Source organism: Shewanella sp. SM68 (assembly GCF_025653925.1).
Classification (GTDB): domain Bacteria; phylum Pseudomonadota; class Gammaproteobacteria; order Enterobacterales; family Shewanellaceae; genus Shewanella; species Shewanella oncorhynchi.
Genome location: NZ_JAKKRU010000003.1, coordinates 1 through 57,671, shown reverse-complemented (window position 1 = coordinate 57,671; position 57,671 = coordinate 1). Strand labels below are relative to the sequence as shown.

The window sequence follows — 57,671 nt, the reverse complement described above, 5'->3', positions numbered from 1 at the left end:
ACACTCTGGAAAATGGCGTAGGCTTTCACGCTGACTTTCGCGCTGAGCAACTCAAACCTTGCTTTGAACGCTATGATGCCAACGCACCACTGGCATTGGTCTTAATGGCGGCATCGATTGACGATCTGAAACTTGAAGCCAACGCCATGCTTGCGGCGCTTGAAAATGATGCGGTTCGTCATCAGGGTCAAGCCTTTAAGACCCCAGCAGGCAGCTGTTTTACCGCTAAGCCGCTAAGGGATGCAGGACTGACCTTTGTTTATCCCGGCGTTGGCACGGTTTACGCCAATATGTTCAATAACTTGCATGAATATTTCCCCGCGCTGTATCACCAGCTAGAACGTGAAGGCGATTTAAGCGCCATGCTGCAATCATCGCAGATTTATGCCGCAGATGTAAAAACCGCAGCAAGCATGAGCTTAAGCCAGCAAGCGATTAGTGGCGTGGGCGCCAGCTACCTATTCACTAAGCTTTTAACCCAAGTCTTTAATATTAAGCCAAAAATGGCGCTGGGTTACTCAATGGGCGAAGCCGCCATGTGGGCCAGCCTAGATGTGTGGCAAACGCCCCATGCTATGATCAAGGCCACCGAAAATAGCGATATTTTCAACCATGCCATTTCTGGCGAGCTAACCGCAGTGCGCCGAGCATGGCAGCTTAAGGATAATGAATCCATAGTGTGGAACAGCTTTGTGGTGCGCACTGATAGCAATGAAATCAAAGCATTACTGCCAGAGTTCCCTCGCGCCTACTTAGCCATCATTCAAGGTGATACCTGCGTTATTGCCGGCTGCGAAACAAGCTGTAAAGCCCTGCTTGCAAAGTTAGGTAAGCGTGGGATTGCCGCCAATCGCGTCACGGCAATGCATACCGCGCCCGCCATGTTAGTCCACGGGCAAGTACAAGATTTCTATACGCAAGCGCTGAAACCTGAGGCGCAAGATTCCCCTATTCGCTTTATTAGCGCAGCGCAAACTGCGCCAGTAACCGTTGATAGTCACAGCATTGGCCGCGCGATTGCCGATACTTTTTGTTCGCCACTCGACTTTAGTGCACTCATTCAAAATGCCACTGAGCAAGGCGCAAGGCTATTTGTCGAAGTGGGCGCCGATAGGCAAACCAGCACACTCATAGATAAAATCAGCCATGCCCATGCAGGCCAAAGCACGGTAAACGAGGCAACAGCCGCCATTGCCTGCAATGCCAAAGGTGCCGACGCGATCACCAGCTTACTCAAGTGTTTAGCTCAACTGATAAGCCACAGAGTACCGCTGTCGCTCGCGTCGCTCATGCAGCCATTAAGTGCTAACGCAGCCCCTTTATCATCAGCAGTATCACCAAAAGGAGAACCCCTGTGAGTTCTCAGCATTCCCCTACTATTGATAAAACTACCGTGCCTATGATTTTGTCAAAAAGTGCGTCAAAAAGCGCATCAAAAATTGCGATTGTCGGCCTCGCGACTCAGTATCCTGACGCCGATAATCCTCAAACTTTCTGGCAAAATCTGCTGGATAAAAAAGACTCTCGCACCAAAATCAGCCGCGAGAAGCTCAATGCCAATCCCGCCGATTACCAAGGTGTGCAAGGTCAGTCTGACCGTTTTTACTGTGATAAGGGCGGCTACATCCAACACTTTGAGTTTGATGCCAAGGGTTATCAACTGCCTGAGTCCGCCTTTGACGGGTTAGATGAAAGCTTTTTATGGGCACTCGATTGCAGTCGTAAAGCCCTGCAAGACGCAGGGATTGCCCCAAGCGATGCAGTACTGGCGCGCACTGGTATCGTAATGGGAACCTTGTCGTTCCCCACGGCCCGATCCAATGAATTATTTTTGCCTCTGTATCATCAAACCGTTGAAAAGGCGCTGCAAAACAAACTTAATCAAAGCGCATTTCAGCTGGCTGATTTTGGCAACTCAGTTAACGATCTCAATGCCAATAGCCAAGCCTTAAACGTCGCCAATGGCGCCGTTGCTCACACAGCCTCAAAGCTAGTCAGCGATGCTCTCGGTTTGGGTGGCACCCAGTTGAGTCTGGACGCCGCCTGCGCCAGCTCGGTTTATGCACTCAAACTCGCCTGTGATTACCTAACAACTGGCAAGGCCGATATGATGCTTGCGGGCGCAGTATCGGGCGCCGATCCCTTCTTTATCAACATGGGATTCTCGATTTTCCACGCCTACCCAGATCACGGTATTTCGGCGCCCTTTGATAGCAACAGCAAGGGCTTATTCGCCGGAGAAGGCGCTGGGGTGTTAGTCTTAAAACGCTTAGAAGATGCCGAGCGCGATGGCGACAACATCTATGCCGTCGTCAGCGGCATTGGTTTGTCGAACGACGGTAAAGGCCAGTTTGTATTAAGCCCCAACAGCAAGGGCCAAGTGCAAGCCTTCGAGCGCGCCTATAGTGCGGCAAACACACTGCCCGCCAATATCGAAGTGATTGAATGCCATGCCACAGGCACGCCGCTTGGGGATAAGGTCGAACTCGCTTCGATGGAACGCTTTTTTGAGGACAAACTCGCGGGCTCTGCGGTACCGCTGATCGGTTCGGCAAAATCCAACTTAGGCCATTTACTCACAGCCGCGGGTATGCCGGGGATCATGAAGATGATTTTTGCCATGCGCTCGGGTCGACTGCCGCCAAGTATTAACTTATCATCGCCGATATCTTCGCCTAAGGGCTTGTTTAGCGCTAAAAATCTGCCAACAGAATTGCATGCTTGGCCAGATAAAGCCGGCAATGACCGCCGCCACGCGGGTGTTTCTGTGTTTGGTTTTGGCGGCTGTAACGCGCATTTATTGCTGGAATCCTATGTTGCCAATACAAACAAAAAGAATGAACAAGCCGCAGCCGCTGTAAGTTACCAGCATACACCATTAAATATCATTGGCTTAGCATCACACTTCGGGCCTTTATCCTCCATTAATGCACTGGATAACACCATTCATGCTCGGCAAGATGCCTTTATCCCGCTGCCCGCTAAACGCTGGAAAGGCTTAGATAAACACCCTGAGATCTTAGCTAACTTTGGCTTGCCTTCTGTACCGCAAGGCGCCTATATCGACCAGTTCGATTTTGACTTCCTGCGTTTTAAAGTGCCGCCCAATGAAGACGACCGCCTGATCTCCCAGCAACTGCTGCTGATCAAAGTGGCCGATGAAGCGATCCGTGATGCCAACTTAAAACCCGGCGGCAAGGTTGCTGTATTAGTGGCAATGGAAACCGAACTCGAATTACACCAGTTCCGTGGCCGCGTAAATCTACACACCCAACTGGCAGACAGCCTTAAAAAACAAGGAATAACACTCACGCAAGCTGAGTATCTCGCCCTTGAAAAAATCGCCATGGACAGTGTGCTCGATGCCGCCAAACTGAACCAATACACCAGTTTTATTGGCAACATCATGGCGTCACGTATCGCATCCCTTTGGGACTTTAACGGCCCTGCCTTTACCATTTCGGCGGCGGAGCAATCGGTCGCCCGCTGTATCGATGTGGCCGAAAATCTGTTGTCCCAAGAATCCTTAGATGCCGTAGTGATCGCCGCCGTCGATTTAAGTGGCAGTTTAGAGCAAGTGATCCTCAAAAACGCCGTATCGCCAGTGGCATTTACTGCCACTGACGCAGGCTGGAAAGTCGGTGAAGGTGCTGGCGCGTTAGTGCTCACAACAGCGCAATCAAGTGCAGCCCAGCCAAGTAATGCCGCTGACAATGCTAATACCAATAGCAGCTATGGCGACAGTTATGGTCACATCAGCGGCCAAGTATTTGGCGCGATTTGTGACATACAAGGTAATAGCAACACAGCGCGCATTTGCGATGACTTGCTAACCCAAGCCAAGGTGAATAGCAGCCAGATTAGCTTGATTGAAACCAGTATTGCGGTTGAGCAACTTGCCGATTCAGAGCAGGTACTCAATACCCTGCTGCCGAGTGTGAGTGAGCGCAGCCAAGCCGCTGATACCCTAGGCCACAATTTTGCCGCTGCGGGAATGGCGAGTATTTTGAGCGCCCTGCTTCAGCTTAAAAACCAAGCGCAACTTAACAAGCATTCTTCTCAAGCTCAGCAGCACGCGCTCGTAGCGACGTTTAGCCAAGGTAAATGCTCGCAGTTACTGCTCAGCCAAAGTGCCACGCAAGCACACAATTTGCAGCAAAGGCTAGAGCAAGATTTAACGCTTTCTGAGCAAAAACACTTAATAAAACAAGTGACGCTCGGTGGCCGCGATATCTATCAGCATATCCTGGATACGCCGCTCGCCGGCCTTGATGCTATACAACAAAAAGCCCGAGCCATGACGGCATTGCCAGCACGCAGCCAGCGCAAACATTTGGCCCAAATAGCGAGCAAAGACACGAATAGCTTTGCAACAAGCAGCCCAACCACGGCTCAACAAAAAGAGACATTAAGCAGCATGCCAATGAATGCCCTAAGCACCAATAAAAACGCCACTCAAGCAGAGCTAAAAGACGCGGCATTTTTAAGCAATCAGCAACTCGCCCGTGAAGCCCATTTAGCCTTTTTACAAAGCCGTGCTGAAGGCTTGAAACTAGCCGATGCCTTGATGAAAGCCCAGCTTGCCAGCGAGTTAGCCGTCAATGGCCAAGCTGCGCCAGTACAACAGCAAGCCATTGTTCAGGCATCTGCGACAGCGGTTCTTCCACATCCAGTGCTTTATCCCAATCATGCAAAAGTGCCTGAGTACACGCCGCCAACACCGATAAGCAAGCCTTGCATTTGGGATTATGCGGATTTAGTCGAGTACGCCGAAGGTGATATTGCTAAAGTATTTGGCCCAGATTACGCCATTATCGACAGCTATTCGCGCCGTGTACGCCTGCCAACCACTGACTATTTGCTGGTATCTCGGGTAACGAAATTAAACGCCCAGATGAACCAATATCAGCCTTGCACTATGACTACAGAATACGACATTCCTGTGGACGCCCCCTATTTGGTCGATGGCCAAATCCCTTGGGCCGTGGCGGTTGAATCGGGTCAATGCGACTTGATGCTGATCAGCTACTTAGGTATCGATTTTGAAAACAAGGGCGAGCGCGTTTATCGCCTGCTCGATTGCACCCTGACCTTCCTTGGCGACTTACCGCGCGGTGGCGACACCCTGCGCTACGACATTTCCATCAATCACTTTGCCCGCAATGGTGATACCTTGTTGTTCTTCTTCTCCTACGAATGTTTCGTGGGCGACAAGCTGATCCTGAAAATGGATGGCGGCTGTGCTGGCTTCTTCACCGATAAAGAACTGGCCGACGGCAAAGGCGTTATTCACACCGAAGCCGAAATCAAAGCGCGCAACCTCGCCTTGAATAATCCGAATAAACCGTGCTTTAATCCGCTGCTTGATTGCGCGCAAAACCAATTTGATTACAGCCAAATCCATAAACTGCTCGGCGCCGATATCGGTGGCTGTTTTGGCGGCGCACACGCGGCGCATCAAGCCCAATATGGTTTGCAGCCCTCTTTATGTTTTGCATCCGAAAAATTCCTGATGATTGAACAAGTCAGCAATCTTGAGGTGCATGGCGGCGCGTGGGGCTTAGGCTCAGTTCAAGGCCATAAGCAGCTCGAAGCTGATCATTGGTATTTCCCGTGTCATTTCAAGGGCGACCAAGTGATGGCGGGATCATTAATGGCCGAAGGCTGTGGTCAATTACTACAATTCTTTATGCTGCATATTGGGATGCACCTCGGTGTAAAAGACGGTCGTTTCCAACCGCTAGAAAATGCGTCACAAAAAGTGCGCTGTCGCGGTCAAGTTTTGCCGCAATCTGGCCTGCTCAGCTATCGCATGGAAATCACCGAAATCGGTATGAGCCCGCGCCCCTATGCTAAGGCGAATATCGATATTTTGCTCAATGGCAAAGTGGTCGTGGATTTCCAAAACCTTGGGGTGATGATCAAAGAAGAAGCCGAATGCACACGCTACCTCGCGGATAGTGAGGCCAGCACAGCTAACAATACGACTAGAAATGTCGCTAAAAATGCTGTTTCGGCTGCGCCGCTGGTTTCAACAACACCCGTATCGTTAGCGGCGCCGCTGATGGCACAGTTGCCTGATTTAACCGCGCCAACCAATAAAGGCGTAGTGCCGCTTAAGCATATGTCTGCGCCGATTGCGCCAGCGGATTCAAAGTATGCTAACCGCGTGCCCGATACCCTACCGTTCACGCCGTACCACATGTTCGAATTTGCCACGGGCGATATCGAAAACTGCTTCGGCCCCGATTTCAGCATCTATCGCGGCCTAATTCCACCGCGCACGCCTTGCGGTGATTTGCAGCTCACGACTCGCGTCATTGCGATTGACGGCAAACGCGGCGAGCTGAAAAAGCCCTCTTCATGTATCGCCGAATATGAAGTGCCTGCAAATGCTTGGTATTACGATAAAAACAGCCATCACGCCGTAATGCCCTATTCTGTGCTGATGGAAATATCACTGCAGCCAAACGGCTTTATCTCGGGCTATATGGGCACCACCTTGGGCTTCCCCGGCCAAGAGCTGTTTTTCCGTAACTTGGACGGTAGCGGTAAACTGCTGCGCCACGTGGATTTACGCGGCAAAACCATAGTGAACGACTCACGTCTATTATCGACTGTTATTGCCGGCAGCAACATCATCCAGAATTTCAGTTTTGAATTAAGCTGCGATGGCGAGCCTTTCTATCAAGGTAAAGCGGTATTTGGTTACTTCAAGGGCGATGCGCTGAAAAACCAACTTGGCATAGATAATGGCAAGATCACTCAGCCTTGGCATGTGCAAAATGGCATAGCCGCCGATAGCCAAATCAATCTGTTAGATAAACAGCATCGCAGCTTTAACGCGCCACAAGGTCAGCCGCATTACCGTTTAGCGGGCGGTCAACTTAACTTTATCGACAAGGCTGAAATCGTAAAAGCCGGCGGTAAAGCGGGCCTTGGCTATTTATACGCCGAGCGCACGATTGACCCGAGTGATTGGTTCTTCCAATTCCATTTCCATCAAGATCCTGTAATGCCAGGCTCCTTAGGGGTTGAAGCCATTATCGAGCTGATGCAAACCTATGCGATTAACCAAGACCTTGGTGCGGGTTTTAAGAATCCTAAATTTGGGCAGATTTTATCGGATATCAAATGGAAATATCGCGGCCAAATTAACCCATTAAACAAGCAGATGTCGCTAGATGTACACATTACCAGCGTGACAGACGACAATGGCAAACGCATCATTATGGGCGATGCCAACTTGAGTAAAGATGGTCTGCGGATTTATGAAGTTAAAGATATCGCCATCTGTATTGAAGAAGCCTAGCGAGTTTACGCAGTTAGAAAGACGCTAATCTCGAATAACGAATAACGAATAGTTGCGCCGCCTTGGCTATCCACATCACCAAGGCGGCACAAATAACATGAGAACACCTATGACTAGCCATACTCTAGATCAATTCAATAGCAATAACGAAAAACTCAGCCCTTGGCCGTGGCAAGTCAACGATGCCGCGCTGAGCTTTGATATCGACTCATTAGGCAAAAAACTCAAAGATTTAAGCCAAGCCTGCTACTTAGTGAATCACAGCGAAAAAGGCTTAGGCATAGCGCAAACGGCCGAAGTGACCACAAGTGACAGCCAAGCGCCACTAGGCTCACACCCTGTCAGCGCCTTTGCCCCTGCCCTTGGCACCCAAAGTTTAGGCGACAGTAATTTTCGCCGCGTCCACGGCGTTAAATACGCTTACTACGCTGGCGCTATGGCCAACGGTATTGCCTCGGAAGAACTGGTTATCGCGCTAGGTCAAGCGGGCATTTTGTGTTCGTTTGGCGCGGCGGGGTTAATTCCATCCCGCGTTGAAGCGGCCATTACTCGCATTCAGGCGGCGCTGCCTAATGGTCCTTATGCTTTTAACTTAATTCACAGCCCAAGCGAGCCCGCATTAGAGCGCGGCAGTGTTGAGCTGTTCTTAAAACATAAAGTGCGCACGGTCGAAGCCTCGGCATTTTTAGGTTTAACGCCGCAAATCGTCTATTACCGCGCGGCGGGTTTGAGCCGCGACGAACATGGCGAGATAGTCATTGGCAACAAAGTCATCGCCAAAATCAGCCGTACCGAAGTCGCGACTAAGTTTATGGAGCCGGCGCCTGCCAAAATCCTCCAGCAATTAGTGAGTGACGGCCTTATCAGCCAAGACCAAATGGCGATGGCATTGCTTGTGCCTATGGCGGACGACATCACAGCCGAAGCCGACTCAGGCGGCCATACCGACAATCGCCCGCTAGTGACGCTATTGCCGACGATTTTGGCGCTTAAAGATGAAATCCAAGCTAAGTATCAATACAAAACGCCTATCCGCGTGGGTGCTGGCGGCGGCGTCGGTACACCCGATGCAGCATTAGCCACCTTCAACATGGGCGCGGCCTTTATCGTCACAGGTTCAATCAACCAAGCTTGCGTCGAAGCGGGCGCGAGTGAACACACCCGTAAGTTACTCGCTACCACAGAAATGGCCGATGTGACTATGGCGCCTGCCGCCGATATGTTCGAAATGGGCGTGAAATTACAAGTGGTTAAGCGCGGCACCCTGTTCCCAATGCGCGCCAATAAGCTTTATGAAATCTACACCCGTTACGATTCGATTGATGCCATCCCTGCGGACGAGCGTAAAAAACTCGAAGAGCAAGTGTTCCGCTCATCACTCGATGACATTTGGACTGGCACAGTAGCCCACTTTAACGAGCGCGATCCTAAGCAAATCGAGCGCGCACTGGATAACCCCAAACGTAAGATGGCGCTGATTTTCCGCTGGTATTTGGGTCTATCGAGCCGCTGGTCAAACACAGGCGAAGTCGGCCGCGAAATGGATTACCAAATTTGGGCAGGCCCAGCGCTCGGCGCATTTAATGCGTGGGCCAAAGGCAGTTATTTAGATGACTATAAGGCCCGTAATGCGGTGGATTTAGCCAAACATTTAATGGTGGGCGCAGCATATCAATCCCGCATTAACCTGCTGTTATCCCAAGGCGCGAGCATTCCAGTTAGCCTGCAACGCTGGAAACCATTAAATCGTTTTTAAACGTATTTAGCTCATATCATCTTGTATTATAAGATCATAATATCTTCAAGCCGACACAAACTCACAGTGTCGGCCTTTATTTGTCTTTACTTATGAACGACATCAGCTCACAGTCTTTGATTCAACGTATTAGGCTGAAACTCTTACCGAAGCTTAGGTAAAAATTGCCTACCCCTCTTTTAATTCACTCACACCATTTTAAATAAAATGATTTAAATTATATTTAAAATCAATTAACTACTTAAAATTTTTAAAGTTGGCATTAAGATCGCAATCAAGTAAGAGCCATTAGCCGTTACCTTACAAGTGACACAAACGGTCATGAGAAGGATTAATACAAGGGCAGGAGGTTATTATGCTAGGTTGGACATTAGTATTTCTAGTTGTTGCCGTGATTGCTGGGTTGTTAGGATTTGCTGGGATTGCTGGCGCAGCGGCGGGAATAGCGAAAATCATTTTCTTCATATTTATTGTGTTATTAGTGATTTCTCTGCTGATCAATGCCCTTAAGGGTAAATCACCGCGACTATAATTTTTTTAGAAAAGGAGATAGATATGAAACCATTTACCCTGATGACAAGTGCAGCATTCGCATTATTACTCGCCCTAGGTTTAACGGCCTGTAGTGATAACAAAGCCGAAGACGCGGGCGAAAAAATCGATGAAGTAATGACTGATACAGGTAACGCCATCGAAGATGCCTGTGAAGAAGTCAAAGAAGGTGTTAAAGCTAAAGATACTAAGTGCTAAACAAACCTGACTTTAGGGTGGCAATAGACTCGTCTACTGCCACCCTTTTGGTTTAGACTCGCTCATTTCTGCATCTCTCATCTCGACATCTATCCATTCAAGTGCAACGATTTTAACCAAGAACAATGGCATTGGAGGACTTGCATGCTAACGAAGATCCACATCAAATATTTGTACACTGCAGGTGCAGTATTGTTAGCCTATTTTGCAGTAACAGACACTTCTCCCCTGCTCACTTTTATTTGTGCATGGACAAGTCTGTCACTGTTTTTAGTCGGTTCAGCCTATTGGTTTAATCTCGCCAGTATTTTTAGAAAACGCCAAGATGGCACTATTCCTTGGTATATTCGTTGGGGTTTTATTCCCTTTTTATTAGGCAGTCGACTCTATAACCACTGGGCCAGAAAATACGATTCAGTACCACCCATGCAAAGGATTGATGAACATCTGTATCTCGGCTGTAGACTCTTTTCCGCAGATCTGGAAACGATTAAAGCCAATAAGATCACTGCCATCCTGGATGTCACCGCTGAATTTGATGGCTTAGATTGGTCGCAATTTGAAGATCATATCGAGTATTTAAATATTCCCATCCTCGACCATAGCGTACCGACCAGCGCCCAACTCAATCAAGCCGTTAACTGGCTGCACCGCCAAGTGCGCGCCAATAAACAGGTACTCATTCACTGTGCCATGGGTCGTGGCCGCTCAGTGCTGGTACTCGCCGCTTATTTGGTTTGTAAAGATAAACAACAGCACTTCGCCGAAGTACTGCAGCAGATAAAGCAAATACGCAAAACCGCTGGCTTAAACAAATGGCAATTACGCGCGCTTGATCGCATGCTCAGTCAAGGGAAAATTAACATCCACAAAGTGGCGTGGATTATCGCCAACCCAGTCTCTGGTGGCGGGAAATGGCAAGAATACAGCGAGCAAATCCAAGATGAACTCAAAGCCTATTTTGACCTAACTTTAAAACTCACAACAGCAGACGAAACTGCAAATATCTTCGCCGAGCAAGCCCGTAATGCAGGCGCTGATATCATTATCGCCTGTGGTGGCGATGGTACTGTGACTGAAGTGGCCTCTCAAATCGTCGATACGGATATCGTCTTAGGCATCATTCCTCTTGGCACAACTAATGCCCTCAGCCATGCCCTCTTTGGTTTAGGCAGTAAGCTTATTCCTATCTCTCAGGCGCTGGATAATATTATTCAAGGGCATTGCCAAGCCATTGATACCGCGCGTTGTAATGAGGAGTTAGTGTTGTTGCTCGTAGGCATAGGGTTTGAGCAACAAATGATTGAATCCGCGAACCGTGAGCGTAAAAATGCCCTCGGCCAGTTTGCCTACCTCGATGGCTTATGGCGCGCAGTGAATGCCGATATCACTTTAACCATCCAGCTCAGCTTAGATGATGCAAAACCCACAACATTGACGACCCATAGCCTAATCGTTGCCAATGCCGCACCGTTTACCAGCGTGTTGGCGCAGGGCGATGGCGAACCAAACATGACCGACGGTTTGCTCGACATTACTTGGTTGGATGCTGGCGATGAACCCAAAGAGCAGTTGCTTAGCCTCGCTGAATTAGCGATTGCAGGATGGGTGAAAGAAGGTAATAAAAATGTGCGAGATCAACAAGCGAGTGCAAGTAAAGTCCATCATGCCCATGCTAAAAAGGTCACTATCAGCAGCCAGCCTAAGTGTAAATATGTGATTGATGGTGAAGTATTTGAGCCTGCGGATCTCACTATAGAAGTCCAGCCAGCATCTCTTAAAGTGTTTGTTCCTTATCAGGAAACCACTGAGCAAGATGAGTGATCGTTGTGGAGGACATCCAGCCTAACTTTTTAGGCTGGATGACTGAGCATTTATAGAACAAACAAAAAATATAAAATATTCAACAAAATAAATATAACCAGCAGAACCAGTACCCGCATGAAATTAAATTCACTACCTTTGGGAAGTGATTTTTGAGTGGTGTTACTAAAATCCTGAAATTTACAATCTATCGCCTGCGCACATTGCTGTAGAACTTGTTGTAATTCCTTTCTATCAGTACTGTCACCTAATATCAATTGAGCACCGTTGGGCTGGTGCAATTCTAAATAAGCCAGATAATGTTGGACAGTATCTTCCGCTTGGCGATTGCGGCTGATCTGATGCCAGCGGGTGATTTGCAGCTGATAAAGTTGCACTGCTTTGATGTCCGAAAAGGCATAGGAACGCCACCGCCACAATCCCATATACCTCCCATTGAAGAAACCTTTACCGAGCCACAATTGCTGTTGCTCAGCATCTAACCAACACTGTTGCTGAACAAACGCAGTCGGTAACACGGGTAACAATAGAAACAGTGTTACCCAGCCGAGAGCGAGCTGTAGTATCGGATCGGGTTGTAAATAGGTTGCTCTGGCGCAGAGTAAACCAAGCAGTAATAACCCAGCAGCAAACAGCCATAATAGAGGTCGGTACTGAGTACTCAGAGTTTGAATATAAAATGCATTTTTAGAAGGTTGATTGAGTTTCACTGAACTTGTTCCTTGTTCCTTGTTCCTTGTTCCAAAAATTATCTCACCATTCAATATTGACCTGTGCCAGTAACAATAAGAGGCATTGATAGTTTGCACAATCAACACCTAACTCATTTCTAGACGCTTTCGAGTTAAACCAAAGACTCACATCAACGTAAATACCAGTTGCGATATAACTCATACTGCAAATATAAGCTGCAACTTTGCAGTTGCAGCTAAGGTGTTATTGACCCGCAGCAGTATCCTCACCGGTCCAGAGTCGCATGATGCGGTAAGGCGGTTTGGCGGTTTCGGCTTTTCCATTAAAGGCTTTTGCTTTATGTAATTGATTCACTGAAATATATAACCAGCCTGTTTCACCAAATTGCACACTATCTGGAAAATCCAGTAGTGGAGAACTGACCGCTGTTGTTAGTGTGCCTTTGTTATCTAGCATGGAAATGGCATTGTGGTTCAAATTGGTAAAGTAATGATTACCTTGTTTGGACGTTGCTGCGCCATCTGATACAGGCTTGGCTCCGACTAATTTTACCGTGGCGATAATTTTATCATTATTGCCTGTTTGTAAAGCCGCAGTCGATAACTGATACCAGTGAGTGCCATTCATTGCACCATAATAGAGTGTACTTCCATCGGCAGATAAACTGATTGGATTGACCGCTACACTGGCAACTTTGCCATTAAACAATGTTGTTTTGTTATCTATGTTCATTACTGCATCCGTTTCGGCCTGCAGCGAGCTATGACCAGAAAAACGTATTGTATGACCATCGTCGATACGCACCGCTAAGAGGCCAGGGTTGGCGATATCGGCTAAATAAATCCAGCCTTTTTGAGAGTCGACAACCAGATCCTGCATAAAGCTGCCTTTAGGCGCGAGAGCTTGTGGTAGGACGATTTGTTTATATAGACTGCCGTCCTTAATGTTGAATCCCCAAATCCTTGTCTGGCCTAATTCTAACCCCATATCTGCGGTCCAGAGGTGTCCAGCCTTGTCCTGAGCAATCCCTAATAAGGTATCAAATTGAGCAGTATTGGCTGTCGATGTTTTTTGCAAATCCGTTGAAGGCCAAGCTTTATAAGCGTTGGTCTCACGATTAACTTCAATCAATTGCAAACCTGATGGTGTATCAAATGGATGTACTGTGGCAAAAATCCGACCTTGTGCAGTGACGCTGACATTGCCAGGTCGTATTGGCAATTCAGCGACTGTTTCAAGACTTCCTACTGCTGGGGTGGCGTTTACAAAACTACTGGCTGTCAAAGAAAGCCATAATGCTGTTGTTAATAAGTGTTTCATATTCTATCTCCGCTTTTTCTGTTTAAGGGCTGTAGAATAGGAGTTATTATTTACAAAAAAAAGAGTATAAAGTTTAGCTCTGTTTCAATATTAATTTGATAATTAATATTTATTCAGCAGTCGTTTCACCGGTCTCGACTTGCTGCTCGTACTTGCTGAGCTTGTTGTAGAGGGTTTTAACGCTGATCCCCAGTTGTTCGGCGGTATCCGTTTTATTACCTTGAGTGGTTTCTAGTGCTTGATAAATAGCGATTCTCTCTAAATCATCTAAGCGCATGCCTTGGGGGATAACAACTTGTTCACCACCACATAAACCCACTTCATTCGTCTGAGGTAGCTGTAAATGGCTGGGTAAAATATCCTGATCGGCCAGAATATAGGCTCGCTCAATTGCATGTTTTAATTCGCGCACATTACCAGACCAAGGGTACTTAGCAATCATCTGAATACAGTCTTCAGCTAAGCTCTTATTCTGCTTTTCGGCCACGTTACGATAGGCAAGAAAATGCTGCGCAAGCCCAATAATATCCTCGCCACGTTCCCGTAAGGGCGGAACGCGAATGGGAAACTGAGCCAAACGAAAGTACAAATCTTCTCGAAATAGCCCTGCCTCTATCGCCACTATGGGATCACGGTTAGTCGCTGCCACAATACGTACGTTTGCACGTTGCACTTTGTCACCACCCACAGGACGATACTCGCTATTTTCCAACACTCTGAGTAACTTCACTTGATGATCAATCGGCATTTCGGTGACTTCATCGAGAAACAAGGTCCCGCCTTCAGCCTGTTCAAATACGCCTTTGTGATCGCGATTCGCCCCCGTAAATGCGCCTTTGACATGACCAAACAGCTCACTGTCGACCAATTCTGGGCTTAATGCACCACAGTTAATCGCAATAAAAGGCTCGTTCACCCTAGGGCTGGCAAGATGTATGGTATTAGCAACCAGTTCTTTCCCTACCCCACTTTCCCCAATAATCAGCACATTACTGCCTGTCGCAGAGACGCGACGAATTGTGCGATATAGCTTGTGCATAGGAGCTGATGAACCAACAAGCAAACCGTATTGGTCTAGCTCGCTAGCAAAAGGATGCAGTCGATTAGGCGATGATGCTAAATACTGTGCAAAATCAGCAAAAATTTCGCTGATTAGCGGCATATCGTAAGGTTTGCGAAAGTGGTAACCCGCAAAATGAGACATTAACTGATCAAGATTAGGATTTGGCTGACCATCGGAGAGAAAAATAAACTCAATATTTGACATGGCCGCATTATCCAGCAGCACAAGGTAATCTTCACGACTAAGACTGGATAACTCAATAATGGCAACATCGACGTGATTTGCCCCTAGCTGCTCTATCCAAGGCAAGTCATCGACACTGCGTAGCTTATTAAAGTCAGCAGCGCCAGCAAGTTCGATGATTGCTTGCTCGGCGCCAACATCCTGCAAGTGATAAAAAAGTGTCAGTCGAGCCATGCGTATCTACTCCCTGTATGAAAAACTACTGTATGTCAGCCATGAAATTTTAACAACAGCAACGGTAATAGTTGCCGATGTTCTAAGATGATATCTCGATGAACTGAGAATATCAGTCTAAAAATCAGCCTGTTAAAATATCATTAAAAACGAGAACAGAATATGCATGGTAGCTGAACGAAACAAAATCAGTTTACCCAATCAGTTAAACAATCTATGTCGAACACTGGCATTAGGAGGCCCATAATGAAGTCTAATGTTGTGCAACATCAGACTGATATCCGCGCCGATATCATGTTGATCGATGAAATCATCAAGCTGAATCAAGAAGGACTCACATTTTACAACCAAGCGAGGAGGTATGTCGAAGACTATAATCTTAAGCGTGTTTTTTCCGCCAAAGCTAACATCCACCAACGAATGTTAACTCGGTTTGAACAGCTGAGACGTTTGGCTGACGAGCCAATTAATGGCCTAAGTCACACCGTGCCCGTCACTTATACTCAAGCAACAGAATTGCTGCAACAGTGCCAAATTTCGCAGGCTATGACCGCCCTTGTCAATATAGAGCAGCAAGTGCTAATCCAAATAAAACAAGCAGTAAGGCAAGCGCATCAGCCACAACTTGCAAACCAACTTGCAGAGGGTGCCGCTTGGCTGCAAATGAGTTACGACGGTACGGGATCGCTCAATCACCATTAATTCTCTGTCGCTAAGTGAGCCAGATTTAACTGACTCCCTTCCACTTTTACTACAAACATAATACCGCACTGATGAGTGCGGTTTTTTATGCTCGAATGATGGCTCAGCATGCCAGAAAAAATTACATTTTGTCGGTAAAAAAGACCGACCTAAAGGAAAGTGCCAAGGTATAAAAACGCCAGATAAAACAATTAAAACATTAAAAATCATTACCTTAAAAACATTGGCACGATTGGCGCATTATCTAGCTTCGAGAAAACAACGGAGGATATGATTATGAAAACTACAACAGCATCAGTACTAGTGGCTTTACTTGTCGGTTCAATCAGTTTAAATGTGGCTGCCGCCCAAGATTGGAAAGGCGGAACCAAGGATGCGTGGATCGATGGTAAAGCAGAAACCACTTTACTGCTCAACACGAATCTCAATTCCTTCGACATCATTACAGATGTCAAAGATGGTAAAGTGACGTTAACAGGTAAAGTGGAAAGCAGTGTGGATAAAGCCCTCGCCACAGAGCTCATCAAGAGTTTAGATGGGGTGAAAGATGTCGATAACCAACTCACTGTGATGAATGAAAAAGAAGGCACCAGTGAAGTTGTTGCCACCTTAACTGACTCTAAAGTTGCCACAGTCATCAAAACGCGTTTACTGTTTTCAACTGACGTATCCGGCACCCAAATTAATGTGGATGTTGCCAATGGCATAGTCACATTGAAAGGTGAAGTTGCCAGCGATGCCGAACGTCAACTAGCACTGAAAATTGCCGAAAATACCGACGATGTGAAAAAGGTCGTTGATAAAATTAAAGTGGTTAAAAAAGTGTCTTAACTCTCGTGACAACGGCATTTTTTAAATTAAACGTATTTTAAGTAACAGCACACCGATCTAGACTCAAGGTTCGATAGTGCTTTATGAAAAAAGAATCAAAAAAACCAGCCTCAGCTGGTTTTTTTATGCCCATTTTCAGACCCAATCGAAAAGACTTACTCGCTTAAATTAAGAAGGGTGAATTCAGATGACTCGAATGATCATAAAGGAGAAGAGTTACAGAAAACTGAGCTAAAACAAAGGCGTTATTCAAGCTTCAAAGCCAAACTAAGCTTCAAAGCCAAACTGGAATGCATAAAAATGTTGGCCATTCTCAATATTGATGGTCATAGTGCCAGTTAACCCCTGCAACTCCCCCGCCCCAGAATGGGGTATCACTTCTAAGATCAGACGATTTTGTCCATCGGTCATAATGCCAAAATGTTGTAATACAAAACTGCCCTGCTTACCGCACAAATTACCAACCACTTGTTCAATGGCCACATAGCCAGCTGAGCCCTTGACTGACGTCATAGCACTGAGCATTTCCCCTTTGCTGCGCCCCTCAAGCTCACCATAAAAGGTTTTATCTAAGCCCATACGTCCTAACGTCACACCACCAATACCAGTAGCATAGGGGCTATCAGGAGTGAGCTTAACATCAAATTTCCCAGTGATTTTGCTAACTTGCATGACACTCTCCTTGTCGAAATCTTATGCTGACCTATTACCTGCTAACGCTTGCTATTGAAGCAAACATCACCCACTTACCGAAAAACAACTTAGCATAAGCCTGCGCAGATCCATAATGGCATTTACACGCTACTTATGTAGGCTAGTCTCACTCACTATCATCTCTATGGTTTTGACTATTTCAGGGCTTTCAGACATGGGTTGGTCAGACGCTCTATCGCGATAAGTCACAGCAATTTTGAATGGGGCTTCGAAAGGATAAACAGGTTCAATACTATCCACCTCGATTCGATCGCCAAGCATGACACTGCCTAAGTGTTTCAAGCTATTGTGTTTAAAATCCAGATTAAACAATCCAAGATACCAAAATACGCCTGAACCTTGAGTCGTCACAATAAAGGGCGCCACAAAGGGCATAGTTTGCATTTTAGGATCATCTTGAATCGGTGCGTCACTTTGGGTGTCCGGCTCTAGAGCGGGATCGAAATTTAACGGTGTAATGCGCAAGTAATCGAGTAATGCTCGACCTTTTATCTCACCATCTTGGTAGTCGCCCATAGCAAACTCTGTTTGCTTGATCTTAATAAAATGTGTCAGTGCAACGGACTTGCCGCCCTCAGGCAGCGTTATTTCAACAGGATTGGCGGTATTTAAGCTAAAGAGTTTAAGCATCACTTCCGATGCATTCGCCACAGGCTTTACCTCAAAAGGTGTCACAGTTTCGATCTCATTCGCCTGAGCCTGAGTTTTTTCATGCGCCATGGCTTCATCGTATTGCATCACCTGTCCATCTTCCATCACCATATAAATATCATCATTGGTCATGTTGAAACGGTAAATACCCGCAGCAAGTAAGGCTAATACCACTAAGGTTGCCGCTATGGTTAATTTTACAAACGTACTCATCTTCTCTCCCCAATCGCGCTCGTTATGCGCTACTTTTCTAACACCGATAAACTTCAAATCAATGTCGGAGCAGTATTACAGATACTGAGTTAAAGCGAAGTGGGTAAAGTGTAAAAAATGCCGCTATTTTGAATTTTGTCAGGCTAAGTTCAGCAACATGCCTTTTACTCGACCAATATGATGGGCCGAGTAAATACTCAGCCCAATACATCACTACTTTTCGTTTTTCCACAAGGCAGGGGTCTGGCTTGGTTGCCAATTGCCTTGGGAGAAATGCGCTTGCACTAAAGAATAGATTTTATCTTGATAGGACACAAACTCAGGTAGTTGATAATTATGCTGATCCTGCCAAGCAGGGGCATAGTTATCTAGCGTATCAAAACGATACCCTTGACGTTGAGCTTCTTCAACAAAACGCTTAATTTTAGGCAAGTTGATGGTTGCACCTTGTCCGCGGTGAGCATTCTCAAACAAGAAGTCGTGGGTCAAGATAACCACCTTCCCGTTATGTAAACCATCACTACAATCTAAGTTCTGCGTACGACTGTTAAGCGGATTCATCGTCGTTCCTGCGCAGGTGTTAATCACTTGATTGACTTTTGCCACCAGCTCAACCCCATCAGCCATGGATTCAGCAGGAAAGGCAACGCCCCAATCCTCTGGTCCCCAGTCTAGATCCCAGCCAAATATTTTATAGTCACTCTCGGCGAGCATGTTTTGAATTTGCACCGCAACTTGCGAACTGTTGGTCGAGGTTTCTGCGGTACAAGCAAAAGTGGGGTCCCAAGGCGGCACAGTATCGGATGTCGCACACAAGCCGTCGCCTTTGAGTTTACTGGTCACTCGCCAACCATTGGTGTAAGGCAAACGTGCCAACTTAGTCATCTTGTTATTGGGATAACTGGCGGCATTAGGAATAAGTTCAACCACTTTGGCCGTGTTCGTCACAAAATAGGTGAAATCGGTGGCCGCATCTTGATAGGATTTTACAGGCCAGAGTCCAACTTGATTACAATATGCCGCCCCAGATTGCACGCCATCAGTGCAGTTATGCAGCATATGATCGTAACTGTGGTTTGCCAGAATATGACCATCATCTAGCAAGCGTTGTAGGGCGACAGCCGCTAACGCCTCGTTTTCATCCCCTTCGCCATACATATGAAACGCATTAATAAAGAACGTCGCCTTAATATTGGCATCCTTTAACGCATCTAACAGCCCTAAGGTCGCGTCAATTGGACCATCATCAAAGGTAAGGTAAATGGTTTTATCGCTGGCGTAGGCCGCACTTAAGCCAGTACTCAAGCTCGCAACACAAAGCCCAACTGCAACGGCTATCGATTTCAGTTTCATGATTTCATCCTATAAATAATGTTTAAAGATGAATAAGTTAGTTCTCTTTACGCACTGGTTAATTCATAACCTGTAGACAGCGAGTTCACTTATCCGTTTAGCTTATCTATAGTGAGTAATCCCGCCGGCATTAGTTATACCATCCTAGCAACAAGCCATACTTTTCTACGCTAAGTCGATAAATTCTGCCTTTGCCCCAGTTATACCAATCACATTAAATATCTAATCAGTTCAGAGCCTCACAGGCATTTCAATCCAAGGCGCATTGACGCAGAAATGGTCATTCCCTTTTAAGTCAATGCAACACCGGAGTGGGATACCTGTGTGGCTCCCAAAGGGCGGGTTTCAACGCGCTTTATACTGCGTTTAAGGCTTTCGACAGAGCACCACTATGCCTTCAAGCCTTCGCCTTGTCTAAAGCGCGTTGAATTCCCGCTGAATGAACAGATATTTAATACGATTGGTATTAACGATCCCCCTTACCCAAGGCTTCAAAGACAATAGAAAAATACCAATCCTAGTGTGAAAAGTACCGCATCAACAATTCGATAACAGGTAAGTTAACTGGAGAAAAAAACAACATAAAAGCACTACAGGGATGCAATAACATGTCAGAAGGTCAACTATTTAAGAGCTCTTTGCTCGCATTATGTATCGCTAACGCCTTGTTCGGGATGAGCTCAACCGCAGTCGCGGCGGAGCAACAAGAGGCAACGGCAGAAAATATTGAGGTAATCCAAGTACGCGGCATACGTCGCTCGATTGAAGCCTCAATGAATACCAAACGCTTCGCCGACTCCACGGTCGATGCTATCACCTCGGAAGATATCGGTAAGTTTCCCGATAAAAATATCGGTGATGCGCTGCAGCGAATTTCTGGGGTGACGGTCGATAGGCAATACGGTGAAGTGAGTGGGGTCACCATTCGTGGTACAGCGCCAGAACAGAGTCGTATTTTGCTGAACGGTCAAACCGTTGCGAGCACCTCTTGGTATGATCTTGGTCCTGCCACTCGTACCTTCAACATGGAATTATTGTCAGCCGAGCAAGTCAGTGCGGTTGAAGTCCACAAAACGCCAACCGCTAGCCTTGAAGAAGGTGCGCTGGGCGGCACTGTCGATCTCAAAACCCGCAAGCCCTTAGATCTCGATGCCCACACCTATCAAGTCGCTGGCGAGCTGAGCCAAAGCAGCCTGTACGATGAAACAGACCCGAGTGGCTCATTCCTCGGAAGCTGGAAAAATGACGATGAAAAGTTCGGCATTTTAGGCGCCTATTCAGTAGAAAAAATTACCAGCGGCCGCCAAGTACTGGAATCTCTCAGTGGTTATTATGAATACTTCGCCGCTGATCCTGCACAAAACCAAGAATCAACTGTCGGGGCGTGGGGGATTGGCTCACAGGCGTTTAGGGCCGAACGTGAACGGACCAGTGCCCAAGTTACACTGCAATTTGCACCGACTGAAAAAACAGAGTTCACTTTAGATTACTTTAATTTTGAACTCGATATCCCCCACGTAAACCATAACTTCTTAACCGTTGGCGCCCGCGGTTCGGGCTCCACCAACGTAGTAAATAACGCCCAAGGCGGCACAGCATCGGCAACAATTCTGCCAGCGTATGCGTCGATTATTTATAACCCTGTGGTACGCCACGCGGTTAATATGAAGTCTGACGTACTCAACTTAACCGGAAAATACGTCGGGGACAGTTTCACCCTTAGCGGCGTCATTGGCCAATCGACCTCAGATGGCGGCACCCAAGGCGGCTCATCTTCTTGGTGGATCCCTGCGACGGATCAAGGCGGCAAAATTGGCGATCCCGCCTTCCCTAATGGTCAAGGCAGTGTCGATGGTGGCTTTAGTTACGATGCCACAGGTCCCTATCAAGTGGTGCTCACGAGCCTAGATGCCAACGATGCTAGCCAGTTCAAGCACGCCCAAGAGGCCAACTACGAAACCACAGTGCAAGATCATAAAGTCACCTACGCACAGTCTGACTTCGAATATCAACTCGATCATGATTTTATTAATAAAATTGCGGTCGGGATTAAGTACAACACCAGTGATTTCAAGCGTAATGCCTTCAACCGTAACCCCCCAGAAATCTTAGGTTTTGTGCCCAATGGCAACCTAGCCAACTGGAGCGATGGCGTACTGTCTGGCCTGCATTCCCAGAGCGGCGGCAATGTGCTCGACTCCTATGCCAAGTTAGATGAAGACAAATGGTGGGCGTTTATCAGCGAGAAATACGCCAATGGCGAGTTAGTGGAAGTCGCCGATCTCGGTAACACCTTCACTGTCGAAGAGGATATGTTGGCCCTGTACGCCCAAGCGGATTTCAGCGGCGAATTCTATCGTGGTAACTTTGGTTTGCGTTACGTTAACACAGACCAAACCTCAACCGGTTTTGCCGATGGCAAACCCTACAATGAATCCGTTAATTACGATAATTGGTTACCGAGTATCAACGTCGCCTTCGATCTACAAGAAGATCTAATCCTACGTGCCTCGGCCTCTGCCGTGATGGCGCGTAACAACTACAGCGACCTCAAACCAGGTTTAGCCATAGCGAAAAACTTTGGTACTGCAACCGGCGGTAATCCAAATTTAAAACCCTATAAGGCAAACCAAGCCGACCTTGGCATCGAATGGTACTTCACTGAATCTTCTATGCTGTCGGCAGCATTGTTCTACAAAGATATTGATAACGTAGTGTTTGTCACTGAGTCGACTCAGTACATTGAAGGTTGCGGCGCGTCAGAATCCGAGTGGAATAAATGCCGTGTCACAGCCCCAGCCAACGGCGGTAGCGGCTCTGTTACTGGGCTTGAAATCCAGCTACAACATAACTTTGAAAGCGGTTTTGGCTTCTTAACCAACTACACCTATGTTGACAGTAAAAGCACTCGCCCTGATGGCACCGAGCAGATGATTGAAGGTGTGTCAGAAAACTCCTTCAACGGCTCACTCTTCTACGAAGATGATCTGTTCAGCGCCCGTATCGCCTATAACTGGCGTTCAGAATACTTAGGCGTGGGTAATATTCAAAACGTGTTAAACGACAGCTATCAACAAGTGGATGCCTCGATTATTTGGCATGCAATGGAGAACTTAGATATCTCACTCGAAGGGGTTAACTTAACCAATGAAGTGGTGCAATCCTATGATGTTAAATACGGATTAACCCAAAACACCATCGAATTTGGTTCGCGTTATTTCGTCGGTGCCAGCTACAAATTTTAAACTTGAGTCACACCATAGCCGACCTTAGGGTCGGCTTTTTGCGTTGATAATGCAGCGGGGATAAGCCATGAAAGTGAAGCAAGCAATCAGAAAAATCATTATCTTAGGTGGCGGCACCGCAGGTTGGATGGCAGCGGCAGCCCTCGCGAATAACCCCGTATTTGCCGCCATTGAGCTCTGTTTAGTGGAATCGGACAACATAGGCACCATAGGCGTTGGTGAAGGTTCAACGCCACACTTGAAACGCTTTATGGACAACTTAGGCATTAGCGAAAAAGATTGGATGGAACAATGCCACGCCAGCTATAAAACTGGCATCGATTTCATCAACTGGAATGGGGACGGGCAGCAATACTTTCACCCCTTCTATTGTCAAATGGATGTGAAACCCGCTGAAGTTTTCTTTATCAACGCCAATGCAAGACGCCGAGGGCATGGGAATGCCGTTAAACCCGATGCATTTTTCTCCAGCGGCGTATTGGCCAAGCACAATCTCAGCCCAAGGCCGAATAAAACAATGCCCTGCGCTAACGAATACGGCTATCACTTCGATGCCACTGAGCTGGCCAATTACTTAAAAGATTATGCCTGCCAACGCGGCGTAAAACACCTCATCGGCGATGTCATTGAAGTTTCAACAACCCAAAACCAACATATAGACGCCTTAATGCTGGCGAATGGCGAACGACTTAACGCCGACTTTTTTATCGATGCCAGCGGCTTTAGCGCTAAGTTAATTCATAAAACCCTAGGCGTACCCTTTCAATCCTTCGCCAATGAACTGCTCAACGACAGCGCCGTCACTGTACCTGTTCCTGTTCCTGTTCCTGCATTAATGGACACCACTCAAACACAGCAAACCCATGATCTACAAAACCATGCATTGCAAACCCAAGCACAGCAAGCCAAGTACCATACCCGCGCAACGGCGCTCAGTGCGGGCTGGCTATGGCAAATTCCCCTCACCCACAGGCTTGGCAATGGCTATGTTTATAGCAGTCGCCACCTCAGTGCCAATGCCGCGGCCAAAGAATTATTGCACAGTGTTAATCTGCCTGAATCAACCCAAGTACGGTTTCTCAAAATGCGGGTCGGTGTCAGTGACAAGGCTTGGCACAACAATGTGTTGGCGATAGGACTCGCGCAAAGTTTTATCGAACCACTCGAAGCCACGTCCATCATGATGACCCAATTTACCCTTGAAAAATTTATGTCGTTATTCGAGCGCTATCAATTGAATAAGCAGGCAGAGACCTTAAGTCGACAAACACTCAATCAGGCGGTCATGCAGTTAGTGCTCGGCATAAAGGATTATATTCAGGCCCATTATGTCACCAGCCAGCGCAGCGAACCCTATTGGTTGGCGGCGAGAAAAGTCACCATTTCCCAAAGGCTGACGCAACTATTGCAAGCTTGGTATCAAGGGGAAGACTTTGATCTGCTGCTTTACCAATACGATCAGCAACTCGCCTACTTTCGCCCTTCTTGGTATGCGCTGTTAGCGGGAATGGATTACCGCGACCCAAAACTGAAGCGCCCATTTGAGCCGATTTCAGCGGAGATCACGGCGCAAGCGATACGCTACAGCCAAACCTTAGTGGAGCAGTATTTTCAGCCTAAGCATCCGTGATAAGAATGGTTAAATTGCCCTTTGTTTACTGCTAAAGCACTGACGAAAACGACTCGGCGTGACACCTTTAAATTGAATAAAACGCCGATTAAAATTGGATAAGTTGTTGAAACCACACTGATCGCTGATGATTGATATCGGACTTTGATTTGACAGCAGTAACTTGCACGCCTTAGCTATCCTGAGTTGATTGATAAACTCAGTTAAGGTTTTCTCGGTGCGTTTTTTAAAGAAGCGATGGAAGTGATTGGTGCTCATATGCGCCAACTTTGCCAAATCCTGTGCCGACAAGGCCTGAGTGTAATTGTCATAGATATGCTCAATCACTTTATCGAGCTTTTTCACGGTAAAGTCGAGTTTACTACCGTGGGTAAACAAGGTGCTCGACAAGAGTTCTTGCTGACTATCCTGTTGTAATAATGCTAATAATTCCAATAACAAAATATAGCGTCTAAAAGGATTGGCCGTCTCCATCGCGATAAACACACTATGGGCCTTACGCGCCGTTTCCTCACTAAACAACACACCTCGTTTGGCATGGGTCAAAAGTGAATGCAAAGACGCTAACTCACGTTGCTCATTCACAATTTGGTGTAGCCAGACCGCTGGAATTTGTGCCACATAAACAACTTCCTGCACTCTCGCATTCGAAGTGTCGTCTTTTAGCGCGTTGCCATTTGATATCTCGTCAGTTGAAACACCAAGGTTAACCTCGGATTGCCAGCCGTGGGGCATATCTGGGCCTATGATCACTAAATCATAATCGCCATAACGGGCAATATGGTCGCCCACATAACGCATACCATAACTGTTGAGGGTTAAGCAGATTTCGTACTCGGGGTGATAATGCCAATTGAGATCCATGTGGTCCCATTCATAACGAAAGTAACGCCAAGAGCTATTTTCATCGGGGATCACTTTTTCACACAGAGGTTTCATCCATTAAACTCCAGTTGCTCATTCCTTTACCTTAGCTTCAATCAGCTCTTATAGTTCAACGCCATTCACTCAAGCTAGCCGTTATGCAAACCTGTTAAATTATTCAATTACTTAGACCTTATTTTTAATGCCAGCCTTGACCTATCAGCGCGGCGAAATAGCTGTGCCTTCGCGCACTATTGTCTATAGCAAGTCAGCCTTGCAGTGATACTAAAATCCGCCACTCCAATACTATTCTATCCAATGTTAATTAAAGGTAACTATTTTACAAGTAAATAGGTTATCAGCAGAGGCTAAAACATGGTTTTCTCTATGCTCATCCGCAGCAACTATCTGCTGCCCACTATCTACAGCAAGTATTTACAGCACCTGATGTAAATCAACCCAATCAGCGCAAACACGATTTGACTATGTGAGAAAAGTATCGACAGAGGCACCATTCGTATCACCACCAAGGCGAGCGTCAAGCCACAATGAATTTCACTTAATTCAATTGGCTAAGCACATGAAACACAAACTCATCATTCTGTTTGTTCTCTGCACTTTCTTTGTGATTTCTTTGATGACCAACAGCATGGGGCCGATTTTCCCTGCGTTAATTGACAGTTATGCTATCGGCCTGACGTTGGCGGGGTTATTTCCCTTTGCGTTTTTTATCGCCTACGGCGTGACATCGATTCCTGCGGGGATTTTGGTGGACAAGTACGGTGAAAAGCGGGTGATCATCTTAGCCTTTAGCCTGGCGTTTATCGGCGCCGTGACTTTTGTGTGTCTGCCCACCTTTAGCATCGCCATGTTTAGCCTGTTTTGTATTGGCACTGGCATGAGTTTATTGCAGGTAGCAGTGAATCCCTTATTGCGACAAGCTGCGGGGCCTGAGCATTTTGCCTTTTTCTCCGTACTGGCCCAACTTGCCTTTGGCGGCGCCGCGACCTTAGCGCCGCTGGTGTATCAGCATTTTGTCGCCTTAGATCAAGCCAGTGTTGCATCAGCCAACTATGTGCAACAGCTATTGCCCGAGAACATGAGTTGGCTCGCCATGTATTGGTTATTCGCCGTGGTCGCGCTCGCCATGGTGCTCTTTGCCAGCCTAGTGAAGATGCCCAAAGTGAATAAACTGGCAGATGAGTCGGCAGGTGCCCTCGAGACCCATTTACGCCTTTTCAAAGATAAAACCGTTTTGAAATTCTTCTTCGCTATCGCCGCCTACGTTGCGCTTGAGCAAGGGCTTGCTAACAGTATCTCAGTCTTTTTGCTGCAATATCATGGTCTTGATACCTTAAGTGTCGGCGCCAATGTGGTTAGCGATTTTTGGTTTTACATGACGCTCGGCTGCCTACTCGGTTTGCTGCTACTTAAACTTATCGACAGTCAGATCTTGCTGCTCAGTTTTTCCCTTAGTTCACTGGTTTGTTTTCTGGTGGCGATTTGGGGACCGAGCCAACTAACATTAATTTGTTTCCCATTGGTTGGCTTTTTCATTTCTATCATGTGGTCGGTGATCTTCTCGTTGGCGCTCAATTCGCGCACTCAAGATCATGGATCATTCGCCGGCATTCTCTGTACCGGCATTATCGGCGGCGCGTTTATCTCGCCGATCATTGGTGTTATCAGTGAGCTGTCCGGCGAATTACGGTTCGGGATGTTAGTGCTGCTAATCCCTATGGCTTACATAGGTTATGTCGCCCTAACGGCTCGTCCCTTGATTAAAAACACCACATTATTTTCAACAAAAGCGGCCTCAAAGAATGACGAGCCGATGGCAACAAACAACACGAGAGGCAACAAGCTATTATGAGCGTCCTATGTTTAGATCTTGGGGGAACTAAACTGATGTTGGCACAGGTGGAAGGTAAAACCTTACTCGACACTTGGCGCTATCCCGTTCCCGCCGATGGCAACTTTGAGCAACTGTTCGATTTTCTCGTGACCTGCATCCACAGTCACCTCACGCCCGAAACCTCTGGCATTTCCATCGGTATCCCAGGCATGGTGGATATGCAGAGCGGCACCTTACTCGAAGTGCTCAATATCCCGGCGCTGACGGCGACTCAGTTAGCCCGGCAGCTGCAAAATACCTTTGAAATTGACGTCGTTGTGAATAACGATGCTAACCTCTTTGCCCTTGGCGAAGCTGTGCTCAACAGCAATCAAGACATGCTCGGGATTACCTTAGGCACTGGCGTGGGCGCTGGGGTGATTTTTAATGGTCAGCTGTATTCGGGTAAACATTGCGCCGCAGGTGAAATCGGCAGTTTGAGTTATCGTGATGGCATTATTGAGCACTACTGCTCGGGGCAATACTTCACCACTCATCACCAGATGAGTGGTGAGCATTTGTACCAAAAAGCCTGTGAAGGTGACAGCCAAGCGCTGCAAGCCTTCGCCCATTTTGGCGAACACTTGGCGCACATGATCGCCCAAACCTTACTGGTATACGATCCCAAAGATATCATCCTTGGCGGCTCAGTCAGCCAAAGCTTTCCCTTTTTTATTGAAGCGCTTAAACAGAAATTGCAAAGCTTAGTCTATGGCCCGCAACTGACAGACTTGACGATTTCAGCCAGCCAACATCACAATGCAGCCCTCATAGGTGCCGCGCAGTGGTTTTTACAACAACAGAAAATCAAGCGGTTTCAACTAACATCACAATGCTCCAGCAATTGATCGACGCAGCGCCGTGGTTTTTACAACAAAAGGACTCAGCTAAGTGAAAGGACAAATAACACAGAAAGGGAAAATACAGTGGCAGAGGATTAAGACGGCCTTAGTCAGCAGCGTCATGGCAGTGCTTCCCGTGGCGTCGGTGCTTTCAATACTTGTAATGCCATCAGTACAGGCCGCCAATGCTGTGCAGGAGGCAAATCATGTCGCACTTAATCAATTAGCCGATAAGCTCCAATTAAATTATCAGTTAACCGCCAGTTATCTTGAAACCTGTCCCGCTAAAGAAGCCCAATGCTATCGCTCCGCCATTGAGCTGACCTTGCCCACTCAGCTATCGAACGACAAGTTATCCAGCGAAGAGTTAAATCACGGCGACTGGCAAATTTATTTCAGCCAATTATCGCCCGTTTATTTCGTCGATGCGGGTGACTTTAGCATTGAGCATATCAATGGCGATTTACATAAAATCACTCCTAAAGCCAGCTTTAAGGGATTCGTCGCCAATCAAGTTTATCGTATTGAGTTTTATAGCAAAGGCAGCCAAATCACCCGTTCCGAGTTTATGCCAAACTTCTTTGTCGCTATGGGCGATAAGGCGCAGGTCATAAAGAGCACTCAAACAAGGCGCGATCCAGAAACGGGTTTAGCCGAGCAAGACTACCTCGCGCCTTTTAATGCCGAGAAACAATTCTTACTGGCAAAAAACGATGCAACCCCCTTTGCCGATGGCCAGTATTTAGCAGAGCAATATCAAGCCTTAGCCGCAGACAAAGCACCTGACATTAGCGGCAAACTTATCCCCACGCCACTTCATAGCCAAAGCCTAAACTCGGCGCCTTTATCCCTTGCTAAAGGTTATCGACTCACGGCTGCAACTGTCGATTTTAAGGGACGGCAGGCGGCATTTGATTACCTCGATTCTTTAGGCTTTTCGGCCAAGGACAAAGGCACGCCGCTATTATTGCAACTCGATGCTCAAGCACCTAAAGTCGCAAGCACTGAAGCCCATGATAGTGAAATTAAAAGCAGCGAAGCCTATCGGTTAACCATAACGACTGAACAAATCAGTATTCGAGCAAGCAGTGAAGCTGGACTCTTTTATGGCCTACAGAGCCTAGCTGGGTTGATCAGTTTAAGTGACGATCAACTGGTCGCCATCGATATTCAAGACCAGCCTCGCTACGCCTTTCGCGGCCTACATATCGATTTAGCCCGTAACTTTCACTCGCTCGATTTTATTAAACGCATTATCCCACAGCTCGCCGCCTATAAAATCAATAAGCTGCATTTGCACTTAGCCGACGATGAAGGTTGGCGTTTAGCCATCCCAGGCTTACCTGAACTGACCGATGTGGGCGCAAAACGCTGTTTCGATTTAACCGAGCAAACCTGTTTATTGCCACAACTGGGCAGTGGCATAGCGGACGTAAACCCCGTCGATGGCTACTTAACCGTGGCGCAATACCAAGAAATATTACAACTGGCTGATGCTCACCATATCGAAGTGATCCCTTCACTGGACATGCCGGGGCATTCACGCGCCGCAATAAAATCCATGGAGGCGCGTTATCACCATTACCTCGCCAAGGGAGACAAAGCTAAGGCGGAGGAGTTTTTACTGACTGAATTTACAGATAAAACCCAATATTCGTCGATTCAGTATTACCACGACAACACACTCAATGTGTGTCTGCCGAGCACCTATCACTTTATCGATACTGTGCTTGATGAAGTTAAAAAGATGCACCAAGCCATAGGCATTCCATTAGTGCATTACCACATAGGCGCCGATGAAACCGCAGGCGCTTGGGTAGAATCCCCCGCGTGTATCGCAATGAAAAAACAAAAAGCCGATGAGTTAGCCGGACTGCATTCGCTCAATGGTTACTTTATCGAACGCGTTGCTAATATGCTGGCGGAGAAAGGGATTATTGCCGCTGGTTGGAATGATGGTATGGGTGAAGTGCGTCCCGAAAACATGCCCGCCCAAGTGCAATCTAACGCTTGGTCGCAGATTTCAGACAACGGCCATCAAATCGCCCATAAGCAAGCAAATTTGGGCTGGAAGGTCGTTATCTCAACGCCAGAAGTCACCTATTTTGATTTCCCCTACGCTAGCCATCCAGATGAGCGCGGCAATCATTGGGCCTCGAGGGCAATAGACAGTTTTAAGGTGTTTAGCTTTATGCCCGATAATCTGCCCGCCCATGCCGAGCGCTGGCACAATAGCTTAAATCAGCCATTTGTGTCGGACGATAGCCACAGCCAGCTCAAACCGAGACACGGTTTTTACGGCTTGCAGGGGCATCTTTGGAGCGAAATGGTGCAATCGGACGAGCAAGCAGAATACATGTTATTTCCGCGCATGGTCGCCCTCGCCGAACGGGCATGGCATAAAGCACCATGGGAATTAGCCTATGATTATCAAGGTAAAATCTATAGCCAGCAAACTCAACATTTCGCCCGCCAACTCAAGGGCCAAGCCGAGCAAGTCCTCAAACAGGATTGGCAAACCTTCGCCGCGGTTTATGCCAATAAAGTGCAACCTAAGTTAGCAAAAGCGGGAGTTTTCTATCGCATAGCACCGCCAGGAATACGTGTTGAACATCAGCAGTTAGTGCTCAATAGCTTATATCCCAATGCCGAGTTGGAATACCAACTCGACTCAGGACCTTGGCTAAGCTACCGCCAAGCTTTCAAGCTTAATGATGTCAAACACATCCGCGCCAGAGTCAAAGATGGCGCACGTTACTCTCGCCCATCGACTTGGCAAAACACCCTCTAGTCGTTTCTCGCACAATGTCGGCCATCATATGTGATGGTCGATACGTTAATTGACTATTAATACCACTGGTCGATGGGTTAAGCATGAGCTTACATTGAGGCTTTTCAATAACAGCGCAACTCAGGCTATAATCTCGCTATTCGCGATAACACTCTCGTGATAATACTTTATCAAGCCTAAGGATCCGCCAACCGATGACAACTGCTTCTACTAGCCCCTTTGCCGTGTTAAACCAAACCACAGCGACCTCGTTTAATGAACAGAAAAATCTAATTAAACGGGTATTTAAAGGTAAGCCAGTGCAATGTCCTAGCTGTAAACAGACACTTAAAGTCATATTGCCTGAGCAGGCAAAGGCAGAACAAGCCGCAGGCATTTACTGTGCTAAAGGCTGCACAGATATCGAACTCGATATGGAAGCCGTCGCGGGACTCTAATCATTCCAGATCCAACCCACACTGGCATTAGCTTCACATCGACGGCCAAGCGACGATTACAACAGTCACTGTAATTCGCCGTTATAAAGTAAATATCTTTCTAATTATCAATGAGATTATTTAAACTGATCACGGTAATTGCTTAAGCTGCCCACGAAAATAGTGTCGATAATAGCCCACCAAATTACTGCCAATAAAGAGTACCTCCATTAACACTGCCACGGGCGATCCCACTAAGGCATTGTGAACGAGCCAAAAACTGGTTCCGACTATCATAAGCAGTCTGAGATCTTTATCACTTTGACAGAATGCGGCGCGGGTTTGAAACAAGGTGCCTATACAACTGATCACAGTCGTTACCCCATTAAAGGTCACAATGCTCATCACAAGTGCAGCAATAGAGAAACACCATAGGGCTACTTTTGAGGTGGTAAAAATACTGGTGAGATAACGCACTGTGGCTATGCCCATTAAGCCTGCGGCAGTCCATTGCTCCAGCAAACAAAAATGAATTGAAATCAAGATGCCAGACACAAAAAGGCAGGCAACTATCCGCTCCCGCACCTTAAATTGAAACGAAATCAGATCGAAGATAATGGCTATCGCCACCAAAATTTGAGACAAAGTAAACGCAGTCAACTTATTAAGCTCCTTCGCTTTAAGCAATAATGCGCACTCTGATTGAAAGCCTTATAGACTTGAGAGCGCAACTTAAGGCGCAGCATCATGGGAATCGCGATTTAGCGCATTAACTTAAGTTAACTGGGAGCAAAAACCGTTAAAGAGAGTCTTGAAGTCGTCGGCGCATACGCGACAAACTGATTGCCGTAATGCCAATATAATTAGCTAGCTGACCTTGGCTTAACCGCTCAAGCCAAAGTGGTGAATGTTCGCGTAAATACAGATAACGTTGCTCAGGTGTGTGCAGCAGTAAAAAGGCTTCCTTTTGTTCTTTATACAATAATTGCTGTTTAAGTAACCCAAGTTGCACTGACTGCAGCGAAGTATCATCCAACACAGATAACGGCATTTGGATAAGTTTACAGGCGCTTAAAGCTTCTAATTGGTAACGAGCGGGAATTTGCTTAAGCCAACTGACATACAAAAAACACAGTTCACCCTCGAAATAAAACTCCTTACAGCGCTCTGTGCCCTCCTGAGTATAATGGCAAGCGCGCACGATACCATCCACAACAAAATATGCCTGTGACTGCTCATCTCCTTGGCCAAGAAGTACCTCTCCCGCCGGCACGTTCAACGCTTTAAACTGTGGTAAGTAACGTTCAACAGCAGCTTGACTCGCCCCTAACGCAAGCAAAAATTGTTGCAGTGGCTGACAAATTGGCACCTGCAATACAGCAGTCTTTTTTACGTCATCAGGTTCAATCATGCGAGCTACTCAGCGATTTATCACTAAACACTTAACCACTGCCATTCGAGTAAGGGTTCAGCACTCGCTTGCAAGCCACGGCTCAGCGTGACGTTAAATACACTTTTAGCGGGAATGCTTCCCACACCCTTAGGCGTGCCTGTCATTACAATATCGCCCTCATCGAGACTGATAAATGCCTGTAGCTCGGACAATATGGTCTGAGGTTTGTAAATCATTAAATCGATATGTCCCTCTTGGACTAGCTTGTCATTGATACTCAAGGTGAAATGCAGCTGTGCCTCTGCATCATCAATCGCCACAAACGGACTGAATAACGCTGCACCATCAAAGGCTTTTGCTCGCTCCCAAGGCAATCCCTTAGCTTTTAACTTAGTTTGCAAATCACGTTTTGTGAGATCTAAACCGACGGCGACGCTACTGAAACGGCCATTTTGAAACATAAAACACAGCTCGGTTTCATAATGCAAGGTTTCCCCTTGATGCTCAGAATAAAGCACAGTCGAAATGGCCGAATTGGGCTTTAAAAATACCACCATATCCTCGGGAATTTCGTTACCTAATTCATGGATATGCTCAACATAGTTACGCCCAATGCAGAGAATTTTTGTCGGTACGATAAGATTTTTACCTAACACGACTGATTTCATCTTTAATCCTTTTCAAGATAGGTTGAGATTATTTTAAATAATAAAACCAATTAGTTAACCTAAATTAAATCTAAACGTTCAATTGAACTAATCACTGTACTTATGACGAACTCTGCTACACTTAAATCAATATTTCAACGAAAACAGCGATCTAACCATTAATAAACCCATTTTACAGGGACAGTCATAGAAGAGGTTTTCGCACTATGTTAACGCTTACCATAAAACAAAAAATCATCTTTAGTTTTAGTGCAATTGGCGCGCTGCTCATCGCTGGTAGTAGCTTTTTCTACTATTCACTCTCCCAAGTGCAAACCGCCTATCAAAATATTGAAACCTTAGCCGTACCCGTGCAAAAGCAGAGTAATAGCTTACAACTAGTGCTATTAAAAATGTCACGCCTTGCCACCCTAGCCCATAGTCAGCAAGACACTGCCGCCTTAACCAAAAGTCAGCAAGCATTTACCGCGCTGCAGAAGAAATATCAAAGTATCGAAAATGAGTTAATTGAGCGAGTTGCAGATCAACCTAAGATGCAAACATCCCTAAACGAAGCGCAGGCAAGATACCAAGCCTATTTGCAGCAAAGCCAAGCCATGTTTAGCGCTAAACTCGCCAATGAACAAGCAAAACGGCAGTACCTGCAACTCTTTGAGCACTTTAACCATGCCAAGACCAACGCCAGTAATGCGATGATTGATCTCGAAACTCTTTCCATCCCCGATAATCCGACTTTACTCGAAGAAATTGTCGGCACAGGTACTCGCATTGACGACATGCTCTATACGCTAGCCAACACTATGGGGGAACTGATCCACACTCAAAGTTTGGATGTTATTCAATCGCACCAACAGGATGTCGGTATTTTACTGGGGAACCTCACCACTAACTTTACCTTTTTAAAACAACAAACTGATGGGCTTGATACCTTAGGATTACTGCAAACATTCGAGCAAGAATATGCGATTATCAATACCTTACTCGCAGCGCCTGCCGAACTTTATAAAGTGCAGGAAGCCGTAGTTGAGGCACAACGACAAGCAGAGCAACATTACCTCGATGCCGATAAAGAGTTTAATGCGAATAATCTCGCCTTAGATAAGTTAATCAACTTAGCCGACCGCCGATTTACCAGCCTGCAAACCATCGCCAGTAATGATATTCAACAGGGTCAAACCTTAGCGATTGTACTAGCACTGGTATTTATCATCATGGTGAGCTTTATCTCTTTCTTCACATCCAAGGCCATGCTCAATCCCTTGGCCTTAGTGAACGGCGCACTCGCCAGTATCGCCCGAGGGGATTTATCTAAACGCATTCATAAACGTCATAACGATGAATTTGGTGCCCTAATCGATAACATGAATACCTTGAGTGACGATCTTGCCAAGCTGTTAACCAATATCAGCCAAAATGCCCATTCATTGGACAGCTCTGCCACGCAAACCAATGAGCAAGGCCAGCGCATCGCCAATGCCGCAACGGCGCAAATCAGTCGAGTCGATGAAACGAAAGCCTTGGCAGAACAGATGTTTACTAGCTCAAATCTAGTGACAGAACAGGCCAGTGAGTCGGCGAGACAAATCAGTCAAGCCTCGAAATACGGTAATCAAGTGAAGCAAATTGCCGATGATAATCGCAATAAAATTGCCGAACTGAGCGCCCGTTTAAGTAGCTCAGTTGAAGTCATGTCTCGCTTGAGCATTCAAAGCGATAATATTGGCAGCATTTTAACCACCATTAGCAGCATTGCCGAACAAACCAATTTGCTGGCACTGAACGCCGCCATTGAAGCCGCCAGAGCGGGGGAACATGGTCGTGGTTTTGCTGTCGTGGCCGATGAAGTGCGCTCACTTGCCTCACGCACCCAAGCCGCCACCGCCGAAATTCAAACCATGATCACGGCCCTGCAAAAAGAAACGTCCACGGCAGCCGATGCAATTACTACGGGGCAAAATCAAGCAAATGAGTGTGTCGGACAAAGCCAAACCCTGCAGGATTCTATCGCTCACATAGAAAGCACCTTACATACCCTCAATAAAATGAGTCTAGAGATCACCCACGCCGCCCACGAGCAGTTAGATTACAGCCAACGGATTGAGTCGAGCATGAGTGAGGCGGCACAATCTGCAGACCAAAATGCCAATGAAGCTATGGACATGGCCAAACGCAGCAACGAAGTCACTCTGCTTGCCCATTCACTCACCAGCTCAGTGGAACGGTTTAAACTATAGAGGTGATGGGACCTAGAATCTAGGCATATTCCATCAGGAATTCATCGAGCTGTTCGTTGGCAATTTCAATCTCGTCACCTTCGAACTGGGCGATATGAAACATACCCTCACCTTCGTTAGTCACAGGGATATTACTTATTCCTATGATAATACCGTCGGTTGGCGCGCGAATGGCCACACTGTCACCGCCGTGGGGGCTGACGATATGGGCAATGATATAACCCTTAGTCACCCGCTGGCCAAGTTTAAGCTTCATATTCACTAAACCATCGGATTCACTGCGCACCCAATAACTGCGAATAGCACTGACACTCGCGCCTTTGTTACTCACTCGCCCTTTAAGCATATCTAAACTGCGCATCACATTGAGCACACCTTTGAGGCCAGATTTTATCGACAACTCGCTAAAACGTAACGCCTCTCCAGCCTCATATAAAATGCAAGGAATGCCCTGTTGATTAGCATAACCTCGCATAGAAACACTGCGCGCTTTAGAATGCATAATAAGCGGCGCACCAAAGGCATTCGCCATGGCCAGCATAGTCTCATCATTAGTATCACAGCGAATTTGCGGCAAATTATCCCTATGGACGGCCCCTGTATGTAAATCAATCACATGGGTTGCATGAACTAATAACTGAGTGGCAAACAGATTAGCTAAACGGCTTGCGAGCGCCCCTTTGCTAGAACCAGGAAAGCAACGATTTAAATCACGACGATCGGGTAAATAACGGGATTGCTGAATAAAACCAAACACATTCACTATTGGCACCACAATTAACGTGCCCGTCAGATTCTTGGGATTCACTCTGGCTAATAAACGCCGACAAATTTCGATACCATTGAGTTCATCCCCATGAATGGCGGCACAAACCAGTAAAGTCGGGCCAGGTTTGGCTCCGTGAAACACTTCCACATGAATATCGAGTTGCGTATCGGTATACAGCTTAGCGGCAGGCAGCTTGATCCCTAATTGCGTCCCAGCTGTGACTCGTTTTCCCGCTAATTCAAATGCTTCACGTCTTTTTACCATGGCAACTCCCTTGTTCTATCAAATGTTATCCCGCGCGGTTGGCTCATGTTTACCGCATTTTGCCAAAGTGATCCGCTATTGCATATCAGCCTACTTTAAAGACTAAAGTGGGATTTTAAACGAATTATTGCGGCTCAAATTGGTTCAGCCAAGATTTTAAAATCTGCAGCAACACAGGCCTATCTTCAACGCTCACGCCCGCAAACAACGCACTTTGACATTGAATATGCTGAGGTAATGCCTTATCAATGAGCGCCTTACCCTCAGCAGTTAACGAGACATGGACGGCGCGGCGATCTTCCTTACTGTGCTCCCGCTCAATCAGCCCCTTATTTTCGAGTCTGTCTAAACGACTGGTCATAGCGCCAGAACTTAGCATCATGCTCTGATAAAGTTGCGAAGGCGAGAGTGTGAACGGCTCTCCCGAGCGCCTTAACGTCGCGAGCACATCGAACTCCCCCTGACCTAAGCCAAATTCGGCGTGGCATTGCAGCAGTACCACTTCGATATATTTCGTTAAACGAGCGATTCGCCCGAGCACAGCCATAGGGATCAAATCCTCACTCACCCCTTGCTGTTGCCACTGTTCAACAATTCTATCGAGGCCATCTTCTTTGGTATTCGAATCCGCTTTCTTTTTATCCGTAGAACTCGCGTTAGTATCCGCAGGACTGGCATTAGTTAGCGTCATTTTAGCTGTCATAGGTTTATCTCAATATAAAGATTCTTTACATCATTCTTTACATCTTAGTCATTTTCTCGCAGAATTAAAATATCTTTATATCGAGATACATCTGAAAGAGATTCTTTTTGAATTGTAGTGATGTAGTTTCAACCTACTGTTGTTGAAAGGAAATCATCATGAGTATGCTAAATGCTGCTACAAATCACTTTTTCAGCAAATCAAACTCAGCTTATTTTTGGAGACAATCCATGCGATCCCCCCAGACAGAGAAAGCGAATTTATTGCTGCTCGGACTCGCGTTCATCCTTATTGGTCTAAATCTACGACCCATTCTCGCCTCCGTTGGGCCTTTACTGCCCAGCATACAAAAGGATATCAGCTTAAGTTTTACCTTAGCATCTATGCTGACATTGCTGCCCGTGCTCGCCATGGGACTGGGTTGTTTTGCAGGCTTTAGTATCACCAAACGCTTAGGATTCAATACCGTAATGACAGGATCATTGCTACTGCTGATCGCCGCTACTGCAATGCGCTTCTGGGCGATAGATGCCAATTGGCTTATCTGCTCGGCATTACTGGCAGGGGTCGCAATCGCCCTCATTCAAACCATAATGCCCGCCATGATTAAGCTTAATTTCGGTGAACGGGTGCCCTTAATGATGGGGCTTTACGTCACTGCAATTATGGGCGGCGCCGCATTAGCGGCGAGTAGCGCGCCTTTTATCGGGATGAACTTAGGTTGGCGCGCGGGTCTAGGTCATTGGACTTGGCTAGGCATATTCGCACTCGTGCTGTGGCTCCTGATTAAACATAAAGCCGCATTACCGAGCCAAGCAAAAGAGCAAGCTTTGCAACTTAACTTTTGGCGTTTTCGCCGCAGTTGGCTATTGGCGATATTTTTTGCATTAGGCACAAGCTGTTATGTCTGCGTACTTGCATGGTTAGCCCCCTACGCGGTCGAGCTAGGTTATAGCCAAACTCAATCGGGATTAGTGTTAGGTTTTTTAACCAGCATGGAAGTGATCGCGGGCTTAGTGTTTCCTTGGCTTGCCAGCAAGTCGACGGACAGACGCGCCATCATAGCCCTACTCTGCTTGCTACAACTCATTGGCTTTATGGGACTGGCACTCGCCCCTCAAGTATCGCTATTTTTATGGGCGGGACTTGCAGGATTAGGTATTGGCGGGATTTTTCCACTCGGGCTGATTGTCACTATGGATCATCAACAGAATCCCATGTTAGCAGGTAAATTAACCGCCTTCGTGCAGGGTGTGGGATATACCATAGCGGCTATCTCGCCTTGGATTGCCGGATTAATTCGCGATAATTTCAACAGCTTTAACAGTGCTTGGTTATTACTCGGTGGCTTAAGTGTGATCGCGTGGATATTATCTTGGCAATTTAATCCGCAGGGCTATGCACGCCAATATCAAATCACCCGCTGCGTATCTTAACGACCTAACTCAACATAAAAAAACCGCCATGTCGGCTAACGATCATGGCGGTTTTTATTGTGTTGAGCTAAATAAATCGCGCTCACACTAAGCGAAACTTAAGACTTTTTAACGAAGCATGTCAGAATAACAATACGAGTGCCGTTAACACGGCCTTCGATATGCTCTGGGTTGTTGGTCAAAGCAATGTTACGCACAGCGGTGCCACGCTTAGCCACAAAGCTAGTGCCTTTCACGTTTAAGTCTTTGATGATGACCACTGTATCGCCAGCGTTGAGCACTGCACCATTACTGTCTAACGTTGGCGTCGCATCGTCACCTGCTGCGGCAACTTCGGCATCACCCCACGCTTTTAAATCGTCTTCAAGATAAAGCATATCCAGCAAATCTTGCGCCCAGCTTTCGCCATTTAAGCGCTTAAGCATACGATATGACATCACTTGAACTGCCGGTACAGGACTCCACATGCTGTCATTCAGACAACGCCAGTGGTTCATGTCCATGGTATCCGGTGCCGCAATTTGGCCACTGCAGGTTTCACAAATCATGATCTCATTGTCACGGCCATCGGAGGCTGGCAGATCATAAATAGAGAGTTCAAGCTCGCTGCCACACAGTTCACACTTGCCGCCACAGCGACTTAGCAATTCATTTTCAGTCATTTTTCTGTTCTATATGCCTAGTAAAACGCGGATTATGCCATAAACTGGCATTTTTCGGCAGGGGGCTGAGGCAATATAACCCTATTTTTTATGAGCTATATATGCCTAGTCCACACAGCCTTGGTGATTAGTCTTTAAAATTCATAGGCTAAACTCAAACGAACATCACGCCCTGCGGCGGGTATCCCATCGGAGAGAAACGGCACCACTTGCAGATCCGTAAGATTTTTTACCATCAAACGCACACTTAATCCCTTTAAGATGGCTTGAGGTTCATAGGCGAGATACACATTCTGTAGGAAATAATTCTCGCTTGGCGACTCGGCATTAAAGATATCACCGTGGGGAACATTGGTTTGCGCATCATACCAAGCGCCCTGCCAAGCGATAGAAATGTCATCTGTGATATACATGCCTAAACGCAAACGAATATCGAGCGGGGCTATGTTAGCTAAATATTCATCGTCATCTTGGCTGTCTCTGAGTGACCCATTGTGCTGTCCTTGCAGCCATGAAACCGCAAGATCACTGAACACATCTTGATAGCGATATTGGGCTTCAAAATCGGCACCGTAAATATGGTAACCATCAAGATTTGTGTAACCACTTTGAATTAGCTGGGTTTTATCAGACTTAGCTCCGCGGCGCTGGGCAATATCATCACGACCTAAATTGGCAAACAGGGTGATTTGCGTCGACAAAGCATCCTCATTGGCAATTACATGCTGATGCTGCGTCATTAGGCCTAATTTGAAGGCATGTAAGCGTTCGACATCAATGTCGCGACTCGTGCCGGTAATGCTGGCTTTAGCGTATTGCACGGCATAAATCTCATCCACCACAGGGGCTTGCAAGCTATAAGCGTAATCAAAGTTTAACCGAGCGTGATTTGTCAGTTGATAATCTATGCCTAATCTGGGTGAGAACCCCGAATGATGGGTTGAGCTATAGTCATGGCCCGCAGCAATATCATTGTAATCTGGTGCAATATTTGGTCGACCTATGCTGTAGATAAAGTCATATCGCAGCGAGGGAGTCACAGTTAAGTCATTAGTAAGATGAATTGCATCGCGAATATAGGCAGCATAGGTATCTTGACGGCCTTCAGGTTGGTAGTAAGGTGTGTACCAGCCAAAGTTTTTCTCGGGATTTGTTTCATAACTTTTGTTAAACACTAACGAAGTGCGGTCAAGACTACGGTACTGTAATCCTGTGGTGATCTCATGATCGCCAATCAAGCTCAAGTTGTTGATATCAATGTAGTCACGTTTATAGTCTAGCCAAGATTCGTGACCGAAGTTGCCTACGGAAACCGTCATTTTCTCCCACGCGATATCGGGTCTTACCCAGTGGCGTGCATTCGCCGAATGGGAAATCACCACTTGGGTATCGATCAGTGGATTACTCGGCGAATAGCGATAATTAGCCGACCAAGTGTTATCTTCATAGGTGTTGTAGGCGGTTGTGGCATACAGAGCCTGCTCGTAGGAACCGTACTTTTTGATGTTGTAGTCCGAAATTGCAGGCATAGGGCCACGGCGATTAGCCCAAGGTTTGCGGCCCTCATCAAGATAATGGGTCACGCTCAAGGCTAATTGGTGATCGCCCTGCACGTAATCCATCTTACCTAGGTAGTTATTTTGCTCATAACCTGAATATTCAAACTCTTCACCATTGGCTAAAGTGACATCCCCCGCATCGCGACGCGTAAGATGCAGCAAGCCAGATAGATGTGAATTCACGCGGCCATAAACTGTCCCCGTATAACCCATAGCGTCATTATTGCTGGCGTAGCTGGTTTTGGCTCGCGCGCCAAGTGATTGATCATATTTAAGAAAATCATCGGCCGATTTAGTGACCACATACATGGCACCACCAAAACCCCCATTGCCCGAGCGCACATCATGGGCACCCTTAATCACTTCCACTCGCTTGATGAGGTCAGGATCGAGGAAAAATGAGCCGTAGCGATACTGCTCAAATCCCACCGGAGCATTATCCACATAAACGTTAAAATCTTCAGTCTCGCCAAAGCCCCAGATATTAATCCGCTCACCGCCGCTGCGGGTACCACCATCGACATGCGCCCCCGCCATATCATCGATCACTTCGGCGAAAGTTGTCGCCTGCATCTCCTCGATTTGATCCATGGAAATAATCGCTTCACCGGGTTTAGCGACTGTGATGGCCCTGCGATATTGCTGCCCATGAACCTGCAGGATCTCAATCGGCTCAACCTTAGGCTCGCCCAATACCTCAGCGGCGTACAACGGTATTGAGGGCAATATACATAATCCCATAAGCGACAGATTTCTATTCGCTTTCCACTTATCACACTTAGGCAGGCAACCCATTCAACGTCATCCTATTAACAAACCAATCTAAAAATAGGGCGGCATTATAGGCACTAACGAACAAGATAAGAATAGTTCTCACTTAGCTTTACGTGTAAATAACCGACTAATTGAAAACAAGGTAGAAGCGGCACAATGCAAAAATTTAAGTGAAGATCTTGCCGAAGGATGGCAGTATTGGCACCCAACTTGGCAGTCTTAACTATCGTGTCTTAACTATCGTGAGTAAGAACGAGCGGGCGATACGGGAGGATATGTCAGCAACTCACCTTGCTCCTCAATCGGCATTAATACTGCTTATGCTCGGTTTATCTGCATTAATAAGGTTCTCTGATAATGGCCACTCTAACAACTAAAATCCCTATTGCGACTGGTGCAACGTTCAGCGCGGCGAGCCTGCAATTTTTAAATCAACTGGTACATAACAACTCCCGCGACTGGTTTAAAGCCCATCAGGCGGAATACGAAGAAACAGTGCGAACGCCTGCGCTGCAATTTATCGAGCAAATGCAGCCCAGTATTCTCGCCCTCTCGCCTAGGCTCACTGCCGTACCAAAAAAAGTCGGCGGCAGCTTGATGCGTCCCCAGCGAGACAGCCGTTTTAGCAAAGATAAAACGCCCTATAAAACCAATGTTGGCATTCAATTTCGCCATTTTCAGGGCAAAGACGTGCATGCGCCGGGACTATATTTACACATTGCCGAAGATGGCTGTTTTATTGCCGCAGGGATTTGGCACCCAGAATCGAAAGCCTTAAATGCCATTCGCACTTGTATCGATGAGAATCCCAACGGCTATAAAAAGGCGCTACAAACCTTACAAAGTCATGGATTTAATATGGATGGCGATAGCTTAACTCGACCACCAAAGGGATTTGATAAAAACCACCCTATGCTGATAGAGCTAAAACGAAAAGATTTTATCGCAGTTAAAAATATCGCCTTTGAGGAACTCTGCCGCCCAGATGCAGCCAGTTTTTGTGCCGAGCAATTTGCACACTGTACTCAACTGATGGCCTATCTGTGTTTTGCGCTGGACTTGGACTTTTAGAAATAGGCTTTTAGAAATAAACTTTTAAAAATAGATTTCTAAAAACATGGCCTAGGCAAAAACCTAGGCCAATCAAACTATGTCATTTGCAGTTATGCAGTCTGATTAGCACTCAAACTACGTAAATAGTCTTGCAATACAACAAACGCATTGTCTAACAACTCATATTCGCCCGCCTTGCCTAACACTCTAATCCCTTGTAATTGCAGCACTAAAAAAGCAGCAACTTGATGTGGTTGCACATGGGCTAATAGCTCTCCACGCGCTTGGCAAACTTGTAACACTTGGGTGAATGAGGTCTGTAATCGACAAAATAATCGCTGACATTCCTGCAGCACACTTTCATCGTTAAGGCTCTTTTCGAGCACAGCATTTTGCATAAAACAGCCGTACTTTTGCTCCCGCTGCAAAGCAACAAAGCGCGCTAAATAAGCTTCTATTTCAGCTAAGCCCGCTTTTTCATGCAGCAAAGTATCTGAAGCGCCAAAAGAATAATGATCAAGGTAGAAACTGAGGCACTCGCGGTAAAGATTCTGCTTGTCGCCAAAGCTGTTATAGAGACTAAATCGATTAATGCCTAAATGGCCGACGAGATCGGAAATTGAGGTTTCAGCAAAGCCCTTTTGCCAAAAAAGCTCCATCGCCAATATGAGTTTTTCTTGCCGATCAAAATTACAACTCCGTGCCATAGCCTGCGACCTAATCTCTTGAATACGCGTTCATGTTCAGCTTCACCATTCCTCTTTACTACAGAAAGTTGAGGGGTAAATCATTCTTGACTGATCGTTTAGATATGGCGTAAATTCTAACCTAACCGAACGTTCAGAAAAAGCCTTATATGCCCGAATCGAGCATAAAGCACTGATAAAAACTACAGGACTTTAGATGAAACTCTACGAATTAGCTCCGACTCCCAGCGCACGCCGCGTCAGTATTTTTCTTGCGGAAAAAGGTATAGAAGTGCCAAGAGTGAACGTCGATATCCGTGGAGGAGAAAATTTAAGCGCTGAGTTTAAAGCCAAAAGTGTAAATGGCCGCATTCCACTGCTCGAACTCGATGATGGCAGCTACCTGTGTGAATCTGTTGCCATTTGCCGCTATTTAGACGAAATTCACCCGAGTGAGCATTCACTGTTTGGTAATACACCGCTTGAGCGCGCCAAAGTAGAAATGTGGCAACGCATCATAGAGTTACAAGGATTAATGGTCGGGTTTCAAGCCTTTCGTAATTTAAGCGGTGTCTATAAAGACAGGGAAAATTGTGTCGAGTCTTGGGGCGTAGAATCACGCCAAAGGGTCATTGACTTCCTACCAACCTTAGACCAACAATTGAACACGTCAGCCTTTGTGGCAGGCGATGCATTCAGTATTGCCGATATTTCGGCTTACGTTTTTATCAGTTTTATTAAAAATTTAGACATCGAAGTGGCTGATAACTTGCCGCATCTCAAGGCTTGGTTCAACACTATGACGCAGCGTCCTGCCATAGTATCGTTAACCCCTAAAAAATAGCGGCGCTAATGCCTGATGATGAATATTCATGGGCACTAAAGTGAGTAGCTATAAGCGTTATAACCTTAAGGAATCATCATGATAGATTTATACACAGCCGCGACCCCTAATGGTTTTAAAATTTCCATCGCACTGGAAGAAATGGGACTTGAATATCGCGTCCATAAATTAGATTTCAGTACCAGTGAGCAAAAACAGCCCGAGTTTATTGCCATTAATCCCAATGGTCGCATTCCCGCCATTATCGACCGCGATAACGAGGATTTTGTGGTATTCGAATCAGGTGCGATTCTGCTGTATCTAGCCGAAAAAACAGGTAAATTCCTGCCAGCCGATCCGAAAAAGCGCTCACAGGTGATCCAATGGTTAATGTTCCAAATGAGCGGCGTCGGCCCCATGATGGGACAAGCCAACGTATTCTTTAGGTACTTCCCTGAAAAAATCCCCGCAGCCATTGACAGGTATCAAAAAGAAGGTCGACGTTTATTCGAGGTTATGAATACTCAACTAGCTACAAATCAATACCTTGCTGGTGACGAATACACGATTGCCGACATCGCAACTTGGCCTTGGGTGCGGATCCACGAGTGGAGCGGCATCAATATGGAAGGTCTGACACATTTGCAACGTTGGTTAGATGAGTTAGCACTCAGACCCGCGTGCCAAAAAGGCATAGTCACGCCACCACCGGTGGAAATGAGTGATGAAGAACGGGCTAAGCAAATCCAAAAGATGGTGACGAAATAATCACCTTCTAAGCGGTAATTGAGCGATAGCCTGCAAATAACCCTTTGGTACTGAATACACCATGAGTCTAAGTGACTCAACCACAAAAAGCCCCGCAAGTTGATGCGACTTTGGGGCTTTTTTTCTGCCTGTTATCGGGCAAAACTGCTACACTCTGCGCCACTTATTTTTCCCCTCTGTTACAGTTATGCCTCCTACATAAGGCGCAGCCACAGAGAGCATAATTCAGGCTAAATTTATGGGTAATCCAAGCAGCTTCTCTTCCGGTAAAGCATCCAACTCAAACACATCGTCAGCATTAAATGCAGAGGCTAGCACCCCAGCGCAAAAACGTGCGCTCAGTTACGCCAGTACAATTAAGCAATTATTCGATGAAATTCAAAGCAGCAAAATGCCCGCCGACCGTATTCTGGCCAACTACTTTAGAGAACATAAAAAACACGGCTCGAAGGATCGTAAAGTCATTCGTGAATCTTTGTTTGGTCTGTTTCGCTGGTGGGGTTGGTTTCAGCGATTAGGCGATCAACAAGAATCAGCGACTTATTTTGCCAGCCTAAGTGCCAGTGCGTTATTGGAAGCCCATGCTTGGCAAGATATCGCCACTGCTTGGCATGAGTTATCGCAGTCGCCTATCGATTATCAACAGGCTCAAGCACTTGCCGTTGACAGTCTCGACGACAAACTCACGCTAATGCAGCATTTATTTCCAGCGGCTAAGCTTAAATCACAGGATTTATTACCCGACTGGTTCTGGCAAGTGTGCCCTATAGATGCGGCGCAGCAAACGCAATTAATTGCTGCTATGTCCAGTCGCCCGCCGATTTGGGGACGCGCGCAAGGGATCACGAGCCAAGATGCGGCGGCGCAGCTGCAAGCGATAGGTATCGATGCTAGTTATGGTCATTACTTTAACGATGCCATTAACCTTGGCAGCAAGAGTATGAATCTTAATGAAATAGCCCTGTATAAAGACGGCAACATTGAGATCCAAGATTTGGCTTCACAGGTCATAGGGCAAATTTGCGCGCCAGAACCCGATGCCCATTGGTGGGATGCCTGCAGTGGTGCAGGCGGCAAAACCCTGCAGCTGCGGTCTTTGATGTTGACCAAGGCTGCTGATAATAAAACACCCTCTACGGGCAGCATTATATCGTCAGATATTCGCTCCAATGCCCTAGAAGAACTGACTAAACGTGCCCAAAGAGCCCACTTTAACGGCATTAGCGTTGCCCGTTGGAAGAGTGATGCCCTGCCGGTACCAGCGGATCATTTCGACGGTGTGTTAGTCGATGCCCCGTGCAGTTGCACTGGCACTTGGCGACGTAATCCCGATATGCGTTGGTTGGATGGTGTTGAAGCAGTGGCCGATAAAGCCGCGTTACAGCTCGATATTTTAAGCCGTAGTAGCCGCGCAGTTAAAGCGGGCGGCATCCTCGTTTACGCCACGTGTTCCCTGTCGCCGCTCGAGAACCAAGACGTGGTGACGGCGTTTTTAAAGCAACATCCAGAGTTCACGCTCACGCCGATACGCCATCCTTTTACGGGTGAACAAACAGAAATGTTGACCGTATGGCCCTTTGAAGCGAATAGTGATGGTATGTTTGTCGCGCGTATGCTGCGCAGCAAGTAACACTAACTCATTATTTTGTATCAAAACTTGGCGCCTTTCATTCTGGGCGCCAGTTTCAATCATATAATATAATTTCCGATGATAATTACACTTACCCTTTAATTATCATAAGGATAATCCACACATTCCCCATTAAAATCTCAGATGCGGCCATTTCAGTGGCAAGATATAGCCTTTGGACAAAACTTTTCACCATCAGTGATTAAATATTTCGCTTTAGCTTCATCTCACCTTTGGGTAAAAAGATCGGGTGCTGCGAATGGCACAGGTATTTTTGGAATTTTGACCATGTCACACTCCTATGAATTTGACGACGATGATGCGCCATGGGGCGATAACGTCAAAGGTAAGCAAAAGAATAAACGCGTGAAACAGCGCCGCAGAGATACTAAGCGACGTTACTCGGACGATAATACAGAGGTGGATTTCTACCAAAATAAATCGAAGTAACTAGATCTAAGTACCCTTGCTCTCACGGGTTTGTTTTACAAATTCGTTCTGTGCTAAACCTGCCAAATCTGAGCAAGTTGGATAATATCCAACTTGCTACTCAACCCCCTTATCCCCTCTCAAATACTTAATCATTCCAGTGTAAAATCAATGGGCTTAATTGCTTATTTGCCCTATGCTTTTTGGGCTATAACTCCCAAATCATTGGACTTACACTGAAATTTAAGGATGAACGCCATGGAAAAACAGCGCCCCGACTTTATTTATCCCCAAGGCAGTATGTTGATGCACTCGCCCTTAGTGCTAAATAAAGCCGATATGTACGGTTTTTTTCTTAAGGGAAAACAGGAAAACCTGCAACGCTCTATCGATAAAACCCTGAATCAAGTTGCCGGCAGCGCAATGTATTTTAAGGTGCTGTCTCCCTACGTACTGACAACCTTCACTCAAATTGAAAAAGCCTATTCCGCTTATCCAGAGGACAGAGCTAAGGGCTGGATCCAAGAAACGGACATCATCACTTGGGTCATGGTCGGGCGCCAAGATAGCAGCGACAGTAAACAAATCAGCCAAGTGTATTTTCAGCCGCTACACATTTGGGTGAACGATGCCATGGCCTTAATTAATGGCAGAGAACTCTTTGGTTATCCTAAGTATTTATGTGAATACACTATGCCAGCGGTTGGCGAGCCTCTGACGCGATTATCCCTTGAGACCAAAAGTTTTTTACATTTCTCACCCGAAACCGAACTTGCCCTGCATCCATTAATTGAAGTGAATTGCGATGCCAAACCCGAGGCACAGCTTTCAACCCTTGAAGCGATAGCTCAAACTTGGCAACTCTTTAAAGAACAAACCGATTTTATTCCAGAACTTGACCAGCTTGGTGAAGAACAGCTATTTCATCTGTTATTTAAACCCGCTATCGATCAAGTATTTCTAAAACAGTTCCCCGACTCGTCAGGGCAAAAAGCCATTTATCAAGCCATCGTTGCCGCGCCAGCCCAAGTGAATAAAGTGCACAGTGTTGCCCTGCTAAAAAATGATTTTGTCGCGACCATTTTTGATAATGCCAGCTTCCCGTTAAAAGATACGCTCGGGGTCGAGATTGGTGAGCAGCACGTTTTACTCCCTTACCATGTGAACTTCGATTTTGAAGTGCCGCCCGGCGAGGTATTAGTCGATAACTCCGAAATCAAAAAACAGAAAATAGCCATTCTCGGTGGCGGTGTCGCGGCAATGACAGCAGCCTGTTATCTAACCGACAAACCCGGCTGGCAGAATCAATATGAGATTGATGTCTATCAACTCGGCTGGCGTATCGGTGGTAAAGGGGCTAGTGGCCGCAATGCCGCTATGGGACAACGCATCGAAGAACATGGTTTACACATTTGGTTTGGTTTCTATCAAAACGCGTTTGCCTTAATGCGTAAAGCATATGAGGAATTGGATAGGCCAGCAAACGCGCCGCTTGCGACTTTTTTTGATGCCTTTAAACCGCATAACTTCATCGTCTTACAGGAAGAAGTTGATGGCCGTTCTGTAAGTTGGCCAATCACTTTCCCAATGTTACCAGGCATCCCAGGTGATGGCACCGAAACCCTCACCTTCTGGAAAGTCGTTAAAGTCGCCTTTGCGTGGATCAAAGAATGGCTCAAAGACATGGATGACCTGCTCGATGCAGATGAAAAAGCCATGGGAACACCTAAAAACTGGCTCGATAGCAGCTGGTTTGAACGCTTAAAAGATAAGTTAGAGGATTCGGTCGAAGATGCCAAAGAATCACTCGACGCGCTCGGTGATAAGCTTGAATGCCATTTTAATCAAATGATTGGCCGCGAGTGCGATGAGCATGTACACAGTGAAAGTGACGATGGTCTTGTAGAATCGGCCGTCGATGCCCTGCATCAAAGACTCGTGAAACGTTTTAGCGGACATTTAGATAATAATGACGAACTGCGCCACTTATATATAGCCGCCGATCTGGGGCTCACGATCCTCAAGGGCATGTTTGCCGACGATGTATTTGAAAAAGGCTTTGATGCCATCAATGGCTATGATTATCGCGAATGGTTAACCAAACACGGTGCAAGCCTTAAGTACACAGTCGACAGTGCGCCAGTGCGTGGTTTTTACGACTTAGTGTTTGCCTATGAGAAAGGGAACTTCGACAAACCCAATGTCGAAGCGGGCACAATTATCCGCGCTATGCTGCGTATTGCCCTGTGCTATCAAGGTGGCGTGATGTGGAAAATGCAGGCGGGAATGGGTGATGTTGTGTTTACACCTTTTTACGAAGTGCTCAAACGCCGCGGAGTCAATTTCCACTACTTCAATCGAGTTGATAATCTCGAATGTCACAATCAAAGTATTCAAGCGATTGAGATCACTGAGCAAGTAGCTCTGGCGCCGACTGTCACAAACTACGATCCTTTAGTCGATGTGAAAGGTCTCGCTTGCTGGCCAAGTACGCCCAATTATGAGCAGCTTGAGCCTGAGCAATCGGCACTGCTTAAAGCCCATAATATCAATCTTGAACACTTCTGGAGCGATTGGGACAGCGTGTATGAAACTCACTTTGGCAAAGCCCTGCCGAAAAAGCGTTTAGTCAAAGGCGTAGATTTCGACAAAGTGATCTTCGGTCTATCCATAGGTTCTGTGCCCCATGTAGCGAGTGAAGTCATGGCACAAAGCCCAGCACTCAAGCTTTGCGTTGATAAGGTGCAAACTGTCGCCACTCAAGCCTATCAACTGTGGATGAACCAAGATCTGAATGGGATAGGCTGGCCTAATTACTCTGAAGATGGAGAGGAGCCCGTATTATCGGGCTTCACCGAACCCTTCGATACTTGGGCATCGATGAACCAACTACTAGACAAAGAAGATTGGCGCGGCTTAGAACCTAAAAATGCCAGTTACTTTTGCTCGGCATTGCCTGTCGAGGCCTATCCACCAAGCTCGGATGTAGATTTCCAACAACGGAAAACCTTAGAAGCAAAAGCGGGTGCTATCCATCAACTCAATACCGAAATCCATAAACTTTGGCAAAATGTCGGTGATAGCTTCCCTTGGGAATGGTTACACGATGAACAAGACCGTCAAGGTGTTGCCCGCTTCGATAGCCAATATTGGCGCGCAAATGTAGACCCATCCGAGCGTTATGTCTTATCGGTTAAAGACAGCTCGCAGTATCGCATCACGACAGATGGCACAGGGATAGATAACCTGTATATAACGGGCGATTGGATAAAGACAGGCCTTAATGCGGGCTGCGTCGAAGCGGCGACGATGGCAGGAATGCACACTTCAAAAGCGATATCGGGTCATCCTGCGGTGATTAAGGGCGAAAAAGACTTCTAAGCTCGTCCTTAAATCTAGCTAAGTCGCAAACTTGGACACTGCTCAGTCCAAGCAAGATGAAGCTAATAAATCTAAGATAAAAACATAAACGGCGCAGATAAATTCTGCGCCGTTTATGTTTTTCAATGTTCTAATAATACCAATCGTATTAAATATCTGTTCATTCAGCGGGAGTTCAACGCGCTTTAGACAAGGCGAAGGCTTGAAGGCATAGTGGTGTTCTGCCGAAAGCCTTAAACGCAGTATAAAGCGCGTTGCCATGTAGTAAACATCAGCCGCCCTTCGGGAGCCACACAGGCATCCCACTCCAGTGTTGCATTGACTTAAAAGGGAATAACCATTTCTGCGTCAATGCGCCTTGGATTGAAATACCTGTGAGGCTCTGAACTGATTAGCTATTTAATGTGATTGGTATAAAACGATTATTTTAAATTTTCAATAGCTAGCTTAAATGTAGCCTCACATCGACACCGCGAGTATCTGCATACTCTTGACGACGCTTATCCATACGCGATTGATATAAGTGAGTGTCAGCAGAACGCAACCACTCATGGGGATCTGCGACCTCAGTGTTTAACGACATCCCAAAACTACACTGGCAATCTTTAAAACCATGGCTTGCTAATTCTTCACCTAAGCCACTCAAAGCACTCTGTAATAACTGGATACCAGCAGAAGGCGTCACAATCACAAACTCGTCACCACTAATACGATAAACCTTCATGTGCGCTAAGTCTGTTGCTTGCAATAACTGCACTATCAACAGCAATAATCTATCGCCTTCTTGATGGCCGAGTGTTTCATTGACACTTTTCAGACTATCGATATTCAATAGTGCTAACGCCATTGGTTGCACGACTTTATCGGCAAATCCTAATTGTGAGTTCATATATTCGTCAAAAGCATAACGATTACCGACTCGCGTTAATCCATCTAAACGTGCCTTTTCCCATGCAATCGCTAACTCTTCAATATGCGCCTTACGTTCCTCAGCAAGTAATTTCAGCTTATTCGCTAACGCTAAGGACAGTAATAACGCATCAGCCGTACCGCCCATCAGAGTCGCAAGCTCTGCATGTTCAATGAAATCAGGAGTGAGCCCCATATTTCCGGGTAAAATAATCACCGCAGGCAACAGCAAGCAGGTAAAGGCAAGAATAAAATAACGTGCAGGAGCAAAGCCTTTCATCAAACACACATTACCGCAGGTAATCGCTAAAGCAATCCATAGCATGATCAGTACAGAGGCAATAATTGCCGTATAGGACAACAACCAAATACTGGTCGGCAGAGCCACAATACAGGCAAACATTAAATACTGACTAAGACGCCACAGCCGTGGTGAGTAACTAGGCAACTGCAGGAAGTGCTTGTAAAACATGATATTAAAAATGGGTAAACTGATGAAAAACAGATGATGCAACTCAAGGTAATGAAAATTAAATAAGTGTGCTGGCAAATGGAAAGTCAGTGCCCAGCCACCAAAATAAGCAAATACGTAAAGGCCATAGTAGAGAAAGGCTTTATCAAGAATAGAGATATAAATCAAAATATTATATAAGGCGATAAACAATAATCCGCCTAAACACAGCAGCACTGCCATTGCGAGACGGTCAGACATCAACTGATGATCCGCCACACTTTGCAATGCTATCTCAGGGGGAGAGGAGTAATAACGGCTGCTCAGCTTCACCACCAACCAATAATCCGTGCCCATATTCAAGGTGACCTTACGGCCATAATCGAATAAAAACTGGTATGGAGCACTGTAGCCACTGTGGGCATGTTGTACGCTGCCGTCACTGCCGAGTATCCAATAATCTACGGATTCAATAATCGAATTACTTGCATCCACTACCCAGTTTGATTGACGTTGATTGACCATCACAGGTGTAATCATCCAATAATCGCCACCGGTTAAGCTGACCGAACTAGCTTCGTCGAGTTGTCCCATCCAATGGGGCACGGTTTCAAACCGATCAGGAGGCTGTTGATCCGCTTTAGCATGGAACAAATACGGGGAGTCCAACGCAATTTCAGCGCTTAATACAGAGGGACTTAATGTCCACAAGAAAAGTAAAAAACACCCAAATAGAGTTTGTTTAAGTTTGTTCATCGGCTTATTTAGTTAAAGGGCCATAGATCATTTTTACAGCTATGAAGAAAATGCTAATGCTGTCAATCTTAGTCGATAGTTGGATTTGTAGGTTAACTTTATGGCTACATTTAGTTTTTTACAATCAGTTAGGCTAAATTAGTCGGATATACCATGCCTTATGATGCTATTTTAGTCTCAAAGTCCAAACTGCGGCATGAAATTCAAGATACACCTCAATACTGACTTATTTTTGCTGGGATCCTATGCAGCCTCTATTGATGATTTTAGCCGCACAACTACTGATTGCCAGCGGTAACCTATTGGTTAAGTTGCTTGAAACCAATGTGCCTGTTTTTCAACTGGTGCTCTACAGGCAATTATTTGCCACTCTGCTTGTACTGCCTTTTGTGTGGCACTTACAGGGTAATCTTAAACTGAGTCCTTTTTACAAAGTGCATCTCGCCCGCGCACTATTGATTGGATTGGGCAACGCCATTTTTATGCTTGCTATTCTGCATCTTCCGCTCGCGACAGTAACAGCCGTGATTTATACCTCACCCTTGTTACTGCTAGTACTATCGGCCATTTTTTTAAATGAACGTATTGGTTATCGACGCATGGTCGCAGGTCTTATCGGCTTTAGCGGCATTTTGCTTATCAGCCAACCAACAGAATTTAACCTGTATATAGGTTTAGCCTTTTTCGGTGCCATAACATCAGCATTGAATAGTTTGATTTTAAAGGCCTATTCGACCCATGAACATCCTTTTTCCATGCTCTTTTGGTCTAATGCCTTTGCGATGATATTTCTGATACCTGCGACCTTATACGAAGGCGCCGAATTTAGTTTACCAGTGGCGCAAGTGGGGCTGACTTTGGGACTATTTTATATTGCCATGACCTATCTCATCATCCATGCCTATCGACGTGCCGATGCGAGCCAAATGGCACCAGTAGAATATACAGGATTGATTTTTGCAGCCTTGTTAGGCTGGTGGATACTCGATGAAGAACTCAGCCTAGTGATTTTAATCGGTATTGGATTAGTCATTTTCTCATCCATATTGCCAAGCTACAGTGAGCTAAAGGCGAAATGGAAAAGCCGGCGAAGTTAACCTCGGCCGGCTCTTTAATTCGACATCTCGATCGCAATACAGCTAAATCAATATGCCTTGTGCTTAGAAACGGAATTTACCGCCAATATACACACCATCTTCGAAAGTAAAATTGCGGGCATCATCGTATTCGAAGGCAATCTTGCGGTAACCAACATAAAGTGCCATGTTTGGCGTTATACGGTATTGCACTTTTGAGTCTAATTCATAATGACCATCAACATTGCCAAATGACAATACAGACGGTGCATAATAAGCCGCAGCGTGCAGTGAAATATTGGGTCCCATTGATAGTGCATAACGACCACCAACAGAAACAGCACTGCCATTGGGTGAATAGTCAGACCAAAGCTGGCTTAACTGAGCACCGACCTCAAAGTGATGCACACCCGCATCATGGGTCATGTGCATTGCACCTTGAGCGATATGGCCGCCTTCATCAGCATAGATATAACCCAAAACCGCGTTAGTATCTTTGTTCAATTGCAGTTCTAACTCAGTTGAAACCACATCGTTGTTCAACCCAAGATTAAATTCTGACGCATTCACTTGCAGCGCTGCTGCACTCAATAATAAGACACTTGCTACTCTGAACTTAGCCATAAAAAAACACCTCAATAATGACTGTGGGTAATAGCCGCGGATCATACCGAATAAATAAAGAAAATCAGCCTATTTGCGTATAAAGAGGGATTATTTGCGAGGAATATACAAATGTAAAACAAGATAAAAACACATTAAGATCTAAGTCTTTTCACTTACAACACAATTAGAACGCTGGAGTACGATCGCCAACTAAAGACTGCATTATCGCTTCAGCATCGACATTAACGCTTAAAGCTAAGTAATACCAACCCACAGTATTTCCCGTGCCACGGATACTCAAATAATTACGCCAAAACTGAAAACCTGCCTTCAATAAATTAGCTTGACTCGACGTGTTCTCGGCGCGAATAGTCGCATACAAAATCGACATTCCTAGGGCCTTTGCCACCTCAATCCGTTTATGAGTTAACCCTTGTGCTATGCCTTGACGCCGATAATAGGGCGATACCACCAGATAACCCAATTCACCGACAGTGCCTTTATCAACAGTGCCTTTACCGGCTTTTATCGCGGCGCAACCGACAATCTCACCCTCGATAGTTTTCGCTAAGATCACCGCACGAGAATGGAAAAAGACCTGATGATCCAACGGATGAGCATTATCATCACGTCCATCAATTAATTGTGCCGCCAGCGCTAATTCTTCCGGCTTTTCACCTATAACAAACTGAATGTTATTCATATCCAGATTAAACCGTTAATGTTCCCAACATACGGTGAATGCACACCAAATTGCCGTGCATTCATCTTCCAAACTCACCCAAGAGCCCACGCTACAGATATAACAACGTCGCCATACCTAAGAAAGTAAAGAAACCCACCACATCGGTCACAGTCGTTAAGATCACTGAACCCGATAACGCCGCATCTTGATTAAACTTCTGTAACACCATAGGCACTATCACCCCAGCAATAGCGGCAACGGCCATATTAATCAATATCGCACAGCCGATCACTATACCTATCGTCGCTTCACCGAACCACCAGCCAGAGACTAAACCTATCACTATCGCCCACAAAAATCCGTTAACTATGCCAATGCCGAGTTCGTTTTTCATTAGCGAAAACAAGTTACCCGCCGAAATCTGTCCCATGGCCATGCCACGGATCATTAGCGTTAGAGACTGGCTCCCCGCGATACCGCCCATAGAAGCGACAATCGGCATCAACACAGCTAATGCAACCACTTGCGATAGGACATTTTCAAATAAACCAATGGTCGCTGAGGCAAGGAAAGCCGTCAGTAAATTGATCCCAAGCCATACTGCACGGCGCTGAGCACCTTTCATAATAGGGGCGAACAAGTCGTCGGATTCATCCATACCCGCTGTTGCCATCAACTGCGCCTCATAATGCTCACGCACTAATGCCGTTGCGGTTCGTAGCGTCACTCGGCCGATTAACTCTCCGGACTCATCAATCACAGGCAATTCAATTTCGCGGCTGTGCTCTATCGCTTCGGCCGCTTCCAAAAGACTCGTATCGGCGGATAACGCACGGCAGTCCTCAGACAAAAGTGAAATCAATAACTCATCGGGATTATGTTTAAAAATATCATAACGACGAACAGTACCTTGATACTTATCCAGATCATCAACGATAAACAAATTGTCGTTACAATCGAGCTCTATACGGCGAAAGAAGCGCTGCGCTTGAGCAACTGTCGCCTTATCACTGAGCACCAACATTTGATGATCGGTATAACGGCCGATTTCATTCTCAGAGTATTGATCATAAAGTTCGAATCGTTGTCGCTGACGCTCTCCCATCTGAGCCAAGGCACGATCGGTAAAACTTTCAGGAAGATAATCACTCCACTCAATTAAATCTTCTGGGCTTAATTGCGCAAATAACAGATCCACTTCATTGTCAGGCATCCGCTTCAGGATCCCCATACGTGGATCGGCACGCATTAGGCTCAGCACAGTCACTCTGTCAGCAAATTCAACTTGCTGCCAACGCTCATAACGCTCATCCAAGGGCAAGGACTCAAGCGCTAAGGCTATGGTTCCAGGTTCTGAGTCATTCAGAATTTCACTAAACACTTCAGCCTGTTCTTCGCCTTCAACTTCAGTGAGTTGTTGAACTACTTGCCCCACATCAGCTTGCATGTTTGTTTCGTATTCTGCGTCATTTTCTATCACACAGATGCCCTTTTCTTTAGCCACAAAATTGCTGTAACTATATTGATAATTAAGTAAATTAGCAAACCCACAAAATAAATTGCGCGCAATTATATTGCTGAAAATTATTTTAAGGTTTATGCTGTTTGGCTAAGATCCTACGGAGGTGAACATGACTACGAATATATACAGCCAATCAGCAACAGACATTCAAGGCAACGCGGTAAGTTTAGAGCAGTATCGAGGCAAAGTACTCTTAATCGTCAACACCGCCAGTGAATGTGGATTTACACCGCAATACAAAGGATTAGAAACGCTATATCAAGAATACAAAGATAAAGGATTAGTGATTTTGGGCTTTCCTTGCAATCAATTTGGCGCCCAAGAAAAAGCCGATGAACAAGGCATTCAAGCCTTTTGTGAATTGAATTTTGGCGTGACGTTTCCGCTATTTTCTAAAATAGAAGTGAATGGCGAACATACGCATCCACTTTATCAATACCTTAAGAAAGCCGCTCCCGGCGTATTAGGCACTAAAGGTATTAAATGGAATTTCACTAAATTTTTAGTTAATCGCCAAGGCGAAGCAATCGAAAGATTTGCATCAACGACCAAACCCGAAGCATTAGAAAGTAAAATTGCTGCTTTGCTAAAATAATTTAATCACTATCTATTTGAAATCTTGCAATTTATAAAAATTTAGATTTATTTTAATTTTTTATGGAACTTTAACCGTACAAGGCCCCTCAAATGTATTGAACAGTGAATGTCTTTTTCATGTTCATCATCTCCCTGGGGCTTCTAGCGCAGTCCCCTTGACCTAGGAATAGGTCATTAGGCAACCATTAGGTTGCCTTTTTTTATCCCTTTATTTTATATGTAAGATAAATGTAACAACTAAGTGTGGGCACTCAATATCTCTCAAAAACTTTTTTTGTCTTTTTTCTGATATCGGTGAACTTTGTAGTGGCACACTGAATTTGGCCACCTAATAAGAAATGTTATGATCTCATTCATAGCGAATTTAGGTGACAAAATGAATAAAAGTAAACGTGCACGATATAGCGCAGCGATTAAGCTCGAAACTGCCCAATTAGTCATTGACCAGGGCTATACACAAGAAGCGGCAGCCAAAGCCATGAACGTAGGTAAATCAACGGTCAGTAAGTGGGTAACGCAGCTTCAGGTCGAGCGCAAAGGGCTTGCTCCTTGCTCC

46 protein-coding genes (1 of these 46 running past the window's edge) are annotated in these 57,671 nt (G+C 46.1%); 26 read left to right on the top strand and 20 right to left on the bottom strand.

What is annotated here, in order from left to right; genetic code table 11:
* The 6 genes from L5M40_RS05860 to L5M40_RS05835 form a co-directional block, all read left to right on the top strand.
* Nucleotides 1–1,358, top strand: the 3' portion of a protein-coding gene (locus L5M40_RS05860; protein ID WP_263175365.1) for a PfaB family protein. 982 nt of this gene lie to the left of the window's left edge; 1,358 of the gene's 2,340 nt are visible here — the last part of the coding sequence; its start codon lies beyond the left edge, outside the window; it ends in the stop codon at nucleotides 1,356–1,358.
* 41 nt (nucleotides 1,359–1,399) lie between these two features.
* Complete coding sequence (locus L5M40_RS05855; protein ID WP_263175408.1) at nucleotides 1,400–7,312, top strand: beta-ketoacyl synthase N-terminal-like domain-containing protein; 5,913 nt, start codon at nucleotides 1,400–1,402, stop codon at nucleotides 7,310–7,312.
* A 109-nt stretch (nucleotides 7,313–7,421) separates the two neighbouring features.
* Complete coding sequence (pfaD, locus tag L5M40_RS05850; RefSeq protein ID WP_263175410.1) at nucleotides 7,422–9,068, top strand: eicosapentaenoate synthase subunit PfaD; 1,647 nt, start codon at nucleotides 7,422–7,424, stop codon at nucleotides 9,066–9,068.
* A 355-nt stretch (nucleotides 9,069–9,423) separates the two neighbouring features.
* On the top strand, nucleotides 9,424–9,600 hold the full coding sequence (locus tag L5M40_RS05845; RefSeq protein WP_028760636.1) for a DUF1328 family protein: 177 nt from the start codon (nucleotides 9,424–9,426) through the stop codon (nucleotides 9,598–9,600).
* A 23-nt stretch (nucleotides 9,601–9,623) separates the two neighbouring features.
* On the top strand, nucleotides 9,624–9,818 hold the full coding sequence (locus tag L5M40_RS05840; protein WP_028760637.1) for a hypothetical protein: 195 nt from the start codon (nucleotides 9,624–9,626) through the stop codon (nucleotides 9,816–9,818).
* A gap of 144 nt (nucleotides 9,819–9,962) precedes the next feature.
* Nucleotides 9,963–11,642, top strand: coding sequence for a diacylglycerol kinase family protein (locus L5M40_RS05835; protein ID WP_263175366.1), 1,680 nt, complete (start codon nucleotides 9,963–9,965; stop codon nucleotides 11,640–11,642).
* Between the two features lie 50 nt (nucleotides 11,643–11,692).
* On the opposite strand, the gene L5M40_RS05830 is transcribed toward L5M40_RS05835, so the two are convergent.
* The 3 genes from L5M40_RS05830 to L5M40_RS05820 all read right to left on the bottom strand — a co-directional run bounded on the left by L5M40_RS05830 (nucleotide 11,693) and on the right by L5M40_RS05820 (nucleotide 15,135).
* A complete protein-coding gene (locus L5M40_RS05830; RefSeq protein ID WP_263175367.1) occupies nucleotides 11,693–12,352 on the bottom strand; it encodes a hypothetical protein in 660 nt (219 codons plus the stop codon).
* A 226-nt stretch (nucleotides 12,353–12,578) separates the two neighbouring features.
* Nucleotides 12,579–13,655, bottom strand: a complete 1,077-nt coding sequence (locus L5M40_RS05825) for a major royal jelly family protein (RefSeq protein ID WP_263175368.1) — start codon at nucleotides 13,653–13,655, stop codon at nucleotides 12,579–12,581.
* 109 nt (nucleotides 13,656–13,764) lie between these two features.
* Nucleotides 13,765–15,135, bottom strand: a complete 1,371-nt coding sequence (locus L5M40_RS05820) for a sigma-54 interaction domain-containing protein (RefSeq protein ID WP_028760641.1) — start codon at nucleotides 15,133–15,135, stop codon at nucleotides 13,765–13,767.
* A 246-nt stretch (nucleotides 15,136–15,381) separates the two neighbouring features.
* On the opposite strand from L5M40_RS05820, the gene L5M40_RS05815 reads away from it, so the two are divergent.
* On the top strand, nucleotides 15,382–15,837 hold the full coding sequence (locus tag L5M40_RS05815; protein ID WP_263175369.1) for a glutamyl-tRNA reductase: 456 nt from the start codon (nucleotides 15,382–15,384) through the stop codon (nucleotides 15,835–15,837).
* A 276-nt stretch (nucleotides 15,838–16,113) separates the two neighbouring features.
* Entirely contained in the window at nucleotides 16,114–16,668 is a 555-nt protein-coding gene (locus L5M40_RS05810) for a BON domain-containing protein (protein ID WP_105249747.1), read from the top strand.
* Between the two features lie 267 nt (nucleotides 16,669–16,935).
* Here the strand turns inward: L5M40_RS05810 and L5M40_RS05805 are convergent, their stop codons facing one another.
* The 3 genes from L5M40_RS05805 to L5M40_RS05795 form a co-directional block, all read right to left on the bottom strand.
* Nucleotides 16,936–17,340 carry a DUF3224 domain-containing protein gene (locus L5M40_RS05805; RefSeq protein WP_113941065.1) on the bottom strand — a complete coding sequence of 135 codons (405 nt, stop codon included), beginning with the start codon at nucleotides 17,338–17,340 and terminating at the stop codon, nucleotides 16,936–16,938.
* Between the two features lie 129 nt (nucleotides 17,341–17,469).
* Nucleotides 17,470–18,246 (bottom strand): hypothetical protein, encoded by a 777-nt coding sequence (locus L5M40_RS05800; RefSeq protein ID WP_263175370.1) that lies wholly within the window; start codon nucleotides 18,244–18,246, stop codon nucleotides 17,470–17,472.
* 213 nt (nucleotides 18,247–18,459) lie between these two features.
* On the bottom strand, nucleotides 18,460–19,599 hold the full coding sequence (locus L5M40_RS05795; protein ID WP_263175371.1) for a polysaccharide deacetylase family protein: 1,140 nt from the start codon (nucleotides 19,597–19,599) through the stop codon (nucleotides 18,460–18,462).
* A 324-nt stretch (nucleotides 19,600–19,923) separates the two neighbouring features.
* Between L5M40_RS05795 and L5M40_RS05790 the strand changes: the two genes are divergently transcribed.
* The 3 genes from L5M40_RS05790 to L5M40_RS05780 all read left to right on the top strand — a co-directional run bounded on the left by L5M40_RS05790 (nucleotide 19,924) and on the right by L5M40_RS05780 (nucleotide 24,474).
* Nucleotides 19,924–20,103, top strand: a complete 180-nt coding sequence (locus L5M40_RS05790; protein ID WP_263175372.1) for a hypothetical protein — start codon at nucleotides 19,924–19,926, stop codon at nucleotides 20,101–20,103.
* 104 nt (nucleotides 20,104–20,207) lie between these two features.
* Nucleotides 20,208–22,844 carry a TonB-dependent receptor gene (locus L5M40_RS05785; protein WP_263175373.1) on the top strand — a complete coding sequence of 879 codons (2,637 nt, stop codon included), beginning with the start codon at nucleotides 20,208–20,210 and terminating at the stop codon, nucleotides 22,842–22,844.
* A 67-nt stretch (nucleotides 22,845–22,911) separates the two neighbouring features.
* Nucleotides 22,912–24,474, top strand: a complete 1,563-nt coding sequence (locus tag L5M40_RS05780; RefSeq protein WP_263175374.1) for a tryptophan halogenase family protein — start codon at nucleotides 22,912–22,914, stop codon at nucleotides 24,472–24,474.
* Between the two features lie 9 nt (nucleotides 24,475–24,483).
* Here the strand turns inward: L5M40_RS05780 and L5M40_RS05775 are convergent, their stop codons facing one another.
* The gene (locus L5M40_RS05775) at nucleotides 24,484–25,413 is read right to left on the bottom strand and encodes an AraC family transcriptional regulator (protein ID WP_263175375.1); all 930 of its coding nucleotides are present in this window, start codon (nucleotides 25,411–25,413) and stop codon (nucleotides 24,484–24,486) included.
* Nucleotides 25,414–25,918: 505 nt separating this feature from the next.
* On the opposite strand from L5M40_RS05775, the gene L5M40_RS05770 reads away from it, so the two are divergent.
* From L5M40_RS05770 to L5M40_RS05755, 4 genes are all read left to right on the top strand, one after another.
* On the top strand, nucleotides 25,919–27,211 hold the full coding sequence (locus L5M40_RS05770) for an MFS transporter (protein ID WP_263175376.1): 1,293 nt from the start codon (nucleotides 25,919–25,921) through the stop codon (nucleotides 27,209–27,211).
* Nucleotides 27,208–28,080: an ROK family protein gene (locus L5M40_RS05765; protein WP_263175377.1), complete on the top strand. Its 873-nt coding sequence runs from the start codon at nucleotides 27,208–27,210 to the stop codon at nucleotides 28,078–28,080. The genes L5M40_RS05770 and L5M40_RS05765 overlap by 4 nt, the downstream gene beginning before the upstream one ends.
* Before the next feature lie 43 nt (nucleotides 28,081–28,123).
* Entirely contained in the window at nucleotides 28,124–30,865 is a 2,742-nt protein-coding gene (locus tag L5M40_RS05760) for a family 20 glycosylhydrolase (protein WP_263256403.1), read from the top strand.
* Between the two features lie 194 nt (nucleotides 30,866–31,059).
* A complete protein-coding gene (locus L5M40_RS05755) occupies nucleotides 31,060–31,302 on the top strand; it encodes a hypothetical protein (RefSeq protein WP_006080930.1) in 243 nt (80 codons plus the stop codon).
* Nucleotides 31,303–31,431: 129 nt separating this feature from the next.
* Here the strand turns inward: L5M40_RS05755 and L5M40_RS05750 are convergent, their stop codons facing one another.
* The 3 genes from L5M40_RS05750 to L5M40_RS05740 form a co-directional block, all read right to left on the bottom strand.
* A complete protein-coding gene (locus tag L5M40_RS05750) occupies nucleotides 31,432–31,941 on the bottom strand; it encodes a YgjV family protein (RefSeq protein ID WP_263175382.1) in 510 nt (169 codons plus the stop codon).
* A 139-nt stretch (nucleotides 31,942–32,080) separates the two neighbouring features.
* Complete coding sequence (locus tag L5M40_RS05745; protein ID WP_263175383.1) at nucleotides 32,081–32,692, bottom strand: Crp/Fnr family transcriptional regulator; 612 nt, start codon at nucleotides 32,690–32,692, stop codon at nucleotides 32,081–32,083.
* Between the two features lie 23 nt (nucleotides 32,693–32,715).
* The gene (locus L5M40_RS05740) at nucleotides 32,716–33,342 is read right to left on the bottom strand and encodes a fumarylacetoacetate hydrolase family protein (RefSeq protein ID WP_263175384.1); all 627 of its coding nucleotides are present in this window, start codon (nucleotides 33,340–33,342) and stop codon (nucleotides 32,716–32,718) included.
* Nucleotides 33,343–33,548: 206 nt separating this feature from the next.
* Between L5M40_RS05740 and L5M40_RS05735 the strand changes: the two genes are divergently transcribed.
* A complete protein-coding gene (locus L5M40_RS05735) occupies nucleotides 33,549–35,576 on the top strand; it encodes a methyl-accepting chemotaxis protein (RefSeq protein ID WP_263175387.1) in 2,028 nt (675 codons plus the stop codon).
* A 19-nt stretch (nucleotides 35,577–35,595) separates the two neighbouring features.
* Here the strand turns inward: L5M40_RS05735 and L5M40_RS05730 are convergent, their stop codons facing one another.
* Both L5M40_RS05730 and L5M40_RS05725 read right to left on the bottom strand, forming a co-directional pair.
* Entirely contained in the window at nucleotides 35,596–36,609 is a 1,014-nt protein-coding gene (locus tag L5M40_RS05730) for a succinylglutamate desuccinylase/aspartoacylase family protein (protein WP_028760658.1), read from the bottom strand.
* Nucleotides 36,610–36,733: 124 nt separating this feature from the next.
* Nucleotides 36,734–37,312, bottom strand: coding sequence for a MarR family winged helix-turn-helix transcriptional regulator (locus L5M40_RS05725; protein WP_173245937.1), 579 nt, complete (start codon nucleotides 37,310–37,312; stop codon nucleotides 36,734–36,736).
* A 230-nt stretch (nucleotides 37,313–37,542) separates the two neighbouring features.
* On the opposite strand from L5M40_RS05725, the gene L5M40_RS05720 reads away from it, so the two are divergent.
* Complete coding sequence (locus tag L5M40_RS05720; RefSeq protein ID WP_263256401.1) at nucleotides 37,543–38,748, top strand: MFS transporter; 1,206 nt, start codon at nucleotides 37,543–37,545, stop codon at nucleotides 38,746–38,748.
* A 98-nt stretch (nucleotides 38,749–38,846) separates the two neighbouring features.
* On the opposite strand, the gene L5M40_RS05715 is transcribed toward L5M40_RS05720, so the two are convergent.
* The gene (locus L5M40_RS05715) at nucleotides 38,847–39,410 is read right to left on the bottom strand and encodes a PhnA domain-containing protein (protein WP_011790067.1); all 564 of its coding nucleotides are present in this window, start codon (nucleotides 39,408–39,410) and stop codon (nucleotides 38,847–38,849) included.
* A 134-nt stretch (nucleotides 39,411–39,544) separates the two neighbouring features.
* Entirely contained in the window at nucleotides 39,545–41,764 is a 2,220-nt protein-coding gene (locus L5M40_RS05710; RefSeq protein ID WP_263175389.1) for a TonB-dependent receptor, read from the bottom strand.
* A gap of 336 nt (nucleotides 41,765–42,100) precedes the next feature.
* Here L5M40_RS05710 and L5M40_RS05705 point away from each other — a divergent pair, with 336 nt between their 5' ends.
* Nucleotides 42,101–42,814, top strand: a complete 714-nt coding sequence (locus tag L5M40_RS05705; protein ID WP_263175391.1) for a DUF2461 domain-containing protein — start codon at nucleotides 42,101–42,103, stop codon at nucleotides 42,812–42,814.
* A 92-nt stretch (nucleotides 42,815–42,906) separates the two neighbouring features.
* Here L5M40_RS05705 and L5M40_RS05700 read toward each other — a convergent pair whose 3' ends face one another.
* Nucleotides 42,907–43,503: a TetR/AcrR family transcriptional regulator gene (locus L5M40_RS05700; protein ID WP_263160715.1), complete on the bottom strand. Its 597-nt coding sequence runs from the start codon at nucleotides 43,501–43,503 to the stop codon at nucleotides 42,907–42,909.
* 196 nt (nucleotides 43,504–43,699) lie between these two features.
* Here L5M40_RS05700 and L5M40_RS05695 point away from each other — a divergent pair, with 196 nt between their 5' ends.
* The 5 genes from L5M40_RS05695 (at nucleotide 43,700) to L5M40_RS05675 (ending at nucleotide 50,513) form a co-directional block, all read left to right on the top strand.
* A complete protein-coding gene (locus L5M40_RS05695; protein ID WP_173497076.1) occupies nucleotides 43,700–44,326 on the top strand; it encodes a glutathione S-transferase in 627 nt (208 codons plus the stop codon).
* A 78-nt stretch (nucleotides 44,327–44,404) separates the two neighbouring features.
* Nucleotides 44,405–45,073, top strand: a complete 669-nt coding sequence (locus tag L5M40_RS05690; RefSeq protein WP_014610189.1) for a glutathione S-transferase family protein — start codon at nucleotides 44,405–44,407, stop codon at nucleotides 45,071–45,073.
* 238 nt (nucleotides 45,074–45,311) lie between these two features.
* Complete coding sequence (locus L5M40_RS05685) at nucleotides 45,312–46,703, top strand: RsmB/NOP family class I SAM-dependent RNA methyltransferase (RefSeq protein WP_263175392.1); 1,392 nt, start codon at nucleotides 45,312–45,314, stop codon at nucleotides 46,701–46,703.
* A gap of 288 nt (nucleotides 46,704–46,991) precedes the next feature.
* Complete coding sequence (locus L5M40_RS05680; protein WP_006080915.1) at nucleotides 46,992–47,153, top strand: hypothetical protein; 162 nt, start codon at nucleotides 46,992–46,994, stop codon at nucleotides 47,151–47,153.
* A 237-nt stretch (nucleotides 47,154–47,390) separates the two neighbouring features.
* Nucleotides 47,391–50,513 (top strand): NAD(P)-binding protein, encoded by a 3,123-nt coding sequence (locus L5M40_RS05675; protein WP_263175393.1) that lies wholly within the window; start codon nucleotides 47,391–47,393, stop codon nucleotides 50,511–50,513.
* Nucleotides 50,514–50,555: 42 nt separating this feature from the next.
* On the opposite strand, the gene L5M40_RS05670 is transcribed toward L5M40_RS05675, so the two are convergent.
* Together L5M40_RS05670 and L5M40_RS05665 are read right to left on the bottom strand one after the other, a co-directional pair.
* The gene (locus tag L5M40_RS05670) at nucleotides 50,556–50,774 is read right to left on the bottom strand and encodes a hypothetical protein (RefSeq protein ID WP_263175395.1); all 219 of its coding nucleotides are present in this window, start codon (nucleotides 50,772–50,774) and stop codon (nucleotides 50,556–50,558) included.
* 181 nt (nucleotides 50,775–50,955) lie between these two features.
* Complete coding sequence (locus L5M40_RS05665) at nucleotides 50,956–52,629, bottom strand: diguanylate cyclase (protein WP_263140323.1); 1,674 nt, start codon at nucleotides 52,627–52,629, stop codon at nucleotides 50,956–50,958.
* A gap of 245 nt (nucleotides 52,630–52,874) precedes the next feature.
* Here L5M40_RS05665 and L5M40_RS05660 point away from each other — a divergent pair, with 245 nt between their 5' ends.
* Nucleotides 52,875–53,726 (top strand): DMT family transporter, encoded by an 852-nt coding sequence (locus L5M40_RS05660; protein ID WP_131525349.1) that lies wholly within the window; start codon nucleotides 52,875–52,877, stop codon nucleotides 53,724–53,726.
* Nucleotides 53,727–53,789: 63 nt separating this feature from the next.
* Here L5M40_RS05660 and L5M40_RS05655 read toward each other — a convergent pair whose 3' ends face one another.
* The 3 genes from L5M40_RS05655 to L5M40_RS05645 all read right to left on the bottom strand — a co-directional run bounded on the left by L5M40_RS05655 (nucleotide 53,790) and on the right by L5M40_RS05645 (nucleotide 56,476).
* Complete coding sequence (locus tag L5M40_RS05655) at nucleotides 53,790–54,329, bottom strand: YfaZ family outer membrane protein (RefSeq protein WP_028760670.1); 540 nt, start codon at nucleotides 54,327–54,329, stop codon at nucleotides 53,790–53,792.
* A 166-nt stretch (nucleotides 54,330–54,495) separates the two neighbouring features.
* Nucleotides 54,496–55,014 carry a GNAT family N-acetyltransferase gene (locus L5M40_RS05650; protein WP_263177634.1) on the bottom strand — a complete coding sequence of 173 codons (519 nt, stop codon included), beginning with the start codon at nucleotides 55,012–55,014 and terminating at the stop codon, nucleotides 54,496–54,498.
* Nucleotides 55,015–55,105: 91 nt separating this feature from the next.
* The gene (locus L5M40_RS05645) at nucleotides 55,106–56,476 is read right to left on the bottom strand and encodes a magnesium transporter (protein ID WP_028760672.1); all 1,371 of its coding nucleotides are present in this window, start codon (nucleotides 56,474–56,476) and stop codon (nucleotides 55,106–55,108) included.
* Between the two features lie 151 nt (nucleotides 56,477–56,627).
* Here L5M40_RS05645 and L5M40_RS05640 point away from each other — a divergent pair, with 151 nt between their 5' ends.
* On the top strand, nucleotides 56,628–57,113 hold the full coding sequence (locus tag L5M40_RS05640) for a glutathione peroxidase (RefSeq protein WP_263140330.1): 486 nt from the start codon (nucleotides 56,628–56,630) through the stop codon (nucleotides 57,111–57,113).
* Nucleotides 57,114–57,491: 378 nt separating this feature from the next.
* Nucleotides 57,492–57,671, top strand: a 180-nt coding sequence (locus tag L5M40_RS05635) for a transposase (protein WP_263256400.1), incomplete at its 3' end; no start/stop codon positions are given.

Coding starts and splice junctions, on each gene's coding strand:
- L5M40_RS05855 (WP_263175408.1), top strand. CDS start 1,400: ATGATTTTGTCAAAAAGTGCGTCAAAAAGCGCATCAAAAATTGCGATT.
- pfaD (WP_263175410.1), top strand. CDS start 7,422: ATGACTAGCCATACTCTAGATCAATTCAATAGCAATAACGAAAAACTC.
- L5M40_RS05845 (WP_028760636.1), top strand. CDS start 9,424: ATGCTAGGTTGGACATTAGTATTTCTAGTTGTTGCCGTGATTGCTGGG.
- L5M40_RS05840 (WP_028760637.1), top strand. CDS start 9,624: ATGAAACCATTTACCCTGATGACAAGTGCAGCATTCGCATTATTACTC.
- L5M40_RS05835 (WP_263175366.1), top strand. CDS start 9,963: ATGCTAACGAAGATCCACATCAAATATTTGTACACTGCAGGTGCAGTA.
- L5M40_RS05825 (WP_263175368.1), bottom strand. CDS start 13,655: ATGAAACACTTATTAACAACAGCATTATGGCTTTCTTTGACAGCCAGT.
- L5M40_RS05820 (WP_028760641.1), bottom strand. CDS start 15,135: ATGGCTCGACTGACACTTTTTTATCACTTGCAGGATGTTGGCGCCGAG.
- L5M40_RS05815 (WP_263175369.1), top strand. CDS start 15,382: ATGAAGTCTAATGTTGTGCAACATCAGACTGATATCCGCGCCGATATC.
- L5M40_RS05810 (WP_105249747.1), top strand. CDS start 16,114: ATGAAAACTACAACAGCATCAGTACTAGTGGCTTTACTTGTCGGTTCA.
- L5M40_RS05805 (WP_113941065.1), bottom strand. CDS start 17,340: ATGCAAGTTAGCAAAATCACTGGGAAATTTGATGTTAAGCTCACTCCT.
- L5M40_RS05800 (WP_263175370.1), bottom strand. CDS start 18,246: ATGAGTACGTTTGTAAAATTAACCATAGCGGCAACCTTAGTGGTATTA.
- L5M40_RS05795 (WP_263175371.1), bottom strand. CDS start 19,599: ATGAAACTGAAATCGATAGCCGTTGCAGTTGGGCTTTGTGTTGCGAGC.
- L5M40_RS05785 (WP_263175373.1), top strand. CDS start 20,208: ATGTCAGAAGGTCAACTATTTAAGAGCTCTTTGCTCGCATTATGTATC.
- L5M40_RS05780 (WP_263175374.1), top strand. CDS start 22,912: ATGAAAGTGAAGCAAGCAATCAGAAAAATCATTATCTTAGGTGGCGGC.
- L5M40_RS05775 (WP_263175375.1), bottom strand. CDS start 25,413: ATGAAACCTCTGTGTGAAAAAGTGATCCCCGATGAAAATAGCTCTTGG.
- L5M40_RS05770 (WP_263175376.1), top strand. CDS start 25,919: ATGAAACACAAACTCATCATTCTGTTTGTTCTCTGCACTTTCTTTGTG.
- L5M40_RS05765 (WP_263175377.1), top strand. CDS start 27,208: ATGAGCGTCCTATGTTTAGATCTTGGGGGAACTAAACTGATGTTGGCA.
- L5M40_RS05755 (WP_006080930.1), top strand. CDS start 31,060: ATGACAACTGCTTCTACTAGCCCCTTTGCCGTGTTAAACCAAACCACA.
- L5M40_RS05745 (WP_263175383.1), bottom strand. CDS start 32,692: ATGATTGAACCTGATGACGTAAAAAAGACTGCTGTATTGCAGGTGCCA.
- L5M40_RS05740 (WP_263175384.1), bottom strand. CDS start 33,342: ATGAAATCAGTCGTGTTAGGTAAAAATCTTATCGTACCGACAAAAATT.
- L5M40_RS05735 (WP_263175387.1), top strand. CDS start 33,549: ATGTTAACGCTTACCATAAAACAAAAAATCATCTTTAGTTTTAGTGCA.
- L5M40_RS05730 (WP_028760658.1), bottom strand. CDS start 36,609: ATGGTAAAAAGACGTGAAGCATTTGAATTAGCGGGAAAACGAGTCACA.
- L5M40_RS05725 (WP_173245937.1), bottom strand. CDS start 37,312: ATGACAGCTAAAATGACGCTAACTAATGCCAGTCCTGCGGATACTAAC.
- L5M40_RS05720 (WP_263256401.1), top strand. CDS start 37,543: ATGCGATCCCCCCAGACAGAGAAAGCGAATTTATTGCTGCTCGGACTC.
- L5M40_RS05715 (WP_011790067.1), bottom strand. CDS start 39,410: ATGACTGAAAATGAATTGCTAAGTCGCTGTGGCGGCAAGTGTGAACTG.
- L5M40_RS05710 (WP_263175389.1), bottom strand. CDS start 41,764: ATGGGTTGCCTGCCTAAGTGTGATAAGTGGAAAGCGAATAGAAATCTG.
- L5M40_RS05705 (WP_263175391.1), top strand. CDS start 42,101: ATGGCCACTCTAACAACTAAAATCCCTATTGCGACTGGTGCAACGTTC.
- L5M40_RS05700 (WP_263160715.1), bottom strand. CDS start 43,503: ATGGCACGGAGTTGTAATTTTGATCGGCAAGAAAAACTCATATTGGCG.
- L5M40_RS05695 (WP_173497076.1), top strand. CDS start 43,700: ATGAAACTCTACGAATTAGCTCCGACTCCCAGCGCACGCCGCGTCAGT.
- L5M40_RS05690 (WP_014610189.1), top strand. CDS start 44,405: ATGATAGATTTATACACAGCCGCGACCCCTAATGGTTTTAAAATTTCC.
- L5M40_RS05685 (WP_263175392.1), top strand. CDS start 45,312: ATGGGTAATCCAAGCAGCTTCTCTTCCGGTAAAGCATCCAACTCAAAC.
- L5M40_RS05680 (WP_006080915.1), top strand. CDS start 46,992: ATGTCACACTCCTATGAATTTGACGACGATGATGCGCCATGGGGCGAT.
- L5M40_RS05675 (WP_263175393.1), top strand. CDS start 47,391: ATGGAAAAACAGCGCCCCGACTTTATTTATCCCCAAGGCAGTATGTTG.
- L5M40_RS05670 (WP_263175395.1), bottom strand. CDS start 50,774: ATGGCAACGCGCTTTATACTGCGTTTAAGGCTTTCGGCAGAACACCAC.
- L5M40_RS05665 (WP_263140323.1), bottom strand. CDS start 52,629: ATGAACAAACTTAAACAAACTCTATTTGGGTGTTTTTTACTTTTCTTG.
- L5M40_RS05660 (WP_131525349.1), top strand. CDS start 52,875: ATGCAGCCTCTATTGATGATTTTAGCCGCACAACTACTGATTGCCAGC.
- L5M40_RS05655 (WP_028760670.1), bottom strand. CDS start 54,329: ATGGCTAAGTTCAGAGTAGCAAGTGTCTTATTATTGAGTGCAGCAGCG.
- L5M40_RS05650 (WP_263177634.1), bottom strand. CDS start 55,014: ATGAATAACATTCAGTTTGTTATAGGTGAAAAGCCGGAAGAATTAGCG.
- L5M40_RS05640 (WP_263140330.1), top strand. CDS start 56,628: ATGACTACGAATATATACAGCCAATCAGCAACAGACATTCAAGGCAAC.